This is a genomic window from Streptomyces typhae (genome assembly GCF_009755605.1).
Lineage (GTDB): Bacteria > Actinomycetota > Actinomycetes > Streptomycetales > Streptomycetaceae > Streptomyces > Streptomyces typhae.
In genome coordinates this window covers 57,672-114,050 of sequence record NZ_WPNZ01000012.1, presented here as the reverse complement: position 1 = coordinate 114,050, position 56,379 = coordinate 57,672, and the positions used below count along the sequence as shown (strand labels likewise).

At 69.4% G+C, this 56,379-nt stretch carries 56 protein-coding genes, 3 pseudogenes and 1 riboswitch (1 of these 60 cut by a window edge); of the genes and pseudogenes, 41 read left to right on the top strand and 18 right to left on the bottom strand.

The features are described from left to right. Positions 1-987 precede the first annotated feature (987 nt). The 19 genes from GPA10_RS22285 (at position 988) to GPA10_RS22200 (ending at position 11,142) form a co-directional block, all read left to right on the top strand. Positions 988-1,350: a hypothetical protein gene (locus GPA10_RS22285; protein ID WP_157167042.1), complete on the top strand. Its 363-nt coding sequence runs from the start codon at positions 988-990 to the stop codon at positions 1,348-1,350. After that, on the top strand, positions 1,340-2,128 hold the full coding sequence (locus GPA10_RS22280; protein WP_157167041.1) for a PD-(D/E)XK nuclease family protein: 789 nt from the start codon (positions 1,340-1,342) through the stop codon (positions 2,126-2,128). The genes GPA10_RS22285 and GPA10_RS22280 overlap by 11 nt, the downstream gene beginning before the upstream one ends. A gap of 44 nt (positions 2,129-2,172) precedes the next feature. Further along, positions 2,173-2,331 carry a hypothetical protein gene (locus GPA10_RS22275; RefSeq protein ID WP_157167040.1) on the top strand — a complete coding sequence of 53 codons (159 nt, stop codon included), beginning with the start codon at positions 2,173-2,175 and terminating at the stop codon, positions 2,329-2,331. Positions 2,332-2,357: 26 nt separating this feature from the next. After that, complete coding sequence (locus tag GPA10_RS22270; RefSeq protein ID WP_157167039.1) at positions 2,358-3,152, top strand: AAA family ATPase; 795 nt, start codon at positions 2,358-2,360, stop codon at positions 3,150-3,152. Between the two features lie 88 nt (positions 3,153-3,240). After that, entirely contained in the window at positions 3,241-3,588 is a 348-nt protein-coding gene (locus GPA10_RS41770) for a hypothetical protein (protein ID WP_198351675.1), read from the top strand. Positions 3,589-3,718: 130 nt separating this feature from the next. Then, positions 3,719-4,015: an endonuclease VII domain-containing protein gene (locus GPA10_RS43760; RefSeq protein ID WP_343041218.1), complete on the top strand. Its 297-nt coding sequence runs from the start codon at positions 3,719-3,721 to the stop codon at positions 4,013-4,015. Next, positions 4,008-4,145 carry a hypothetical protein gene (locus GPA10_RS22260; protein WP_157167037.1) on the top strand — a complete coding sequence of 46 codons (138 nt, stop codon included), beginning with the start codon at positions 4,008-4,010 and terminating at the stop codon, positions 4,143-4,145. The genes GPA10_RS43760 and GPA10_RS22260 overlap by 8 nt, the downstream gene beginning before the upstream one ends. After that, complete coding sequence (locus GPA10_RS44065) at positions 4,117-4,518, top strand: CHC2 zinc finger domain-containing protein (RefSeq protein ID WP_425505801.1); 402 nt, start codon at positions 4,117-4,119, stop codon at positions 4,516-4,518. Before GPA10_RS22260 ends, GPA10_RS44065 begins: the two co-directional genes overlap by 29 nt. After that, the gene (locus GPA10_RS22250) at positions 4,442-5,044 is read left to right on the top strand and encodes a toprim domain-containing protein (RefSeq protein WP_425505803.1); all 603 of its coding nucleotides are present in this window, start codon (positions 4,442-4,444) and stop codon (positions 5,042-5,044) included. Before GPA10_RS44065 ends, GPA10_RS22250 begins: the two co-directional genes overlap by 77 nt. Before the next feature lie 44 nt (positions 5,045-5,088). Next, complete coding sequence (locus GPA10_RS22245; protein WP_157167034.1) at positions 5,089-5,244, top strand: hypothetical protein; 156 nt, start codon at positions 5,089-5,091, stop codon at positions 5,242-5,244. Beyond that, the gene (locus GPA10_RS43755) at positions 5,241-5,630 is read left to right on the top strand and encodes a DUF3310 domain-containing protein (RefSeq protein WP_198351674.1); all 390 of its coding nucleotides are present in this window, start codon (positions 5,241-5,243) and stop codon (positions 5,628-5,630) included. Before GPA10_RS22245 ends, GPA10_RS43755 begins: the two co-directional genes overlap by 4 nt. After that, positions 5,627-5,806 carry a hypothetical protein gene (locus GPA10_RS22235; RefSeq protein ID WP_157167033.1) on the top strand — a complete coding sequence of 60 codons (180 nt, stop codon included), beginning with the start codon at positions 5,627-5,629 and terminating at the stop codon, positions 5,804-5,806. Before GPA10_RS43755 ends, GPA10_RS22235 begins: the two co-directional genes overlap by 4 nt. A gap of 9 nt (positions 5,807-5,815) precedes the next feature. Beyond that, positions 5,816-6,622 carry a metallophosphoesterase gene (locus GPA10_RS22230; RefSeq protein WP_343041216.1) on the top strand — a complete coding sequence of 269 codons (807 nt, stop codon included), beginning with the start codon at positions 5,816-5,818 and terminating at the stop codon, positions 6,620-6,622. Further along, complete coding sequence (locus GPA10_RS22225; protein ID WP_157167032.1) at positions 6,619-7,185, top strand: hypothetical protein; 567 nt, start codon at positions 6,619-6,621, stop codon at positions 7,183-7,185. The genes GPA10_RS22230 and GPA10_RS22225 overlap by 4 nt, the downstream gene beginning before the upstream one ends. Next, a complete protein-coding gene (locus tag GPA10_RS22220) occupies positions 7,182-7,388 on the top strand; it encodes a hypothetical protein (RefSeq protein WP_157167031.1) in 207 nt (68 codons plus the stop codon). The genes GPA10_RS22225 and GPA10_RS22220 overlap by 4 nt, the downstream gene beginning before the upstream one ends. Before the next feature lie 100 nt (positions 7,389-7,488). Continuing rightward, complete coding sequence (locus GPA10_RS22215; RefSeq protein ID WP_343041215.1) at positions 7,489-7,929, top strand: hypothetical protein; 441 nt, start codon at positions 7,489-7,491, stop codon at positions 7,927-7,929. A 556-nt stretch (positions 7,930-8,485) separates the two neighbouring features. Then, the gene (locus tag GPA10_RS22210; RefSeq protein WP_157167029.1) at positions 8,486-8,677 is read left to right on the top strand and encodes a hypothetical protein; all 192 of its coding nucleotides are present in this window, start codon (positions 8,486-8,488) and stop codon (positions 8,675-8,677) included. A gap of 9 nt (positions 8,678-8,686) precedes the next feature. After that, positions 8,687-10,510, top strand: a complete 1,824-nt coding sequence (locus GPA10_RS22205) for a DNA polymerase (RefSeq protein WP_343041214.1) — start codon at positions 8,687-8,689, stop codon at positions 10,508-10,510. 371 nt (positions 10,511-10,881) lie between these two features. Beyond that, on the top strand, positions 10,882-11,142 hold the full coding sequence (locus GPA10_RS22200) for a hypothetical protein (protein ID WP_157167028.1): 261 nt from the start codon (positions 10,882-10,884) through the stop codon (positions 11,140-11,142). Between the two features lie 207 nt (positions 11,143-11,349). On the opposite strand, the gene GPA10_RS22195 is transcribed toward GPA10_RS22200, so the two are convergent. The 3 genes and pseudogenes from GPA10_RS22195 to GPA10_RS22185 form a co-directional block, all read right to left on the bottom strand. Continuing rightward, a complete protein-coding gene (locus tag GPA10_RS22195; protein WP_157167027.1) occupies positions 11,350-13,080 on the bottom strand; it encodes a recombinase family protein in 1,731 nt (576 codons plus the stop codon). A gap of 148 nt (positions 13,081-13,228) precedes the next feature. Next, positions 13,229-13,384: pseudogene (locus GPA10_RS22190) on the bottom strand (nitrate reductase); the annotation flags it as partial. A 212-nt stretch (positions 13,385-13,596) separates the two neighbouring features. Continuing rightward, positions 13,597-14,829: an MFS transporter gene (locus tag GPA10_RS22185; RefSeq protein ID WP_157167026.1), complete on the bottom strand. Its 1,233-nt coding sequence runs from the start codon at positions 14,827-14,829 to the stop codon at positions 13,597-13,599. A 165-nt stretch (positions 14,830-14,994) separates the two neighbouring features. On the opposite strand from GPA10_RS22185, the gene GPA10_RS22180 reads away from it, so the two are divergent. Next, a complete protein-coding gene (locus GPA10_RS22180; RefSeq protein ID WP_157167025.1) occupies positions 14,995-16,167 on the top strand; it encodes an ROK family transcriptional regulator in 1,173 nt (390 codons plus the stop codon). Positions 16,168-16,380: 213 nt separating this feature from the next. Here the strand turns inward: GPA10_RS22180 and GPA10_RS22175 are convergent, their stop codons facing one another. Both GPA10_RS22175 and GPA10_RS22170 read right to left on the bottom strand, forming a co-directional pair. Continuing rightward, positions 16,381-17,181, bottom strand: a complete 801-nt coding sequence (locus GPA10_RS22175) for an SDR family oxidoreductase (protein WP_157167024.1) — start codon at positions 17,179-17,181, stop codon at positions 16,381-16,383. 257 nt (positions 17,182-17,438) lie between these two features. Further along, positions 17,439-19,766 carry a chitinase C-terminal domain-containing protein gene (locus tag GPA10_RS22170; RefSeq protein WP_343041213.1) on the bottom strand — a complete coding sequence of 776 codons (2,328 nt, stop codon included), beginning with the start codon at positions 19,764-19,766 and terminating at the stop codon, positions 17,439-17,441. A gap of 303 nt (positions 19,767-20,069) precedes the next feature. Further along, positions 20,070-20,200: riboswitch (FMN riboswitch) on the top strand. A gap of 185 nt (positions 20,201-20,385) precedes the next feature. Here GPA10_RS22170 and ribD point away from each other — a divergent pair. The 10 genes and pseudogenes from ribD to GPA10_RS22120 all read left to right on the top strand — a co-directional run bounded on the left by ribD (position 20,386) and on the right by GPA10_RS22120 (position 29,586). Further along, a complete protein-coding gene (gene ribD / locus GPA10_RS22165; RefSeq protein WP_343041212.1) occupies positions 20,386-21,597 on the top strand; it encodes a bifunctional diaminohydroxyphosphoribosylaminopyrimidine deaminase/5-amino-6-(5-phosphoribosylamino)uracil reductase RibD in 1,212 nt (403 codons plus the stop codon). Beyond that, a complete protein-coding gene (locus tag GPA10_RS22160) occupies positions 21,598-22,218 on the top strand; it encodes a riboflavin synthase (RefSeq protein WP_058851923.1) in 621 nt (206 codons plus the stop codon). Then, positions 22,215-22,877: a nicotinamide mononucleotide transporter family protein gene (locus tag GPA10_RS22155; RefSeq protein WP_058851924.1), complete on the top strand. Its 663-nt coding sequence runs from the start codon at positions 22,215-22,217 to the stop codon at positions 22,875-22,877. Before GPA10_RS22160 ends, GPA10_RS22155 begins: the two co-directional genes overlap by 4 nt. Beyond that, positions 22,874-24,199, top strand: a complete 1,326-nt coding sequence (locus tag GPA10_RS22150) for a bifunctional 3,4-dihydroxy-2-butanone-4-phosphate synthase/GTP cyclohydrolase II (protein WP_058851925.1) — start codon at positions 22,874-22,876, stop codon at positions 24,197-24,199. Before GPA10_RS22155 ends, GPA10_RS22150 begins: the two co-directional genes overlap by 4 nt. Positions 24,200-24,315: 116 nt before the next feature. Further along, entirely contained in the window at positions 24,316-24,801 is a 486-nt protein-coding gene (gene ribH, locus GPA10_RS22145) for a 6,7-dimethyl-8-ribityllumazine synthase (protein WP_058851926.1), read from the top strand. 35 nt (positions 24,802-24,836) lie between these two features. After that, a complete protein-coding gene (locus GPA10_RS22140; RefSeq protein ID WP_055564821.1) occupies positions 24,837-25,109 on the top strand; it encodes a phosphoribosyl-ATP diphosphatase in 273 nt (90 codons plus the stop codon). Positions 25,110-25,215: 106 nt separating this feature from the next. Next, positions 25,216-26,064 (top strand): ATP phosphoribosyltransferase, encoded by an 849-nt coding sequence (gene hisG / locus GPA10_RS22135; RefSeq protein WP_157167023.1) that lies wholly within the window; start codon positions 25,216-25,218, stop codon positions 26,062-26,064. Positions 26,065-26,140: 76 nt separating this feature from the next. Next, complete coding sequence (locus tag GPA10_RS22130) at positions 26,141-26,647, top strand: PH domain-containing protein (RefSeq protein WP_157167022.1); 507 nt, start codon at positions 26,141-26,143, stop codon at positions 26,645-26,647. A 246-nt stretch (positions 26,648-26,893) separates the two neighbouring features. Beyond that, positions 26,894-28,192, top strand: a pseudogene (locus GPA10_RS22125) (hemolysin family protein); the annotation flags it as partial. Between the two features lie 305 nt (positions 28,193-28,497). Next, positions 28,498-29,586 carry a hemolysin family protein gene (locus tag GPA10_RS22120; protein WP_343041211.1) on the top strand — a complete coding sequence of 363 codons (1,089 nt, stop codon included), beginning with the start codon at positions 28,498-28,500 and terminating at the stop codon, positions 29,584-29,586. 56 nt (positions 29,587-29,642) lie between these two features. Here GPA10_RS22120 and GPA10_RS22115 read toward each other — a convergent pair whose 3' ends face one another. Beyond that, complete coding sequence (locus GPA10_RS22115) at positions 29,643-31,514, bottom strand: AAA family ATPase (RefSeq protein WP_157167020.1); 1,872 nt, start codon at positions 31,512-31,514, stop codon at positions 29,643-29,645. A 452-nt stretch (positions 31,515-31,966) separates the two neighbouring features. Further along, positions 31,967-32,635: a uridine kinase family protein gene (locus GPA10_RS22110; protein ID WP_157167019.1), complete on the bottom strand. Its 669-nt coding sequence runs from the start codon at positions 32,633-32,635 to the stop codon at positions 31,967-31,969. Between the two features lie 231 nt (positions 32,636-32,866). On the opposite strand from GPA10_RS22110, the gene GPA10_RS22105 reads away from it, so the two are divergent. After that, positions 32,867-34,306, top strand: a complete 1,440-nt coding sequence (locus GPA10_RS22105) for a peptidase C39 family protein (protein ID WP_157167018.1) — start codon at positions 32,867-32,869, stop codon at positions 34,304-34,306. 70 nt (positions 34,307-34,376) lie between these two features. On the opposite strand, the gene GPA10_RS22100 is transcribed toward GPA10_RS22105, so the two are convergent. Then, a complete protein-coding gene (locus GPA10_RS22100; protein ID WP_198351673.1) occupies positions 34,377-35,852 on the bottom strand; it encodes a M1 family metallopeptidase in 1,476 nt (491 codons plus the stop codon). Between the two features lie 207 nt (positions 35,853-36,059). On the opposite strand from GPA10_RS22100, the gene GPA10_RS22095 reads away from it, so the two are divergent. Beyond that, on the top strand, positions 36,060-36,203 hold the full coding sequence (locus GPA10_RS22095) for an SCO1431 family membrane protein (RefSeq protein ID WP_107450678.1): 144 nt from the start codon (positions 36,060-36,062) through the stop codon (positions 36,201-36,203). Here the strand turns inward: GPA10_RS22095 and GPA10_RS22090 are convergent. The 3 genes from GPA10_RS22090 to GPA10_RS22080 are packed head-to-tail and all read right to left on the bottom strand — an operon-like array spanning position 36,181 to position 38,749. Continuing rightward, the gene (locus tag GPA10_RS22090; protein WP_343041210.1) at positions 36,181-37,185 is read right to left on the bottom strand and encodes a hypothetical protein; all 1,005 of its coding nucleotides are present in this window, start codon (positions 37,183-37,185) and stop codon (positions 36,181-36,183) included. The genes GPA10_RS22095 and GPA10_RS22090 overlap by 23 nt on opposite strands. Continuing rightward, positions 37,182-38,144 carry a DUF6114 domain-containing protein gene (locus GPA10_RS22085; RefSeq protein WP_343041209.1) on the bottom strand — a complete coding sequence of 321 codons (963 nt, stop codon included), beginning with the start codon at positions 38,142-38,144 and terminating at the stop codon, positions 37,182-37,184. The genes GPA10_RS22090 and GPA10_RS22085 overlap by 4 nt, the downstream gene beginning before the upstream one ends. After that, entirely contained in the window at positions 38,135-38,749 is a 615-nt protein-coding gene (locus GPA10_RS22080) for a DUF6230 family protein (protein ID WP_058851932.1), read from the bottom strand. Before GPA10_RS22080 ends, GPA10_RS22085 begins: the two co-directional genes overlap by 10 nt. Before the next feature lie 225 nt (positions 38,750-38,974). On the opposite strand from GPA10_RS22080, the gene GPA10_RS22075 reads away from it, so the two are divergent. Further along, a complete protein-coding gene (locus tag GPA10_RS22075) occupies positions 38,975-39,679 on the top strand; it encodes a TetR/AcrR family transcriptional regulator (RefSeq protein ID WP_157167017.1) in 705 nt (234 codons plus the stop codon). 54 nt (positions 39,680-39,733) lie between these two features. Here GPA10_RS22075 and GPA10_RS22070 read toward each other — a convergent pair whose 3' ends face one another. Then, the gene (locus GPA10_RS22070) at positions 39,734-40,996 is read right to left on the bottom strand and encodes a glycoside hydrolase family 18 protein (protein WP_157167016.1); all 1,263 of its coding nucleotides are present in this window, start codon (positions 40,994-40,996) and stop codon (positions 39,734-39,736) included. A 458-nt stretch (positions 40,997-41,454) separates the two neighbouring features. Between GPA10_RS22070 and GPA10_RS22065 the strand changes: the two genes are divergently transcribed. Then, complete coding sequence (locus tag GPA10_RS22065) at positions 41,455-42,627, top strand: acyl-CoA dehydrogenase family protein (protein WP_157167015.1); 1,173 nt, start codon at positions 41,455-41,457, stop codon at positions 42,625-42,627. On the opposite strand, the gene GPA10_RS22060 is transcribed toward GPA10_RS22065, so the two are convergent. Next, positions 42,590-43,702: a hypothetical protein gene (locus GPA10_RS22060; protein ID WP_157167014.1), complete on the bottom strand. Its 1,113-nt coding sequence runs from the start codon at positions 43,700-43,702 to the stop codon at positions 42,590-42,592. The two genes, GPA10_RS22065 and GPA10_RS22060, sit on opposite strands and share 38 nt — an antisense overlap. Positions 43,703-43,931: 229 nt before the next feature. Here GPA10_RS22060 and GPA10_RS22055 point away from each other — a divergent pair, with 229 nt between their 5' ends. Together GPA10_RS22055 and GPA10_RS22050 are read left to right on the top strand one after the other, a co-directional pair. Beyond that, positions 43,932-45,059 carry an Rv3169 family protein gene (locus GPA10_RS22055; RefSeq protein ID WP_343041207.1) on the top strand — a complete coding sequence of 376 codons (1,128 nt, stop codon included), beginning with the start codon at positions 43,932-43,934 and terminating at the stop codon, positions 45,057-45,059. A 132-nt stretch (positions 45,060-45,191) separates the two neighbouring features. Beyond that, entirely contained in the window at positions 45,192-46,316 is a 1,125-nt protein-coding gene (locus GPA10_RS22050) for a phosphotransferase family protein (protein WP_157167013.1), read from the top strand. Positions 46,317-46,332: 16 nt separating this feature from the next. On the opposite strand, the gene GPA10_RS22045 is transcribed toward GPA10_RS22050, so the two are convergent. Then, positions 46,333-46,776 (bottom strand): hypothetical protein, encoded by a 444-nt coding sequence (locus GPA10_RS22045; protein WP_058851938.1) that lies wholly within the window; start codon positions 46,774-46,776, stop codon positions 46,333-46,335. A 279-nt stretch (positions 46,777-47,055) separates the two neighbouring features. Between GPA10_RS22045 and GPA10_RS22040 the strand changes: the two genes are divergently transcribed. The 4 genes and pseudogenes from GPA10_RS22040 to fxsA all read left to right on the top strand — a co-directional run bounded on the left by GPA10_RS22040 (position 47,056) and on the right by fxsA (position 51,631). Beyond that, positions 47,056-47,496, top strand: a complete 441-nt coding sequence (locus tag GPA10_RS22040) for an Lrp/AsnC family transcriptional regulator (protein ID WP_030560539.1) — start codon at positions 47,056-47,058, stop codon at positions 47,494-47,496. A gap of 97 nt (positions 47,497-47,593) precedes the next feature. Further along, the gene (locus GPA10_RS22035) at positions 47,594-49,327 is read left to right on the top strand and encodes an amidohydrolase (RefSeq protein ID WP_157167012.1); all 1,734 of its coding nucleotides are present in this window, start codon (positions 47,594-47,596) and stop codon (positions 49,325-49,327) included. 532 nt (positions 49,328-49,859) lie between these two features. Then, positions 49,860-50,651 (top strand): annotated as a pseudogene (locus tag GPA10_RS22030) (polyprenol monophosphomannose synthase); the annotation flags it as partial. Between the two features lie 380 nt (positions 50,652-51,031). Continuing rightward, positions 51,032-51,631: an FxsA family membrane protein gene (fxsA, locus tag GPA10_RS22025; protein WP_157167011.1), complete on the top strand. Its 600-nt coding sequence runs from the start codon at positions 51,032-51,034 to the stop codon at positions 51,629-51,631. A 314-nt stretch (positions 51,632-51,945) separates the two neighbouring features. Here fxsA and GPA10_RS22020 read toward each other — a convergent pair whose 3' ends face one another. From GPA10_RS22020 to yczE, 4 genes are all read right to left on the bottom strand, one after another. Next, positions 51,946-52,320: an RNA polymerase-binding protein RbpA gene (locus GPA10_RS22020; protein WP_030360404.1), complete on the bottom strand. Its 375-nt coding sequence runs from the start codon at positions 52,318-52,320 to the stop codon at positions 51,946-51,948. 256 nt (positions 52,321-52,576) lie between these two features. Further along, positions 52,577-53,935 carry an MFS transporter gene (locus tag GPA10_RS22015; protein WP_157167010.1) on the bottom strand — a complete coding sequence of 453 codons (1,359 nt, stop codon included), beginning with the start codon at positions 53,933-53,935 and terminating at the stop codon, positions 52,577-52,579. 119 nt (positions 53,936-54,054) lie between these two features. Next, positions 54,055-54,822 (bottom strand): glycerophosphodiester phosphodiesterase family protein, encoded by a 768-nt coding sequence (locus GPA10_RS22010; protein WP_058851942.1) that lies wholly within the window; start codon positions 54,820-54,822, stop codon positions 54,055-54,057. Further along, entirely contained in the window at positions 54,819-55,511 is a 693-nt protein-coding gene (gene yczE / locus GPA10_RS22005; RefSeq protein WP_425505799.1) for a membrane protein YczE, read from the bottom strand. The genes GPA10_RS22010 and yczE overlap by 4 nt, the downstream gene beginning before the upstream one ends. 97 nt (positions 55,512-55,608) lie before the next feature. Between yczE and GPA10_RS22000 the strand changes: the two genes are divergently transcribed. Beyond that, positions 55,609-56,379, top strand: partial view of an SCO1417 family PLP biosynthesis transcription factor gene (locus tag GPA10_RS22000; protein ID WP_157167009.1) — the 5' portion only. 735 nt of this gene lie beyond the right edge of the window; 771 of the gene's 1,506 nt are visible here — the first part of the coding sequence; its start codon is at positions 55,609-55,611; its stop codon lies beyond the right edge, outside the window.

Below are 56,379 nucleotides of genomic sequence, written 5' to 3'. Positions count from 1 at the left end.
GTAGAGGAAAAGAGGAGTTAAGAACCCTCACCAGCCCTTCACATCTGTGGTTCAATCACTCGTTTCGCGGTCGCTCTCTCACTACAGATGTCGGTGTCAACGGCCCCCGGCTGGGACGCAGTTGACGCCTGGTGAGACCCACGTCACACTCTTGCGATTCGCCTAACGCGTCCTCTATGTCAAGACGTAACTTGATTTCGCGACAGCCCCTCGGTACGTTGGTGGCACCCATTCGAGAGGACCATCACCCCCAATGACTAAGCTGCCTGACAATGCGACCCTGCAGCGATTCTTTAGGGAGGGGGCGTCCGATAAGGACATTGCTAGAGCGTTCGGTTGCTCGGTACAAGCGGTTAACGCTCGTTTCATGGCGATGGGTCTACAGCGGCTGCCGTACACAAAAACGGCCGCCGCCATTCTCGAAGTTGCATGGCCGTCTAGCGAATTCCCACGGGCACGCTTCAGCCGCTACAACCGGGCTCGCGATCTGATCACGTTTATCCGGTGGAGGCTAGGTGACCCTAACTTGACCGCAAGCCGGAAGCATCGGGTGAACCAGTTCGTGAAGCGCTTGGAAGACGAACGAGTTGTGCTCGCGCTTGACTGGAGCAAAGAGAACCCGTGGCTGTTCCTGCCCCGGGAGGAGTCGGACGGTCGGCGTGCGATCCGCTGGCCGGAGGGGCGGGAGCTACCCAAAGGGCTCCACCTGGAGGCTATTACACTGCCTTCTGACCCGTTTCGCCCCAAAAAGCCCTCGGAGCCTAATGCTTAAACGCATTCACAACGGACATTACGGTGCCTCTCACGTCTGACGTGAGAGGCACTCTGTGTTTCCTTTACCATCTCTTGACCCATCAGACTGCAACCATCCCACGGGGTTTGCGCCCCGAAAACGCGGCTATTGCCGTCGCAGTCTCAACCTGTATGGTGAAAGAGGAGGGACCGGGGGCCTCCACTTACATGACTGAACCGAGCGCGGGGAACAGAGTGAGAGAACAGCTCGAATGGGTGGGTGGGATCTCCGAGGAAGACCGCAGGGCGCACGACTGTCAGGGCACCTGGGACGCGCAAGCAGTCAAGATCCGGGCCGACTACAGGACTCTGGGCGTGCTGATCCTCTACACGCGGGGGACCGCAACCGAGTGGGTGGACCTCATAATCTCGGACCTGGCTCTCGAATTGCACACTGCGCAACGGATTCTCGCCCTGGAAGCGGAGCTGGGGGCCCGCCTCCCCGAGCTGGAGATAGCCCGCACTTGGCATGGTCACGGCCATGCCGAGATCCTCGGTTCCAGTTCTTTCACCATCATCAGACTGAGCAACTTAGGAGCAAGGCCCATTGAGCGCTGACGATCAACCGCGGTCGGTCTCGCAGACGGAGCAGTACGAGCAGTGCGCATGGCGCTGGTACCTCAGCCGCATCGAGCGCGTCAAGAAGAGACCGGCCGCATGGTCTTGTCATGGGACGGCCTTTCACACCGCCGCCGAGGCGTGGGAGAGGTCGTCTCGCACGTTGCGGGTGGACGAGGTGGCAGAGATTTTCCGCGACCAGTACACGGAGCTGGTGAACTCGGCCTTGGAGGAGGAGCCCGACACGAACCGATGGCTGGCGGCCGGCCGATACTCCGGAGGCGAGGACATCGAGCGCCGTTACAGCTTGGGCCTGGAGCAGACGCGCGCCTACGTCGAGTGGAGCAAGGCAGCACGGCCGGACATCTGGACGACACCTGCGGACGAACCAGGCCTGGAACTCTCCTTCATGGTCGAGCTGGGGGGCGTCATGGTGCGCGGCTTCATTGACCAGGTCCTGGACGAGGGTAACGGTTCGGTGAGGGTGCGCGACCTCAAGACCGGGTCCATGAAGTCGAAGTTCCAGCTGCAGACGTACTCCGTGGCGGTGAGGAAGCTGTGGGGTCTGCCCGTCGACAAGGCTGACTGGTACCTCGCCAGGGACGGGCGTCTTTCCCGACCTGTCAAGGTGGGGACGGTGACAGAGGAGGAGATCGGCCAGAGGTATGCAGACATGGATGCGGGCGTGAAGCGCGGAGACTTCCCCGCGGCCCCCGGATTCAGCTGTCAGTTCTGCGACGTGTCCCACAGGTGTATTTTTTCTTCCCAAAAAACTTGAAACTGCGACGCGCCTGACCTAGCTTGGGAGTGAGGGGAACGCGCATGCAAGCGATTGCGAAGGACCTGATATGCGGTGAGCTCTCGTACGACGGGACCCGACTCGTCGAGATCTCTGGGGCTGTGGCCCTTGGTAGCGGGGAGATCGAGAGTGACAGCGACCGCGAGACTACCCGGCAGGTGCTCGCGTACCAGGAGGTGTAGCCATATACAGCCTTGCACAATCGGTCTTGGCGAAGGGAGCGGCTGGAGAGCCGCTCCCTTCGCCGTATAAAGGGCTAGCACGTCATGAGGTCGAGTTCCGCCGAGGCGAGTTTTCGCTCATCGCGGCCGGCCCCGGCACCGGCAAGTCGCTGGTCGCACTCAACTTGGCGCTGCACGGCAACGTCCCGGTGATGTACTTCAGTGCCGACAGTAATGCATCAACGCAACTCAGCAGAGCTACTGCCATCATCACGGGGGACGATATCCGTGATGTGAAGCTGAGGCTTCTGGCTGACGATTTCGATGAGTACACGGCCATGCTTGCGAAGCGATGGTGGATTCGCTTTGACTACAACGCCCGGCCTACGATTGCGGACATTGAGCTGAACCTTCGAGCCTACTTCGAGGTGTTCGGACTCTTCCCGCACCTGATCCTCGTGGACAACATTACGAACGTGGTGGGTGAGACGCCGGTCGGCGACGCCGAGTCCTTCACATTCGGTCTGGAATCCCTGTCGGAGTGGATGTCCGATATGGCTCGGGTCACTGGCGCTCACGTTCTTGCTCTGCACCATGTCACGGGTGAGCACAGCGACGGACTCACCCCCATCCCGCTGTCGGGCGTGAAAGGCAAGATCGCTCGTGTTCCGAATGTGGTCCTGACGATTCACAAGGAAGTGGACGAGATGGGCGGTGTCATTTTGCACATCTCGGACGTGAAAAACCGGGAGGGTTTCGCTGACCCCTCGGGTGGGACGTTCAGCAGCTACGTCTTCAACAGCTCGTCCATGCGAATCACGGACATAGACGACACCCTCTGAGTGAGATAGGCCACAAGGTCACGGATTCAAAAAACTTGAAACTGCGACGTGGTGCGTCTATGTTGAAAGTAGGAAAAGGGGTGGGGAAATGAAAAGGACTTACGGGTACAGCCTTGAGCGGGAGATCGTGGATGTCCTCCTCGAAGAGAACCCCGGCATCTCGCACAGCGAGATCCAGGATGCTGGTGGGGGCGCAGTCGCCCTGATTCTCACGGTGGAGGAGCCGTTGAGAATACAGCTAAACCGTTTGGCCACGGAGCTCCGTTTTCATTCTCGGCACGGCGCTGCTCAGGCAGTCGCGGTGAGCGTGGCCGCAGCGAGCGGGCCGGCATGGAAAGTCCTTTCCCTCCCTGATCTCCAGAAGCTGACTGATGAAGCAGTCGACCTTAAGAGCCAGTTCAAACTTGAGGCGGCGCTCAGGCCCTGTGCCCGCTAAACCTCGCTCAGGGTACCGCTACTGCGCGAAGTGCGAGAAGAACAGAGCAGTGCGGTTCTTTACGCCCAGAGGCCGAGTGTGTTCGACGTGCAGAAGAAAGACTCGCAGAAACGCATCACACGAATCACGGGTGACCACCACCTATGGCCTGGGGAAGGGCGAGTATCAGGCCCTCATGGAATACCAGGGCGGCGTGTGCGCTATCTGCCGTGAGTCTCGGCGTTACCGACTGGACGTCGACCATGACCACAAAACCGGCCTGGTTCGAGGACTCACGTGCCGCCTGTGCAACCGGGGAATCCTGCCGAAATCCAGAGATAACCCCGAAACGCTGCGCAATGCCGCTGACTACCTAGAAGATCCCCCAGCGGTCCGGTTCCTCGGGCCGCGTTTTCATGTGGATGTGAGAGAGGCTAGCGATGAGTGAACCATCTCTGAAGATCGACTACCGCAAGTGGCGTGGCGAGAAGGAATTCATGGGCTGCGCCAACCGACAGTACAACTTTCCCGTCCATGTAAGGCGCATCGGTGAGCCGGCCCCGCAGAGCGGTCAATAAGCCTCCGATTGCTGACGTGCTGAAGCACTACTACTCGATAGACGTGAAGCAGCGGGCAGGGTGGCGAAAGATTCCCTGCCCGCTGCATGTCGACGAGAACCCTAGCGCTTCCGTTAGCACCGAAAAGGAACGTTGGAACTGTTTCGTCTGTCAAGTCACTGAAGACAGCCTTGACGTCATCATGCGAGAGGAAGGAATTGGCTTCAGAGACGCCCAGGCATGGGCACATTCCAGGTTCGGTGGAGGCAGCGAAAGAATACTTCCATCAGTTCAAGGAGAGTCCAGCCGAGGAGTACATCAAAGCCCGGGGACTGGCCGGCGTAGCGGAGCAATTCACCCTGGGATACGTCGGTTCGGCTCTGACTGGGCATGAGCAGCGAAAAGGGATGCTGGTACTCCCGTACCTGCGGCCCGCGGGTGGTCCACACGCAGTGGCCACGATCCGATTCCGCTGCATAGCCAACGAGTGTGTGAAAGACGAGGAAGGCGCCTACCTCGCCCCCACCCGCAAGGAAAATCACCGCGGACACGGGAAGTACTTGACCCTCCCCGGAGACATGCCCCGGCTGTTCAATACCCCCTCACTCACTATCGACACGCCATTCGTTGTCATCACAGAGGGCGAGTTCGATGCGATGGCGTGGGAGTCCGTGGAGGTGCCTGCCATCGCGTATCAAGGAACCTCGTCGTGGCGTGATCATTTCACACTTCCGCTGCTTGGATTCGGAACCGTCTACGTCATCGCTGACGGGGACAAGCCCGGTATAGAGGCCGCCGAGAAGCTGGCCGCGCAGCTGCCGAACGCCAAGGTCATCGTTCTGGGTGACGGTCATGATTCGAATTCTTACCTGCACAAGTTCGGGGCTGCTGCTCTGCGAGAAAGGATCGGGCTGAATTGAAGTCAATCTGGGAACCAGGCACCAGGGTCCGAGTACGAGCAACCGTGAGTGACTCCACCGCGGGCCTGACGGGAGTCATTGAAGACGTTCAGTACTCCCAGCAGAGTAACTCTACCTCTGTCCTGCTCGATCTCTTCTCAGGAACTCCTGTCGAGAAGATCGGCGCCTTCTTCCACGACCACGAGTTGGAGACCGAGTGACCTACGAGATCGGTGATCGAGTCATCATTTCTGCGCCCTCTACTTCTTACGTCACGAAGTTCGCGGGGAAGCATGGGACCGTCACAAGTGTCGGATGCGGGGAAGAGTACGAATATGAGGTGACGCTGGAAATCGGGACACCCCTCCTGTTCGCAGCTTATGAACTGGAGCGAGCCGCGGATGGCGTGAACGATCCGAGCCATTACACGTGGCTCCCCGACGGTCTCGAAGTCATTGACATCGCCGAGCTGCTCAGTTTCAGCCTCGGCAACGTTGTGAAGTACGTGCTCCGGGCTGGGCGTAAGACAGATGACCCGCTCACGGATCTTCGTAAGGCCGCTTGGTACATCAACCGCGAAATCAACCGTCTGGAGACGACCGCATGAATCTCATTGAGCACGCCCGCGCCATCGAGGCCGCAATCCAGAATGCCTATGCCGACGGATACGAGCTGGACAACGGCAGCGGCGAACCCATCCGGGAAATGGACCTGAACGAGGTTGGCGCGAGGGTTCTGCAGGATTGGTCCTCCATCGAACTCCCGGAGCCGACCTACTACTGAGGGAACTATGTGAAGCGAATTGTAGTAGTTTCAGATGTTCAGGCGCCGTTCGAGGACAGGCGTGCGCTGAAGAATGTCGTCAAGTTTATCGGAGAGTACCAGCCCGACGAGGTTGTCCAAATCGGTGACCTAGTGGACTATCCCGCGCCATCCCGCTGGTCCGCAGGAACCAGGGCCGAGTTTGCTGGCGGTGTTCTCCGTGACTCGCAGTACGCCGTGGACAATTTCATCGCACCAGTCAGCGAAGTTTTCAGTGGCCCGAAGAAGATACTCAAGGGAAACCACGACGAGCGGCCCGAAAAGTACTTGATCAGCAAGGCGCCAGCCCTCGGTCACGAGGACACCGCATACCGGATGGAGACCCTTCTCCAGCTCGAAGCGCACGGCTGGGAGCTGGTGCAGCCCTACCACCCCATCGCCCCGGGCTGGGCAGCCATCCACGGGCACGAGTCCCCAGGCCTCAACGCCGTCGCCGGGCGAACAGCAGCGGCCAAGGCCCGCAAGGCGGGCGTCTCCATTGTCATGGGCCACACCCACCGGCTTGCCATCTCCCCGGAGTCCACGGGATACGGCGGGAAGCTGCGGACGATCTACGGCTTCGAGGTCGGACACCTCATGGACGTAAAGCAGGCGGGCTACCTCAAGAACGGCCCGGCCAACTGGCAGCGAGGGTTCGGCATCCTGTACGCCGGCAAGTTCGGCGCGACCCCCCACGCCATACCTGTTGAGGACGACGGCTCTTTCGTAGTGGAAGGCGTGCGTTACGGGAAGATCAAGCGCGGCCCTCAGGGGCGTTTTGCGAAGGGCAGTGCATGACGGAAATCGACTGGGAGGCCCTGGAGCCCCTAGCCGAGAAGGTAGCCCGTGAGGTCGCTGGTAAGTGGTCGATCGTCGAGGCCGACGATGTAAAGCAAGAGATCCTACTCCATGCCCTCCAGGAGAAGCACATCATTGCCGAATACCTAGGCAATGAGGAACTCCTTCGCAGGGTCTTTTGGACCGCAGGCCGGCGATATGCCGCCAAGGAGCGGGCCTATCTCGATCTGATGGACGACCAATATTTCTACACCCCTGAAGAAGTGCGTGGGGTAATGCGGTCCTTCATCTACACCGATGCTGAGGTGTCCCAGCAGATAGGCAAAAAGGATGACCTCACACGCTGTGTCATCACGGACAACATTCTCTCCGCGCGGCTGGATGCCGAGCAGAGCATCAAGCGCCTCACCCGTGACTACCAGGAAGTCATCATGCGGGTTTTCGTCTACGGGCTGACGCCTGCTGACGCCGCAGACCGCAAGCGCGGGTACAGGGCAATCGATGCCTTGACCGCCGAAATGAACCGCAACATCCGAACCGGCAGGCAGAAGGTAACCACATGATGACTCTCAAGACGTACTCCTCCGGCGATGACCGCCAGTTCGCTTTTATTCTTTCCTTCGACGAAGGAGAAGGGGGAGCGAAGCTGACTTTGACCCGAGGCTCGGAAAGCGTCTTCGTCGAGCTCACGCCGAAGGACCTCAAGGCTCTGCACGGTGCCGTAGGCGATGCGCACTACAACTCGTACGACGCTCCCCAGCTCTGAGAGAAAGGACGCCTGCGTGAGTTACCCGGACCCATTCGACGAGCGCTCTCCCTGGGACGAGAATCCTGCCACCCCGCCCCCCAAGAACAAGGAATCGCCTGTGCCCTCTGCTCCTACCGGACCTGCGCCCTTCGAGATCGGCTTCACCCTCAAGGCCAACGGCGCCCACGGAGCCGAGTGGATGACTTCCCGCGTCAGCGGCCACGAGGCCAAGGAGACCGCTCAGCGCGGCGCCGAGCTGCTGACTGCACTCAAGGCCGAGGGGCTCATGGAGCTCACCCCCAAGGCGGCCGAGTACTTCCGCGGCCAGTACAAGGGCGGTGCTGGTGACCAGGGCGCCGGCGCCGCGCCGAAGCGGCTCAACAACGGTCGGGTTGAGCAGGACACCGCCACCCCGAGGACTGTCGGGGACGACTGCCCCCACGGCCGGTCACTCGTGTCAAAGGCCAACTGGACGGCCCTCTTCTGCGACGGGCCTGACGGAGGCAAGTGCGAGCCGCTGTGGAAGCAGAAGGACGGCTCGTTCAAGGCAAACAAGTAGCGCGACGTTGATGGGGGGCCAGGGAAGATTCTGGCCCCCCATTTTCCGTGGGAGCAACATTGAAGTACATCGCGTACGCCGCCACGATTGGCCTCCTCATCGGTAGCGCAGTTGCCTGCCGTGCATACGTCCCTTGCGTGACGCGGGGGCTTTCTGGAGCGGCGGAAGTCCCTGTCAGATGTGCAACGAGGGATGGGAAGTGAGCAACCCGATCTTCTTCCTTATAGGCGCAGTCCTCGGGTACGGCATCTACCTACTCACCTGGCGAAAACCGTGATCAACCTCAATGATGTCCTGGTTGAAGGGTTGGACAACGGCGGAGCCGAACTCTCCTGCATTCTGTGCAGTGAGGTAATCGCCGTAGGCGGGTGCGCCTGCTGCGAGGGAAATCAAATCACCCTGCACGATCTCGTCTCAGTAGTCCCAGACCATGTTTGCAAGGAGCTCTAGTGTACGACCCGGCTGACCTTCTTAGCGTTCTTCTGCTCGGCTTCATTCTGGGCGCCGTTTCAGTGTTCTGCGCTCTCGTGGCTATCGGACGAAAGGCAGGCCGCTGATGGCCGAGAAGATCCGCATCACCGTAATCACGGAGTACATCCCAGACCTGGAGCATTACCCGGATGCCGAGACGGTAGCCCAGGCGGCCGAGTTCGACGAACGGGAGAACCCTTTTGTGGAATTTCCTGACGCGTATCTCGACGATCCAAGCGAAATTGTTTCTGTGAAGTACGAGATCATACCTGTCTGAGGAGGATGAGTGAAGGTCCTGCATTACAAGTTCAGGCGACAGATATTGCGAATCAACGTCGCGGAAACTTCTTGGGACCTTGACCGTTTTATCGACTTCATCGAAGCAAACCCTGTCCTCGGATTCGATACGGAAAGTACCGGATTGGACTGGTGGAACTCTGATCGCGGATTCCGTATCCGCCTAGCCCAGTTCGGCAACGGGGTGGAGAGTTGGGTTCTCCCAGTGGAGGTCAACGCTCAGTTCAAGGCCGCTGCCATCTGGGCGCTTCGTAAAGCCGAAAGGCTGATCGCTCACAACGGAACCTTTGATCAGCACGTCAGCGAACGGACTCTCGGGGTCACTCTCGAAGAGCTGGCGCCAAAGATGCTTGACACGAAGATCTTCGCCCATCTCGTTGACCCTAGGGGCGTCAAGGAGTTCGGGCCAGGAGCCAAGCTCGAAGAGCTAGTGAAGTACTACATCGACCCCGTCGCGGCCAGCGAGGTTAAGGGCTCGATGGCTTCCATAGCCAAGCGGTACAAAGTCAAGAAGGCAGAGATTTGGCCACTGGTCGAAACGTGGGACGAAGAATACCTTCTCTACGCAGGCACTGACCCGATCTGGGCATACCGGCTGCTGCACGTCCTCATGCCCAAGGTGCCGGCGCGCTCACGGGCGAGTGGCCTGATTGGGTGGGAGCACCGCCTCGCACACGTTACAGCCCTGATGGAGCGGACGGGCTACCTCGTTGATGCCGAGTACGCAGCGATGCGTATCGCCGAGTTGAAGGCCGAGGAAGAGCAGTGGGTCGGGGTCGCAAGTCAGTGGGTTGAGAACATCAACTCCGACAAGCAACTGATTGAGGCTTTTCATCGCCTCGGCTTCAAGCTCACGAAGAAAACAAAGAAGGGCAACCTGTCGGTTGATTCCGAAGTACTGGACTCCATCGATCACCCACTGTCCGAGGCTGTCAAGAAGGCAACCAAGGCCGCGAAATGGCGAAAGACCTGGTTTGAAGCCGCCATTAACGGCATGGACTCTCAGGGGCGCGTACACGCGTCAATGAATACCCTGGGTGCCAGGACAGCCCGTTACTCCATCTCGGGAGCCATTGCGGCACAGACGTTCCCGGCTAAGGACGGATATGTGCGGCATTCGTTCATAGCTGAAGAGGGACACGTGACCGTGTCTATTGACTTCGGAAATATGGAGTTGCGGGTTATGGCCTCAGCCTCGAATGACCCGGTGATGCTTGAAGCGTTCCACGCGGATGAGGATTTGCACAACATCACAGCCATAGCCGCATTCGGCCCTATGGAGCCAGGTCAGAAGAAGCACAGCAAGCGGGCAGCGGGTAAGGGCACCAACTTCGCTATCGGATTCGGAGGCACGTGGCGCGCTGTCACAGATGGATTCGGCGTGCCTGAGGAAGATGCGAAGCGGGCTGTTGAAGCCTTCTGGTGCACCTATCTTGGTGTCGCCAAGTTCGCTGAAAAGCTGAAGGGCGATGCGCGGCGGACGGGATACATCTACACCGCGACAGACCGACGTCTGCCTGTAGACCGGAGACGTCTCTACTCGGCGCTCAACTATTACATCCAGTCAACTGCCCGGGATATAACGGCGCGAGCAATCCTGCACCTTCACGCTGCCGGCTTCACTCCCTGGATGCGCCTACCGGTGCACGACGAGATTGTCTTTTCCTTCCCGAGGGAGCGGGCTGCCGAGCTGACCGAGAAGGCGGCCCGGATCATGGAGTTCACGTTCAAGGGCCTGTTGATTCCCGCTGACGGTGAGATCGGAGACCGGTCGTGGGGCTCGGTCCTGGACCTCGAAGACAGCAAGCACTAGGAGAGCGAATGAAGCTGAGCGAACTCATAGCCGATGCCGGGCGGACCATGAAGGAATTCGGTGACGTTCCGGTGATTGTCCCAGACCCCGGGTGCGGCTGCTGCCGGGACTACGTATACAACCCGGCCGAATCGCATGTCGAAAAGAACAGCCGGGGATGGGACGAGAAATATCAGGCTTCTGGTCCTATCCCCGTCGCATTCGTGGTGTCCTAAATCGATGTACGTGGACGAGTGCACGTATGTGCAAGATGGCGGCGACGACTGCCATTGCTGTCAGAATACGGACGACACCCAGTTCTACGACTGGGATGGCGTAGCTAGCTGGCTCTGCGCCGATTGCGCAACAGACCAAGAGGCGGAAAGGATCGAATGAACGAGAAGAACGAGGCCGAAACCCTCATGGCGCAGCTCGAAAGTGAGATGGCCCTTGCCAACTTGGTCAAGCGAGGCGAATACGCGGCTGGCATCGCCGTCCTGTCCGGAGACATCCTGAAGTCTGCTACCGCGGCCGGCGTCCCGTACCGCATGGCCGAAGAGATGGCTGGCGACTTCTGGAAGGCCGAGATGCTGGCGGACACCGTGGCTGCCCTCATCAGGGATGCGTCGCTGGAGGACGAGGCTGAGCAGTAGGGAAGCCCCCGCTTAGCGTACTGTCGACTCTCCGGAAATAGTCAGAAGGCCCCCTCCTTAGAGGGGGCCTTTTATGCATCTCAAGGAATCTCTTGGATCGAGATACCGCCGTCATCACTCAGGAAGACTGTATGGATGCTTTGTGGCAGCTGATTGCCGAGCTGACCGTGAAGTACGCCGATGTACTGAAGCGAGGCGACGAAAAGACTAAGCCCCTAGCGTGAGGTCCTTTGACTTTGGCGGAGGAGGTACCCACAAAGGCCACATCACACATTTCGTCTTTGGGTCCCTGCCTCGGTTCACCCTGATCTCTCGTAGTACCTTCCTCAGCATCCGTCTGCGGTCTGCGTGATCTGCTACGTCCCAAAGCGCTAGGACTGAAGAAAAAGCACTGGCTTCAGGCTTATCAATGATCTGTGGCGTCTCCGCCAGACGCCTTTTGATCTGGGCGCCCTCCATTTGGAGGGCGCTCTTTTCTGTCTCAAGCTCCGCCCTTTTCCGACGTGCGGCGTCCTTGCTGATCAATTCATCCAGAACAGCTTCGGTAAGCTGGTCCTCCCTGGCTCGGACCTTTTTGAGGTCGTGCTCTATGCCCTGGAGGCGGATCTGGTCATCGCCGTACCCGTCGTCGCTTGACTTTGCGGCCTGCACCTGCGCGATGCGCGCCGGCACGGTGGCAGCGCCCTCAGGGTCGGACTCTGCCTGTTCGGCGAGCCATTCTTTCACCGATTCCTCGGCAACCTGCAGAGTGACGTACACGCCGTTCGTGGGGCAGTCTTTGAACTTCATGTGTCGCGTGCAGCGGAACAGGATGTCGAAGGGGTCAGGATTACCATTTATCCATGGACGCTGAACTTTCTTAGCCCTCAGGTATGAGTGCATCTTGTAGCCGCAACCCGGGCACGTCAGTGAGCCAGAGACGGAGTACTTCGCTGAATGGTCGTGATTCTTTTTGTCACTGTCCCGCCCCGCAAGACGTCGCGCAACGTACGCATCCCATATCCGCTCGCACTGCACTTCGTCTTCGTAGATAGCTTCGTGCTTACCCTTGTAGTACAGAAACGCGGTGATGTCCCGGTGTGCGCTCTTCCGCACGATCTTCGTGGTTCCATCGTCCCGGGTGATGACCTTGTGTTTCTCCTCTGGAAGCGTGTAGCGAACGAATCCTAGAGCGAAACCTGAATCGAGGATCGAATACAGATCGCCGGCGTCAATCTCTCTACCGGTCCAGTTCACGATTTTTTGCTGCCGCAGCCACAGGACGAGGCTACGTGTCGAAACTTGGTCGATCGCGTAGCTTTCGTAGAGGCGCCGATAGATAGCCCGGTATGAGCGCTGACGCTCGTCGAGTTTGAGTACCCCTTCCTTGCAGTTCGGGCACTTCTCCATAGGCTCCCCCTTCTCCGGAGGAGGGCACGAGTCGCACCGATAGTAGCCAAACCTGCCACGCGTGCCCCCACCGTGCGGGAGGCCCTTGATCTTGCGACTTTCGATCGCGTCCTTCCACTGATCCGACTTCTGGTTGGACTCCAGCTCAGCGATGTTGAGCATCTGAGCGATGGCAAATCGCCCGATGGTGGTCTTTCCGTCGAAGTCCTCACGAGCAGCGCGCACCTCGATGCCGTAAGCCATGAGGTCGTCAAGATGTTGGAGAGACTCCTTAAGGTTTCGCCCGAAACGCGACCAAATCCACAGAATCAAGACATCGAACTCGCGGTTCCGGGCCATCTCCTTGATGTCCTCGATTTTGCGCTCTTCGAAGCCGCGCCCAGACTCGCCCAGATCCATGATCGGCTCTAGAACGACGTCGATGTCGTTGGCATCTGCCAACTGCTGAGCGTGGCCCACTTGAAGTTCAGGGCTTATCATGTCGGGCCGAGCGACGGAGACGCGGACGTAGATGATTCCGCGCTTTTTGCGCCGGAACGTGCCTGGCACGTCAGTGTTATCGGGCCGCAGTCGTATCGGGGCAGGTGCAGGAACCATTGGCGTCACACTTTCAAGTTTACGGATGGATGACTCACATCCGCGCTCTCTGTGACGCGTGGCACTGGGCGAAGCCCTGGCCCACCTAGCGATGTACGTCCGGAGCGACGAACGACGCCCCGAACATCGCCACCACATGCTGGGCGCCGAGCCCGAAGGTCCGGGGCCAGGAGAGCCGTTCGTCGGGGCGGACGACGGCTCCGGGCGCGGGGGTGCGCCCGTCGCCGTGCAGTCTCCAGCGCACGCCGAGATCCATGGTGAGTTCGCTTTCTGTGCGCGGGACGAGCGGTGCCGTCGTGGGGACGCCGGTGCCGTCACGAGGCGCCTTGGCCCGCACAGGGCGCCGGTGCCGTCGTGACGGCGCTGTGTCGTCATGTCGACGAGCAGCGTCGACATGTTAATGCGACATCAGTGCGGCTTCTCCCCGGCACCCGCCCGCCCGCGCTGCCGCCCGGGGGGGGCGAGCGGTCAGGTCTTGCGGTTCACCGGGGTCACCGCCTCGTCAACGTTCGGCTGCACCGCGGGCCGCCCGTCGGTGCGCAGTACGCCCGCGAACGCCACGAGCCCGAAGGCGAGCACGGTCACCAGGCCGAAGGACACCACCAGGCTGGTCGCGTCGGCCAGGGTGCCGATCGCGGACGGCGCGATGAGGCTCGACGTGTACGTGATGGTGGCGACGCCCGCGATGGCCTGGCTGGGGTTGGGGCCCGCGCGGCCCGCGGCGGCGAACGCCAGCGGCACGACCACCGCGATGCCGAGCCCCATCAGGGCGAAGCCGGTCATGGCCACGGCCGGATGCGGCGCAAGCACCACGAGCAGTCCGCCGAGGGCCGCGAGCCCACCGCCCACCCGCACCGTGCGCACCGACCCGAACCGGTCCACCACCTTGTCGCCCGCGAACCGGGCGACGGCCATGGTCAGCGTGAAGCCGGTGGTGCAGGCCGCGGCGAGGCCCGCCGACGAGTCGAGCACGTCCTTGAGGTAGACCGCCGACCAGTCGAGGCTCGCGCCCTCCGCGAACACCGCGCAGAAGCCGACCGCGCCGATGAGCAGCGCCGACCTGGGCGGCAGGGTGAAGCGCGGCGGCGGCTCCTCGTCGGGCGCGCTGCGCAGGTCGAGTACGCCCTGGCAGGCCACGAGCCCGACCGTGGTGAGCACGGCCGCGGCGAACAGATGGTGCACCCGGGCGTCCGTACCCAGATGCGCGGCGACGGTGCCGCCCGCAGAACCGATCAGGGCGCCCGCGCTCCACATGCCGTGCAGGCCCGACATGATGGACTTGTCCATCCGGTTCTCGATCTCCACGCCCAGCGCGTTCATCGCCACGTCCGACATGCCGGAGGTGGCGCCGTACACGAACAGCGCCGCGCACAGCGTGCCCAGGTTCGGCGCGAGGGAGGGCAGGACCAGCGCGAGGGTCCACATCGCGAGCAGTCCGCGCAGCGCCGCGCGGGCCCCGAAGCGGTGGCTGAACCAGCCCGCGAGGGGCATCGCCACGGAGGCGCCGATCGCGGGGAAGGCGAGCGCGAGGCCGAGCATGCCCGCGCTGACGTCCGCGTGGTCCTGGATCCACGGCACCCGGGTCGCGAACGACCCCGCGACCGAACCGTGCACGCAGAAGATGACGGCGATGACGATCCGCGCCCGCCGCACCTGCTCCTTGCTGTAGACCTGCTGGCCCTGCGGGCCCTGTTCGCTCATCCACTCCACCCCTCACACGGTCCCGGCACCGGAACGCGCAGTAAACTATCAGGAACCCTGCCTGATAGAAGAGGCCCAGGGAACTGATTTCGCGCCGTGATGTGTCCGGCCCCCGCGGAGGGCGGGCGGTCCCGGGCGGCGCCGGCGCTGTGGAAGGATCCCGCCATGCCCGCATCACCGAGCACCGCACGGGCCATCAACGACCGGCTCGCGCTGCGTCTGCTGCAGCACGAGGGTCCGCTGACGGCGGGGCAGCTGAAGCAGCTCACCGGCCTGTCCCGGCCCTCCGTCGCCGACCTCGTCGAACGCCTCCAGGGCTCCGGCCTGATCACCGTGGTGGGCGAGACGGGGGAGCGGCGCCGCGGTCCGAACGCCCGGCTGTACGGGATAGTCGCCGACCGGGCCCATCTGGCCGCGCTCGACGTCCGCACCGAGGGCGTGTCGGTGGTCGTCGCCGATCTGCTCGGCGCGCAGCTCGCGGAGGCGTCCCTGCCGATAGACGGCGGCATCCGGCCGGATGCCGCCGTGGAGCGGGCCGTGGCCCTCGTCGAGCGCACGGCCCGCGCGGGCGGGGCGAGCAGGCTGCACACAGTGGGCGTCGGCGCCCCCGGCCTCATCGACCCGGCGACCGGTGACCTGCGCGACTTCACCTCCCTGCCCACCTGGCACCGACGCCTCGTGGCCGCCCTCACCGCACGGCTCCCGGCACGCGTCCTGGTGGAGAACGAGACCAACCTCGCCGCCCGCGCGGAGCAGCGGGACGGCGCCGCGCGGGACCACGACACGTTCGTGCTCCTTTGGCTCGGCGCGGGCACCGGCGCCGCCGTCGTCCTCGACGGCGTCCTGCGCCGCGGTGCCTCCGGCGGCGCCGGCGAGATCGGCTTCCTGCCCGTGCCGGGCACCGGCGGACTGCCCTCCGCTACCGCGTGCGACGGCGGCTTCCACTCGCTCGCCGGTTCGGGAGCCGTCGAGGAACTGGCCGCCGACCACGGCCTGAAGGCCATGCCCGGACCGCAGGAGCTGCCTGCCGCCGCGTGCGTGCGCCGCGCGGTCGAGATGGACCACGCCCCGTTCCTGGACGCCCTCGCCGACCGCGTGGCCGTCGCCGCGGCCTCCGTGGCCGCCGTCCTCGACCCCGGCTGCGTGGTCCTCGGCGGGGAGCTGGGCCGCGCGGGCGGCGAGGCGCTCGCGGACCGCGTCGGCGCGCGGCTCGCGGCGATGTCCCCGCTCCGCACCGAGGTACGGGCCACCGCGCTCGGCGGCACGGCGGTGCTGCGGGGCGCCCTGCTCACGGCGCGGGACGCGGCTCAGGATGAGGTGTTCTCGCCGGGGGCGTGAGCGGGCGGTGCGGGCCGATGGCCTCCTGGGGGGGCGGATGTCCTCTTGGGGGGGCGGATGTCCTCCTGGGGAGGCCGATGTCCTCCCGGGGGAGGCTGATGTCCTACCGGGGAAGGCCGATGTCCTCCCGGGGGAGAGGGGCCGGTTCGGTGGCGGGTCGCGGGGTGTGCGGCGCTCGGTGCCGGGCGTCGGCGGGCGGGGTGCCCGGAGTGGCTACGCGCCTCCGTCCGCCTTGGTGTGGCCGCCGGTCCCGCCCGTTCCCGCACGCCCGCGCCCGACGCCCACCGTCCGCGCCAGGTACTCCTCGAACGTGCCCTTCCCCACCGCCCGGTCCGGCGCCAGGTGCCCGCCCGCGCGCAGGCCCCGGTACGTCCGGCCGGCCAGGGGCACCCGCAGCACCGGACGGCGGCGGCCGGTCGCCTTCAGGTAGGCGCGGGCCAGATCGGTGAAGGTGCGGACCTCGGGACCCGCCATGTCGGGGACACGTCCGGCGGGCGGCGCGGCCGCGAGCTCCGCCAGTCGGTCCGCCACCTCGGCCACCTCCACGGGCTGGTCGGACACGCCCGCGGGGACGAGCACGACGGGCAGCCTGGCCAGGCCCCGCACCAGCGTCGCGACCAGGTCGTGGAACTGGGTGGCGCGCAGCACCGTCCAGCCGAGCCCGGACTGCTCGGCCTGCCGCTCCACGGCGAGCTTCGCGCGGTAGTAGCCGAGCGGCACCCGGTCCACGCCGACGATCGAGATGTAGAGCAGATGCGCCACGTCCGCGCGGCGCGCCGCGGCGATCAGGTTCCGGGCCGCCCGCTCGTCGCCGCCGCGCGGGCTGCTGGCACAGTGCACGACGGTGTCGACGCCCGCCAGCGCCGCGTCCAGGCCCGCGCCGTCCAGCAGGTTCACGGCGTAGGGCTGCGCGTGCCTGCTCAGCACCCGTACCTCGTGTCCGTCCGCGCGCAGCCGCGCGACGACGAGCCGCCCGAGCGTGCCGGTGCCGCCGGTCACCAGGATGGTGGTCATCGCAGAAACTCCCTCGTCGCTCGCGGGCGCCTCGGCGGCGCCCGTCATCGGAGGGACCGGCCGAGCCCGCTGGAATGTGACACCGGGAGCGTACGCGCCGCTCCGGGGCGGTGGCGGAACGTGCTGCGGCCCGGCCGCCGGGAGGCGGCCGGGCCGAGCCGGGCTGGGAGCCCGACGGCGGGGCAAGGGCACGTCAACCCGCCGCCGGGCGTTCATGGGGGACCGCCGGGTGGTCGCCGGTGGTCACCGCTGCGGGGTCAGCAGGCGCCCAGGTCCTGCCAGACACCCCACTGTCCGGTGGAGCCGGGCTCCTCGCCCTTCGTCCACCACTTGGACTTCCAGTTGTGCGACTTGTGGGACACGGTCGTCCCCGAGCCGTACTCCGACGTCGCGCTCCAGGCCGGCGCGGTGCACTTGCCGGGCGGGTCCGTCGGTCCCGGCGGGTCGGTGGGGCCGGGGCCGCCCGAGCCGGGCTCGACCACGGTCGTGCCGCGGGCCAGGTCACCGGCGAGCGCGTAGGTCGTGCCGCCGATGTTCACCGTCCAGTTCGACGGCGTGGAGACCGGCAGGTAGTAGTTGAAGGACAGGTCGACCGAGGCGCCGGGCGCCAGCGTCTGCCAGGCCGGGAGCTTCAGCGAGACCCGGTGGAAGTCGCCCTTCAGACCGCCGACGTTGTTGCCCGTGTGACCGGTGCTGATCACCTTCGTGCCGAAGCCGGACTGGTCGGAGGCGTTGGCGGGAGCCGAGGTCCCGTAGTCGAACTGGAACTCCGTGCCGCCGGGCAGCGTCGTCTTCGTGTTGTTGGTGATCTTCAGCTTGGGCGTGATCGGGTAGTTGGAGTCGCCGAGCTTGAAGTCGCCGAACTCGACACCGATGTTCACGGCCTTGGTCGGCAGGTCCTTGCCCGCGACCTTCGCGCCGTACGGCGCCGCCGACTTGAACTTCTCGTACATCGCCGTGGTCAGCGTGTCGCCGATCTCGTACTGGCCCTTGGCGGAGTTGAACCTGTAGTCGCCCGCGAGCTCCCACACCATCGTGCCGCCGATGCCCTTGTCGACCACGTAGTCGGCCTTGGCCTTCACCGACTGCTCGTCCTCGGTGGACAGGAAGACCTTCTTCTCGGCGTTCCACAGCCAGGGCGCGACCAGCGTCGAGTCGTACTTGCGGGCGTAGGTGCCGCTGAGCTTGGTGTCGGCGGGGAAGCCGTACTTCGTCACGTAGTCCCCGACGACGCCCTTCTCCAGGTTCTTGGCGTGCCACATCGGGTTGGAGCCCGCCGGGGACTCCTTGCCGTTGTCGTCCTTGTCGTGCCACAGGTTGTCGATGCCGACGGCGCCGTCACCGCACTTGGTGAGCCCGGAACCGGCCGGGCAGGTGGTCGCTGCCGCCTTGCCCCACAGGCCGTCCGTGCCGCCCTGCACGTTCTTGAAGCCGCGGGTGTAGTACGGCAGGCCGATGTTGATGCGGCCGGCCGGCATCGAGCCGCGGAAGTAGTGGTAGGCCCAGTCGGTGTTGAGGTAGCCGATCCCGCCGTACTGCTGGCTGCCGTAGACGTTGGCGGCCGCGAGCTCCGCGTCCTTGCCGTCGTCGTACAGGGAGGCGTTCGGGCCGACGTACTCGTTCCAGGCGCCGTGCAGGTCGTACGACATGATGTTGACGTAGTCCAGGTACTTCTGGACCTGGAAGGTCTCCATGCCGCGCAGCAGATAGCCGGACGAGGGCGCGGCGACCGTGAGCATGTAGTGCTTGCCGTCGGCGGCGCCGGCGCGGTCGAGCTTCTCGCGCAGCGTCTTCATGAGGACGGCGTAGCCCTTGACCAGGCCCGCGCGGCGGGCGTTGGCGAGCTGCCAGTCCAGCGGGTTGCCCGCGTCCTTCATCGTCGTCGGGTACTCGTAGTCGATGTCGACGCCGTTGAAGCCGTACTTCTTGATGAAGTCGACGGTGGAGTCCGCGAAGGTCTCGATGCCCGCCTGGTTGACCGAGCCGTCCGCCTTGGTGGCCATGGAGTAGAAGCCGCCGGAGTTGACGCGCTTGCCGTCGTCGCCGATGTAGCCGCCGGTCTCCGCCCAGCCGCCGACGGACACCAGGGTCTTCACGTTCGGGTGCTTCTTCTTGAACTTGTTCAGGAGATTGAAGTGACCCTTGTAGGAGTACGCGGGGTCCATCTCCGCGCCCGCGACTCCCGGCCAGGTCATGCCGGTGGCGGCGTTCTTCTCGCCGTCACCGCCCACGGAGATCTTGTTGTCGCTCCCGATGTGCGCGAAGGCGTAGTTGAGGTGGGTGACCTTGTCCCAGGGGATGTCGGACGCCAGGTAGGCGGGCTCGCCGTTCTTGCCGGTGCGCCAGCCGGTGAAGTAGCCGATGACGCGGCGCTGGTGGTCGGCGCCCATCTTCTCGCGGCCGTCGGCGTCGTACACGGAACAGTAGGGGACGTCCACGCCGGGCGTCTGATACAGGCCGTCGGGCCTGCAGGACGAGTCGTCGGCGGCGTGCGAGGTCGTCGCGGCCAGAGTGCTCATCAGGAGACCGGCGACCGCGGCGCCGGCTGCCAGGAGCGTGGCTCTCGCTCGGGTGGGGGTGGGCACGTCGGTTCCTCCTGGGGAGGCTCGGTGTCGCACAGCGAAGGGATGTCGGCGGCCCACGGTGTGCGCACACCGGCCGGGCCTCTCCTCGGAGTGACGCAGACGTTAAAAGGACTAGACCAGTGCGTCAATAGGTACGGACCAAACCGCTTCGAGCGGTCCCTCGCGCATCAGGGCGGAGATTTCTGGCCATTTCCGGAGTGCGACCCGGCTCGGGGGCCCGGAGGGCGGGGCCTGTGAGCCAGCCCACAGAATCTCGTCCGCGCGGCCGTGACCAGGCGTGGCACACTGGTTGCGTACCAGTAGCAGCGCACTCCGGGGTCGGTGCAATTCCGAACCGGCGGTTACAGTCCGCGACCCGGCCGCCTCCAGCGGTCGGTTGACCAGGTGAAATTCCTGGACCGACGGTGAAAGTCCGGATGGGAGGCAGTGCGCGGCGAGCGGGCACATATATGCATGTGCGTCGCCTCGTCGTAGTGGCTCGGTTCCCGTGGCGAACCGGTCTCTTTCGGCGTCGGCGACCCCGGCGGTCAGCGTTGGCGCCGGTGTACCCGTTCGTACGTGTCGGTGTCATGTCATCGACGAGCCCCGGAGTCCGTGCCCGAAGAGGCAGGAGGACCCGGTGGCCACCGCAGCCGAAACGACCGCCATGCGGCGCGCTCTCGCGCTCGCCGCGCGCGGACTCGGCTTCACGAGCCCCAACCCGGTCGTGGGCTGCGTCGTTCTCGACGCCGCCGGAGAGACCGTCGGCGAGGGCTACCACCAGCGTGCGGGCGGACCCCACGCCGAGGTGCACGCGCTGCGCGCGGCCGGCGACAAGGCCCGCGGCGGCACCGCCGTCGTCACCCTCGAACCCTGCAACCACACCGGCCGCACCGGCCCCTGCGCCCGGGCGCTCCTCGACGCCGGGATCGCCCGCGTGGTGTTCGCCGTCGGCGACCCCACGCCGGACGCCACCGGCGGCGCGGCCACCCTGCGCGCGGCCGGCGTCGACGTCGAGTCGGGGCTGCTCGCCGAGGAGGCCGAGACCGGCAACGCCGCCTGGCTGACCTCGGTCCGCTCCGGCCGCCCCCACGTCACCTGGAAGTACGCGGCCACCCTCGACGGCCGTGTCGCCGCCGCCGACGGCACCAGCCGCTGGATCAGCTCCGCGGAGTCCCGCGCCGACGTGCACCGGCTGCGCGCCGAGTGCGACGCCGTCGTCGTCGGCTCCGGCACCCAGCGCGCCGACGACCCCCACCTGGCGGTGCGCGGGCCGCTCCTCGCCGAGGGCGCCGTCCCCCAGCCCCTCCGGGTCGTCGTCGACACCCGCGGCACCGCCGTGCGCCCCGGCGCCCGCGTCCTGGACGACGCCGCGCCCACGCTGGTGGCGATCGCGGAGGACGCCCCGGACCTGCCCGGCGTCGAGACGGTGCGGCTGCCTTACGCCGCCTCCGAGGGCCCGGAAATCCCGTACGGGGACGCGAGCGCCGGCGCCGAACCGGCCGCCCGCCGCGGGCTCGACGTGGCCGCGCTGCTCGCCGCCCTGCACGCCCGCGGAGTGCGGTCCGTGCTCCTCGAAGGCGGCCCGACCCTCGCCGGGGCCTTCGTGGCCGCGGGCGCCGTCGACCGCGTCGTCGGCTACCTCGCGCCCGCGCTGCTCGGCGCGGGTCCCACCGCCCTCACCGGCGGCGGAATCACCACCCTCACCGAAGCGTTGCGCCTCGACGTGCGCGAGTGCGTCGCGCTCGGACCCGATCTGCGCGTCACCGCGACCGTCGCGGCCCACGCGGGCCCGGCCGGAGCCACCCACGGAACCGCACCCGGAACCGCACACGGAACGAAGGAGCACTGAGTGTTCACCGGAATCGTCGAAGAGCTGGGCGAGGTCACCGCAGTGGAGAACCTGCACGACGCGTCCCGCTTCCGTCTGCGCGGCCCCGTCGTCACCGACGGCGCGAAGCACGGCGACTCCATCGCCGTGAACGGGGTGTGTCTGACGGTCGTGGAACACGACGGCGACGAGTTCACCGCCGACGTCATGGCCGAGACGCTCGACCGGTCCAGCCTCGGCGCGCTCGTGCCCGGCTCGAAGGTCAACCTGGAACGCCCGACGGCCGTCGGCGACCGCCTCGGCGGACACATCGTGCAGGGACACGTCGACGGCACCGGCACCATCGTCGAGCGCGAGCTCTCCGAGAACTGGGAGATCGTCAAGGTCTCCCTGCCCGGCGGACTGGCCCGCTACGTGGTCGAGAAGGGCTCCATCACCGTCGACGGCGTGAGCCTGACCGTCGTCGACGCCGGTCCCGACTACTTCACCATCAGCCTGATCCCCACGACGCTCGCCCTGACCACGCTCGGCGTCAAGAAGCCCGGCGACCCGGTCAACCTGGAGGTCGACGTCATCGCCAAGTACGTCGAGCGGCTGCTCGGCGCCCGCGCCGCGGTCCCCGCCGGGGAGGCCGGGCGATGAGCGGCTTCGACTGGCTGAACGCCGAGGCCTTCGCCGCCTTCGGCCAGCACATCATGTGGTCCGACATGGTCGGCAACACCATCGGCCTGATCGCCCTCGCCCTCGGCTGGCGCCGCTCGGTGTGGACCTGGCCCGCGCAGTTCCTGTCCGGCGTCGTCCTCGTCGCCGCGTACGCCTCCGCGCAGCTCTCCGGCGGAGTCGGCAAGCAGCTCCTCGTCATCGGCGTCGCCGTCTGGGGCTGGCAGCAGTGGACGCGGGGCACGCGCCGCGCGCAGGACGGCACCATCGCCGTGCGCTTCGCCACCTGGAAGGAGCGCGGCCTCCTGCTCGGCTCCACCGCCGTCGGCACCCTCGCGGTCGGCACGCTCTTCACCGCCGTGCCCGACCTCTCCTGGAACCCCTGGCCGGACGCCTACATCTTCGTCGGCACGCTCGCCGCGATGGTCGCCCAGGCCCGCGGCCTCGTCGAGTTCTGGTTCGCCTGGCTGCTCGTCGACCTCGTGGGCGTGCCCCTGGCGTTCTCCAGCGGCCTCGCCTTCTCCGGTCTCGTGTACGTCGTCTATCTCGCCCTCGTCCTGTGGGGCATGCGCGACTGGTGGCTGCGCTCGCGGCAGACCGCCGGGCCCCAGCAGCCCGCTCTGGAAGGAGCCCCGGCATGACCGCCCACCAGACCCCCGCCCCCCTGGACGAGGCGCCCGCGCGCCCGGCCTACTACACGGCCGACAACACCGAGGACCTCTGCCTCGACCCGGTCGAGATGGCGATCCGTGACATCGCCGCCGGACGCCCCGTCGTGGTCGTCGACGACGAGGACCGCGAGAACGAGGGCGACCTCGTGATCGCCGCCGAGAAGGCGACGCCCGAAATAGTCGCCTTCATGATGAGCGAGTGCCGCGGCCTGATCTGCGCCCCCATGGAGGGCGGTGAGCTCGACCGGCTCCAGCTCCCGCAGATGGTGGAGAACAACACCGAGTCGATGAGCACGGCCTTCACCGTCTCCGTCGACGCGAGCGGCGCGCACGGCGTCACCACCGGCATCTCCGCCGCCGACCGCGCCACCACCCTCCAGCTCCTGGCCGGCGGGAAGGCCGCCGCGGGCGACTTCGTCAGGCCCGGCCACATCTTCCCGCTGCGCGCGAAGGAGGGCGGCGTCCTGGTGCGCGACGGCCACACCGAGGCCGCCGTCGACCTCGCCCGGCTCGCGGGGCTGCGGCCCGCGGGCGCCATCGTGGAGATCGCCGGTGAGGACGGCCGGATGCTGCGACTGCCCGAGCTGATCCCGTTCGCCCGCAGGCACGGCCTGACGATCATCTCCATCGAGGACCTGATCGCCTACCGCCGCACCGCCGAGCCCACCGTGCGCCGCGAGGCCGAGGTCCGGCTGCCCACGACGTTCGGCGAGTTCACCGCGTACGGCTACCGCTCCACCGCCGACGGCGTCGAGCACGTCGCCCTGGTGCACGGCGACATCGGCACCGGCGACGACGTGCTCGTGCGCGTCCACTCCGAGTGCCTGACCGGCGACGTCTTCCACTCCCTGCGCTGCGACTGCGGGCCGCAGCTCGACGAGTCGATGCGGCGCATCACCGACGAGGGGCGCGGCGTCGTCGTCTATCTGCGCGGCCACGAGGGACGGGGCATCGGCCTGCTCTCCAAGCTGCGCGCCTACGAACTCCAGGAGCGCGGCAGCGACACCCTGGACGCCAACCTCGAACTCGGCCTGCCCGCCGACGCCCGCGACTACGGCGCAGGCGCCCAGATCCTGGAGGACCTCGGCGTCCGCAGCCTGCGGCTCCTCACCAACAACCCGGACAAGGTCGACGCCCTCGCCCGGCACGGCCTGAAGGTCACCGCACGCGAGCCCATGCCGGTCACCGTCGGCGAGCACAATCTGCGCTACCTGCGCACCAAGCGGGACCGCATGGGCCACGACCTGCCCTGGCTCGACACCCCCGACATGTCGGCCTGCGGCAATCAGTAGCCCCGTAGACCAGTGGACCGGTGGCCGCGTACCACCATCCGTACCGCGTACCACCATCCGTATCCGTCATCCGAATCAGACCTCAGCAGATCTCAGCAGATTTCTAGGAGAAGCGCGTGAGCGGCAAGGGTGCCCCCGAACTGAGCGTGAAGAACTGTGGCGACCTGCGGGTCGCCGTCGTCGCCGCCCTGTGGCACGAGAAGGTCATGGACGGCCTCGTCGACGGCGCGCTGCGCGCCCTGCACGAGCTCGGCATCGACGAGCCGACGCTGCTCCGCGTGCCGGGCAGCTTCGAGCTGCCCGTCGTCGCCAAGGTCCTCGCCGGCCGCGGGTACGACGCCATCGTGGCGCTCGGCGTCGTCATCCGCGGCGGCACCCCGCACTTCGAGTACGTGTGCCAGGGCGTGACGCAGGGCCTCACCCAGGTGTCCGTCGACAGCGGTGTGCCCATCGGCTTCGGCGTGCTCACCTGCGACACCGAGGAGCAGGCCCTCGACCGCGCGGGCATCGAGGGCTCCACGGAGGACAAGGGCCACGAGGCCGTCACCGCGGCCGTGGCCACCGCGGCCACGCTGCGTACCGTCTCCGAGCCCTGGCGGTAGGCGGCGGGGCGCGGGCGCGTAGAGTAAGCGACATCATGTCCAAGAAGACTTTCGAGGAGCTCTTCACCGAGCTCCAGCACAAGGCCGCCAACGGCGACCCCGCCACCTCCCGCACCGCGGAACTGGTGGACAAGGGCGTCCATGCCATCGGCAAGAAGGTCGTCGAGGAGGCCGCCGAGGTCTGGATGGCCGCCGAGCACGAGGGCAAGGAAGCCGCCGCAGAGGAGATCTCGCAGCTCCTGTACCACGTACAGGTGATGATGGTCGCCCGCGGCATCTCCCTCGACGACGTGTACGCCCACCTCTAGAGCGACCGCTCCACCGGAGGCTCCGACCGCCTCACCGCAGTCCCTCCCCTCACCGGCGGCACCGCCCGCCACCGCAGTCACTCCTCACGCAAAGGAATCCGTCCTCATGCTGCGCATCGCCGTCCCCAACAAGGGTTCACTGTCCGGACCTGCGTCGGCGATGCTGCATGAGGCCGGATACCAGCAGCGCAAGGAGTCCAAGGAACTCGTCCTCGTCGACCCCGAGAACGAGGTCGAGTTCTTCTACCTGCGTCCGCGCGACATCGCGATCTACGTCTCGTCCGGCAAGCTCGACATCGGCATCACCGGACGCGACCTGCTGATCGACTCCGGTGCCAACGCCGAGGAGATCCTGCCCCTCGGCTTCGCCCGCTCCACCTTCCGGTTCGCCGCCAAGCCCGGCACCGCGCAGGACATCGACGACCTGGCGGGCCGCACGGTCGCCACCTCCTACGAGGGCATCGTCGCCAAGCACCTCGCCGACAGCGGCGTCGACGCCTCCGTCATCCACCTCGACGGCGCCGTCGAGACCGCCATCGAACTGGGTGTCGCGCAGGTCATCGCGGACGTCGTCGAGACCGGCACCAGCCTGCGCAACGCGGGCCTCGAAGTCTTCGGCGAGCCGATCATGAAGTCCGAGGCCGTCGTCATCCGGCGCACCGGCGCCGACGCCGACGACCCGAAGGTCCAGCAGTTCCTGCGCCGCCTCCAGGGCGTCCTGGTCGCCCGGACGTACGTGATGATGGACTACGACTGCCGCGCCGAGCACCTGGAGCAGGCCGTCGCCCTCACCCCGGGCCTGGAGTCGCCCACCATCTCGCCGCTGCACAACGAAGGCTGGGTCGCGGTGCGCTCCATGGTCCCCACCAAGAACGCCCAGCGGGTCATGGACGACCTGTACGCCATCGGGGCGCGGGCCATCCTGACCACGGCCATCCACGCCTGCCGCCTCTGACCGAGCGCCCCTGACCGAGCGTCTCTGACCGAGCGCTTCCGACCGTCCGCCCCCGACCGTGCCGGAGAACGCCGCCATGCCGGACAAGACCGGGCAGCCCGCCCCGTCGGCCCCGCCCGCCCTGCCCGTCACGTTCCGGCCCGCGCGAACGCGGGCGGTCCTGCTCACCGCCGGGGTCATGATCCTCGTGGTGCTCGCCGTGATCGCGATGCTGCTGCCCAACCTCAGCCCGGGGGAGCGGACCAGCTTCGTCTTCACCGGCGCGCTGCTGCTCGGCGTCCTGGTCCTGCTGAGCAGGCCCAAGGTCGTCGCCGACGAGTCGGGCGTGACCGTGGTCAACATCGCCACGAGCCGCCGCCTGGAGTGGGCCGAGATCGTCCGGGTCAACCTGCGGCCCGGCGACCCCTGGGTGTTCCTCGACCTCACCGACGGCACCAGCCTGCCCGCCCTCGGCATCCAGCCGGGCATCGCCAGGCAGCGTGCCGTCAGCGACGCCCGTGCGCTGCGGGCCCTGGCCGAGGCGCGGGCCGGCCGTGAGAGCGGCGGCGACACCGGCCCGGAGGACGGCACCACCACCGACTGATGCCGGGGTCGAAAATCAGGGAGGACTCGGGGCATCCCGAACTGACGCGTCGGCCTCCGACTTGATTAATCTGGTGGCGGGGCAGGCACGACGGGCCGCCCCGCCCCCGAAGGCCGGCGCGGCCCGACCGGGGCTCCTGCTATCCGAGGAGTGACACCCTCCGGCGATGGACGGATCGTCCTGTAGTACCTGCGCCGCCCCCTCCCGACATCCGGGCACCCGAGTCCCGGACGAGGTGGCGGCATCATGACCATCCCCCTGCTGCTCCTCGCGGCGGCCTTCCTGCTGATCCTCGCCAACGGCTTCTTCGTGGCGGCCGAGTTCGGTCTCGTCACCGTGGAGCGGCCGGAAGCCGAGAAGGCCGCGGCCGACGGGGACCCCCGGGCCCACCGGGTCGTCGCCGCCCTGAAGGAGCTCTCCTTCCAGCTGTCGGGCACCCAGCTCGGCATCACCATCACCTCGCTCGTCATCGGCATGCTCGCCGAACCGGCCCTCGCGCACCTCCTGGCGGGCCCGTTCACCTCCGCCGGGCTGCCGCACGGCGCGGTCCCCGGCGTCTCGGTGGCCGTCGGCATGCTGCTCGCGTCCGCCGTGCAGATGGTGATCGGCGAGCTGGTGCCCAAGAACTGGGCGGTGTCGCGACCGCTCCAGGTCGCGCGGTTCGTGGTGGGCCCCCAGCACGCGTTCGCCCGGGTGTTCCGCCCGGTGATCGCCGCGCTGAACGCCGTCGCGAACCGCCTGGTGCGGGCCTTCGGCGTCGAGCCCGCCGAGGAGCTGGCCTCCGCCCGCACCCCCGGCGAACTCGTCTCCCTCGCCCGGCACTCGGCCCGCGCCGGGACGCTGGAGCAGGACACCGCCGACCTGTTCGTCCGCACGCTCTCGCTCGGCGAACTCACCGCGCAGCACGTGATGACGCCCCGCGTGAAGGTCAGCGCCCTGCAGTCGTCGGCGACCGCTGAGGACGTGGTCAACCTGACCCGCGCCACCGGCCTCTCCCGCTTCCCCGTCTACCGGGACCGCATCGACGAGATCGTCGGCATGGTCCACCTCAAGGACGCCCTCGCGGTCCCGGCGCACGAGCGGCTGCGCGCCCCCGTGGGGCGCGTCGCCAAGCCGCCGCTGCTCGTTCCGGAGACGCTGCCCGTGCAGCCCCTCCTGGAGCGGCTGCGCAGCGAACAGCCCATCGCCGTCGTCGTCGACGAGTACGGCGGCACGGCCGGTGTCGTCACCCTGGAGGACATCGTCGAGGAACTCGTCGGCGAGGTCCGCGACGAGCACGACCACGCCGACGACCTGCCCGAACTCGCCGCCGCCCCGCCCGAGGACGGCCGGCCCGCGTGGGACGCCGACGGCGGCTGCCGCGTCGACATCCTGCGTCGCATAGGCCTGGACGTGCCCGAAGGCCCCTACGAGACGGTGGCAGGCCTGGTCGCCGACCTGCTCGGCCGCATCCCCGCCCCCGGCGACAGCGCCGAGCTCCCCGGCTGGCGGCTCTCGGTGCGCCAGGTCGGGCACTACCGCGCGGAGCGGGTGCGCCTGGTGCGGGCCGGCGCCGACCGGGTCGGCGCCGGGGCTACCGGTGTCGACCGCGTCTGCGCCGGGGCGTCCGGTGGCGACCGCATCGCCGCCGGAGCTACCGCCGATGCCGATGCCGCAACCGCCGGGCTGTCCGCGGACCGGGTCGGCGCCGGGGCGTCCGGTGGCGACCGGACCGGCGCCGGGGCTACCGGTGTCGACCGGATCGCCGCTGGGGCCACCGCCGATCCGGCCGCAGCCGCAGCCGCAGCCGCAGCCGCAACCGCCGGGCCGTCTGCGGACCAGGTCGGTGCCGGGGTCGTGGAGGCGGTGCGGTGAGCCTTCTTCAGCTTCTCCTCGCGCTGCTCCTCGTACTCGCCAACGGCTTCTTCGTGGGGGCCGAGTTCGCCCTGGTGTCGGTCCGCCGCAGCCAGATCGAACCGCTGGGCTCCAAGCGCGCCGGACAGGTCCTGTACGGCCTGGAGCACCTGCCCCAGATGATGGCCGCAGCCCAGTTCGGCATCACCGTCTGCTCGCTGACCCTCGGCGCGGTGGCGGAGCCGACCGTGGCGCGGCTCCTGGAGCCGCTCTTCCACGCGGCTCGCCTGCCCGACGGCATGATCCACCCCCTCGGGTACGTGATCGCGCTCGCCGCCGTCGTCTTCCTCCACCTCGTGATCGGCGAGATGGTCCCGAAGAACCTCGCGATGGCGGCGCCCGAGCGGACCGCGCTGTGGCTCAGCCCGGGGCTCGTCGCCTTCGCCCGGCTGTGCCGCCCGGTCACGGTGGCCCTCGGCGCCTGTGCCCGGCTGATCCTGCGACTCTTCAAGGTCGAGCCGAAGGACGAGGTGGAGGCGGTCTTCACCAGCGTCCAGCTCGGCCGTCTCGTGGAGGACGCGGGCCAGGCAGGGCTGATCGACCCGCGGGCGCAGGAACGCCTGGAGGACGCGCTGGAACTGGCCTCGCACCCGGTGACGGACGTCCTGCTCGACAGCGCGGCCCTCGTCACCGTCGGCCCGTCGGTCACCCCCGCCCAAGTCGTCGAGCTCACCGGCCGCACGGGCTACTCCCGGTTCCCGGTCCGCGCGGACAACGGCGCCTTCATGGGATATCTGCACGTCAAGGACGTCCTGGACCTGGAGGACACCGACCGCGCGGTGCCCCAGCACGTCTGGCACCAGATGACGACCCTCAGGGCCGAACTCCCCCTGGACGACGCCCTGACGGTGATGCGGCACGCCGCGACGCATCTGGCGCAGGTCGCCGACGCGTCCGGCAGGGTGCTCGGTCTCGTCGCCCTCGAAGACGTCCTGGAACTCCTCGTCGGCGAGGTCCGCGACCCGGCCCACCGGGTCGCGGCGCCCCGGGCGGCGGATCCGGCGCCGGACGCGCGCCCGGTGCGGGGAAGGGAACTGGTGAGCTGAGCGGACCGCCGGGCCCGCGGGGGCGTCCGCCCGCGGGCCCGGCGGCCGGCGTCGGGTCAGGGCCCGGTCAGATCCGTCGGACCCCGCCCCGAAAGCACTTCCCCGTACGCCTGCATGAGGTCCGGCAGCCGCAGCGTCGACAGGTCGGTCCGGGTCGGTGCTCCGGGGTAGCCGGAGAGCCGCAGATCGCGGTACGCGCAGCTCTTCTCGTACAGCGTGCGCAGGAACCGTCCGTTGCCCAGCTCGTCGATCCACGTCTGGTCGACCACATGACCGCTGATGGAGCGCAGCTCGTCGAGTGCCTCCTCGTCCCACACGTCGCCGTTCTCGGCGGCGAGGACCTTCCCGATCGCCGTGAGTTCGAGCGGCCGGTACGAGGGGAAGTCGACCCGCGTCGTGAAGCGCGACGAAAGGCCGGGGTTGGCGGCGAGCAGCCGGTCCATGCCCTCGGGGTACCCGGCGAGGATGACGACGAGGTGGTCGCGGTTGTCCTCGGCGCGCTTGAGGAGCACCTGGAGCGCCTCGTCGCCGTACGCGTCGCCCTTGCCGTAGCCGGTGTTGGACAGCGCGTACGCCTCGTCCACGAAGAGGACGCCGCCGATCGCCGAGTCGATCAGCTCGTTGGCCTTCACCGCGGTCTGCCCCAGGTACTCGCCGACCAGATCGGCCCGCTGGGCCTCCACCAGGTGGTCGCCGCCGAGGAGGCCGAGGGCGTAGAAGACCCGGCCGAGGATCCGGGCCACGGTGGTCTTGCCGGTGCCGGAGGGGCCCGAGAAGACGAAGTGTCGTTTCGGCGGCTGCACCGGAAGCCCCTGCGCCGCCCGCAGACGCGCCATGTTCAGCTGCGCGGACAACGCCTTGACCTGGCGTTTCACGGGTTCCAGGCCGACCATGCGCTCCAGTTCGGCGAGTGCCTGCTCCAGGAGGGCCGGGTCGGTGGGCCCCGCCGGGAGCTGCGGGGGCGCGGGCTTGATGGGGATGACGGCCTTCTCGCGCACCCGGTCGGTCTCGGACGGGCCGCTGCCGGAGGGCAGTTCGGGCTCGGTGACCTTGAGGTCGCGGCCCTCCGTGCCGAACAGCGCGTCCACGCCGTCGGGCCCGTCGAGCGCGTCCTGGCCCATGCCGGTGAGGGTGAGGGCGGCCAGGTCGGTGCCGTCGTCGTACCCGTCGCCCTCGGCGATGGCGGCGAGGCGCGCGGAGGTGTCCATGAAGGCGGGGTCGACCCGGTGCACCGCGCGGTACAGGGGCAGCGCGGCGGCGGAGCGGCCGGTGCCCTCGTGCGCGCGGGCCAGCCAGTAGCGCAGCTCCTTGCGCTGCGGCTGCTCGCTGCGGCACCGCATCAGGGCGGCGGAGATCAGCGGCTCGGCCTGTCCGTACATCTCCAGGCGGACCCGGGCCATGCCGCCGAAGAGGCCCGCCTCGATGCCGAGCATCGGGTCGTCTATCAGCGGCTCGGTGTGCCGCACCAACTGCTCCCAGTCCTTGACCAGATAGGCGCGGCAGGCGTGCAGGAAGCGCACCTGCACGTCGGCGTCGACGGGCGGGAGTCCGGCGAGGGCCCGGTCGAGCTCGGGCACATGGCGTCCGTCCAGCCAGTGCGAGGCGTGCGCGAGGAGGAGGTCACGGGTGGACTCCAGGACCGGCTGCACCCACCAGCCGAGCCAGTACCAGGAGTTGAGCGTGCGGGCATGGCGGGCGCGCTGTTCGCCGAAGCGGTCCCGGTGCTGGAACATCCGCAGGAGCGCGGTCGTCGTGTCGATGCGCAGCGCGTGCAGCCCGAGCCAGCCGTCGGCCATGCCCGGGTCCATCCGCACCGCGGCCCGGAACTCCTCCTCGGCCTGCGGATAGGCACCCATGGTGTAGGCGTCGACCCCGCGCAGCCAGGCGAGGTCGGCCGGGGCCGGAGCGCCCTGCGTGCCGAAGTCCATCACGTCCCCCACAAACCGTGCCCCCGTTTGTGTACCACCGGGCCGGTGCCCGCCGGCAACTGAGCAGAACCGCAGTGCTGTGGACGGGAGTTGACTCGGTGCGCGAAGCCGCCGTCCGAAGTCGCACCGAGAGGCATCGTACCTGCGTGGCGGGGTCCGGCCGTAGGGTCCCGCAGCGCGGGATCGCGGGCGCGTGCCGTCTCGGGTGTCCCTCGGACCCCGGCCGGTCGGTGACCCAGGGTGAGCGATCGACGGCTCGCGGCGCTAGGGAAAAGCGTGCTCCGGGCAGAACGAAGCCCCCGATCACGGGGGAACAACCGGGGGCTTCGCGTCTGTCGGCGACCCGAAAGGCCGCACATTCAGAACGTAAGTCCTGTAAGGCCCCTGGGTCAAGCCGAGTTGGGGCACGCGTGGAAACTGGCCACGCGGTCCGGAAGTGGGTTTCCGGAGGTTCAGCGCGCTGCCGATGGCCCTTCACCCTGAGTGATGATCTGGGGTTCTGTTGCCGCCTCGGCGGGCCCCGGCAGCACCTCGTATCCCGTCGGCAACTCCCGTACGAGGAAGTGGGCGCGGTGCCGGGACGGGTCTTCGGCGAAATGACGCCGCTCCGCCACTTCCCAGCCGTCCCAGAAGTCGCTCTGGGCGGGTCCGTCGCGTCGGCGGCCGCGCGCCCAGGAGGCGCGCTGCGGAAGATCCATCCACAGCAACCCCGCCAGGAACGGACGCAGCACGCGCCGGCCCGAGCCGACACCCTCCATCAGGACCACGGGGGCGGCCGGAAGGGGGCGATCGGTGGGGCCGAAGCGGCGCTCGTTCCAGTCGTACGCCGCATAGCGCGCCGTCTCGCCGCGGGCGAGCGGCTCCAGGACCTGCTGCCGCAGCCGCCCGGTCCAGTCGAACAGCGCCTCGTGGCTCGCCAGGTCGTCGAGGTGCAGCACCGGGGCACCGCCGAGCTCCTCCGCGAGCCGGGCGGTGAAGGTCGACTTGCCGGAGCCCGCGTGCCCGTCGACGGCGACGAGGCGGACCGGGCCGCAGGACGGCGGCAGGTGGCGCAGGATGTGCGCGACACGGGCGAGGGAGGTGGGGCGGGGGAGAGGCGTGGGGCGGGGAGTTTCGGTCATCGCCGGTCAGCCTACGGGCCGTGAGTGCGGGCGGTGCCCACAGTGGTCCATGTGTGCGATTCAGCGCGCCGTCCCAGGTCATACCAGTGGTAGAGGCCAATATTGGTGGACGTCGGCCGGGTCCTGACGCTGGCGGGCCCGTCGGCCGGCGGCCATAGTTGGCGCACTGTCGTGTACCTGACCATTCACGTCCGGCTGCGGCCGGAAACCATCGACCGGGGGTTCCCGTCCATGGACCGAGCTGAAGACATGTCCCGCAGAAGACTCCTCGCCGCCGCGGCGGGCGCGGCGGCGGTGGCCGCCGCGACGACCACCGTCGTGGCCGCCGCCTCCGCCCACGCGTCCCCGTCCGGCCCGTCCGGCCCGTCCGGCCCGCCCGGCGGCGGCCCAGCGGCCCGCCGCCGCCCGCCCCGCGGCGAGCGCCTGGTGGACAACCGCTTCTGGACCTCGCGCAAGGACTGGGGAGGCGGCACGGCGAACGGCACCCGCGTCGTCGCCAAGGGGCGCGCGGGCGTCGAGATCGCCGCCCCCGTCGGCACCAGGGAGTACCGGGACCCGCACACCGGCAGGACCGCCACCTGGGAGTACGCCCAGTGGACCGGTCCCGCGCACCGCAGCGCCGTGCCCGCCACGGAAGCCATCGCCTCCTGGAACGCCCGCACCCCCACCGGCACCTGGATCCAGGTCGAGATCGAGGCGTCGTACTCCGACGGCACCACATCGCCCTGGTACGTCCTCGGCCGGTGGAACTCCGGCGACGACCGGCAGGACACGCGCGCCCCGGTGATACGGCGCACCTCCGTCGACGACCAGAGCGACGGCAGAAGCAGCGTGTGGACGGACACGCTGTCCGTCGACGACACGACCGGCAGCCTGCGCGTGACCACGTACCGGCTGCGGCTGACGCTGTACCGCGAGCCGGGCGGCACGAGCACTCCCACCGTGTGGCGGCTCGGCGCGATGGCGTCCGCGGTGCCCGACCGCTTCACGGTGCCCGCGTCGGAGCCCGGCCTCGCGCGGGAGCTGAAGGTCCCGCGCTATTCGCAGGAGATCCACAAGGGCCAGTACCCGGAGTACGACAACGGCGGCGAGGCCTGGTGCAGTCCCACGTCGTCGCAGATGATCCTGGAGTACTGGGGACGCGGGCCCACGGCTGCGGACCTGGCCTGGGTCGACCCGGCCTTCGCCGACCCGCAGGTGTGCCACGCGGCCCGGTTCACCTACGACTACCAGTACGGCGGCTGCGGGAACTGGCCGTTCAACGCCGCCTACGCGGCCACGTACAAGGACATGCAGGCGATCGTCACCCGGCTCGGCTCGCTCACCGACCTGGAGACGCTGATCCGGGCGGGCATCCCGGTCATCACCTCGCAGTCCTTCCTCAAGGAGGAGCTGACCGGCGCCGGATACGGCACCGCGGGCCATCTGATGACCGTCATCGGCTTCACCGCGGGCGGCGACGTGATCGCCAACGACCCGGCGTCGCCCAGCAACCCGGCGGTCCGCCGCGTCTACAAGCGGCGGGAGTGGGAGAACATCTGGCTCCGCACCAAGCGGAAGAACTCCCAGGGGACGGTCGTCTCGGGGAGCGGTGGGGTCTGCTACCTGTACTTCCCGGTGAACCCGGGCAAGGAGCAGGTGCGCGCGCTCGCCGCGGTCGGCGTGCGCTGAGGCGTGCCCCGAGGCAGGCGCCGTCCCGCGCGGGACGGGGCCGCCGGCGCCTGCCTCAGGGCACCTGGTCTCAGGTCGCCGGGTCGACCACCCAGTCCGGGTGGCCCGGCATCGGCGGTGTCTTCGGCCCGTACAGCCACGGCTTCAGGAAGCCGGACAGGTCCTCGCCCGCGATCTTCGAGGAGAGGTCGATGTAGTCCTGGGTGCTCGCGGTCCGCCCGCGGTACTCGGTGACCCAGGCCCGTTCGATCCTCTGGAACGTGGCGTCGCCGACCTTCTCCCGCAGCGCGTACAGGACCAGCGCCGACCCGTCGTAGCGCATGCGCTTGAAGAGGTTCGGCTCGGTGGGCTCCGCGGGCGCGCCGAAGTCGCGGCGCCACTGGTCGTGGGCCTTGTACGCGGCCTTCATCGCGGCCTCGAAGCTGTCGCCGCCGTGCTCCTCGGAGTACATCCGCTCGTAGAACCGGGCGTGGCCCTCGCTGACCCACAGGTCGGACCAGCCCGCGAGGGCGACGCTGTCCCCGAACCACTGGTGGGCCAGCTCGTGCACCAGGTTCCGCTCGGCGTCCACCTGCGTGCCGAGCAGGTCGGCCTTCGGGACCAGGGAGAGGGTCTGGGTCTCCAGGGCGACGCCGAGGTCGGTGTCGCCGACGAGGACGCCGTAGCGGTTGAAGGGGTACTTGCCGAGCTTCTGCTCCAGCCAGCGCAGATGGTCCGGGGTGAGCTTGCGGTACTTCGCCGTCGGCTCGACCAGGGCGTCCGGGACGATGTCGCGCAGCGGCAGCCCCCCGGGCCCGGTGCTGTCGACCGTCGTGAACCTCCCGACCGCGAGCTGCACCAGCTGGGTGGAGAGCGGCTGCTCGGAGTCGTACGTCCAGCGCACCCGGTCGCCGGACACGGCGTCCTTGGCGGTCAGCTTGCCGTTGGCGACCGCCGTCAGGTCCTTCGGCGTGGTGATCCGGAACGTGATGGGCGCCCGCCGGCTCGGGTGGTCGTTGGCGGGGAAGATCAGCCGGGCGCCGTTGGGCTGCGGATAGACGACCGTGCCGTCGGGCGTGGGGATCCAGCCGTAGTCCTCGATGGCGTCGTCGCGGTGCCGGATCTGTGTCGGGTCGGCCGTGTAGGTGACCTTCACCGTGAAGGAACGGCCCTTGAGGAGCGGGGACTTCGGAGTGACCGTCAGCTCGTCGCCCTCGCGCGAGGTCCCGGCCGCCTTGCCGTCGACGGTGACCGAGTGCAGGGTGTTGCCGCCGAAGTCCAGGTTGAACCGGGACAGGGACTGGGTGGCGGTGGCCTTGACGGTGGCCGTCGCCGCGAACGGGGTCTTCGGGGCCTGCCAGTCGAAGTCCAGGACGTAGCGGTCGACGGTGTAGCCGCCGTTGCCGTCCAGGGGGAACATCGGGTCGCCGAGTCCGGGCGCGCCGGGCGCCGGCTTCTCCGCGGCCGCGGGCGTGGCGTACGAGACCGGTCCGGTGAGGGCGGCTGCCGCCGTCACGGCCGCCGCGAGGGCGAGCCGCGCTCTGCGGGGCGTCCTGATCGTGCTCATCGGAAACCTTTCGGTCGGATGCTGCGCGGGACGTACGCCGTCTTAGACGCACGGCGATCCGCCGCAGTTGTGGGGGCGCGTGACCAACGTCTCGCTCACGATTCCGGGTACGGCTGGCATGGTGGTAGGACCCAGTGGGGGGAATGTCCACTGCCGCAGCGGCCGGGAACAGCCCGGCGCCGCCGAAGAACGTCAGCGAGAAGCGATATGACCGCGACCTCTGCCACCGCAGTCCGCACCAAGGCCCGCACGGGCGGCCCCGACGACGGCCCGAACGTCCTGGAGCACCTCGCCGGATGGACCCTCGTCGTGGTGCTCGCGATGCTGGTCAGCCAGATCGGCCTTCTGTGAGCCGCGTCCCGTCACCGGGACCGTCCGTGCCACCCGTCGTCCCGTCACCGGGACCGTCCACGCCGCCCGTCGTCCCGTCACCGGGACCGTCCACGCCGCCCGTCCCCGGCGGCTCCGGGTCGAGGCCCGCCCGCCAGTGCCGGCGCGGCAGCCCCACCAAGGCGTAGAGACGCCGTACGGGCGATCGCCCGGGAAGCAGCACGAACCCCGCGAGCACCGCGAACAGCGGCAGTCCGAGCCAGCCGCCGAGCAGCCGCACCAGGACGCTCGCGGTGACGGCGCCGAGGAACGGCAGCCCGTACACCCCGGCAGCGGCGATCGCCACGGCCAGGACGGGACGCACCTCGCGGTCCTCGTCCGCGCCGGGCAGTGACCAGCCCTCCAGGAGCCAGCCGATCTCCGTCATCAGCATGGTGCCGATCACGGCCGCGCCGAACACCACGAGCGCGAGGAACGTGCCGGACGTCAGGAAGTCCAGGGCGTTGTTGACCACGCTGTCCTGCGGCCAGTCCGCCCAGTCGCGCGCGCCGGGGGACAGGAACCGCTCGTAGCCCCTGCCGTCCCAGCCGTGCACCAGCGTCCCGAACAGCAGGAAGTACCCTCCGACGCAGTTCAGGTACGCCCAGTAGCCGGCGCCCACGAGGACCAGGACCTGCGATCCGAGGAATCCGAGGATCGCGGCCACGGGTACGCCGCCCGCGTAGAACAGCACGAAGCCCGCCCACACGCCCTCGTGGCCGCCGCTGACGTGCATCGTCGCCCAGGACGGGTTCTGCCAGAGCAGGAAAAGGCCGGTCGGCACCAGCAGGACGGCGGCGAAGAGCACCGTCAGGGCCAGATAGGGATTGGCGGCCCGGCTGCGGGTGCGCGGGCCCTCGCCCGCGTTGATCCGCTCCCACACCTGGAGCTGGCGGGCCGCGGCGAGCGCGAAGGTCGCACCCACCGCGTACGCCCAGAACAGCGCGGCCTGGATCTGGATCACGCCCGCGCCTCCAGCCGCAGTCCGCCGGCCACGATCGAGTCGGAGGTGACGAGCGCCTGCTCAGCGCTGACCTGCGTGATGAAGACGAACGGCGGGACGAGGGGCGGCACCGGCAGCCGGTCCGGCGTGAACGTCAGACAGAGGATGCCCTGGATGCAGCCCTTGAACTTGGTCAGATACAGCGTGACCTTGCCGCTGAGGTCCAGGGTCTCGGCGCCCAGGGACAGTTCACGGCTGCCGTCACGGGTCGTCAGGCGGTAGTCGGTGAGCGAGGCCGCGTTCATCCGCAGCACCATCACCTTCATCGGTCCGTCGGCGGTGGGGATGTCGCGCACACCCGCCACGATGAAGCCCTTGGGGGCGAACAGCGTCGTGGTGATCGTGGGCGGCGTCCGTGCCGCCACGATCTCCCCGTCACCGGGCGCGGCCTTCGCGGGGGCGGCGCCCCACAGCGCCGTCCCGGCGAGCACCACCGGAAGGAGCACGGCCAGGGTCCGGGTGCCCTGCCCCTCGCGCAGCCGGGGGCGTCCGGCTGCGTCCCGGTCGTCGTCCGCTACGGGTGTCCAGCCGAAGCCCATCGCGCTGCCCGCGATGCCCAGGATCATCCCGATCAGGAAACCACCGAGATTCGTCGCCGCGAACGAGAGCACCGAGAGGATCAAGGCGTTCACGGACACGTAGTGGTGCGCGTGCGGCAGCAGCCACAGGAACAGTCCGGCGACCATCAGGGCGATCCCGATGCCGATCGCGGCGATCCCGCCGAGCCCGAGGCTCACCAGGACCGTCAGCGGCGACAGCGGGATGATCAACAGCTCCGCCCCGCCGAGGATCAGCAGCAGACCGCCCCAGAAGGGGCGGGTGCGCCGCCATCCGCGCAGTACCCTGCGTGCGTCCCTGAGGGGCAGCCGCTCGTCGAGCCATCCCCCAGTGCGCGGGGCGCCGGGCCCGCTCAGAAGCACTTCTTGCCGCCGAGGCTGACGTCCAGCTTCATGCCTTTGAGGCGGAAGTTGCCGCCGGTGGCCGACCAGGCGTGCGAGCGCACCTTCGCCACCTCGATGTCCCCGGCCTGGAGGCCGAACTTGCCCCGCTCGCCCTTGACGCCCGGCACCTCGTCGAGCGTCGAGGCGTCCCGGCCGATCTGCGCGGTCCCGAAGCGGGCGTCGCCCACCAGGTCCTCGCCGTCGATGATCAGGTTGCTCGCGGTGACGTTGCCCGCGTCGCCGCCCGCCATCAGCTTGAACACCACCGTGCCGATCGGCGTCCTGACCTCGGCGGCCTGGCAGATGTCGGAGAGCGTCGCGTCGCCGATGCCGAGCAGCGCCACGGGGTGGCCCTTGCCGTCGACGTCCCGGTCGACCTGCACATAGCTCGACAGGCCCTGGCTGGTCAGCTTGCCCGAGGAGACCTGGAAACTGGTGCCGCTGACGGCGAAGGAGGCGGCGAGCGCGCCCTCGGCCATCACGGACGCCATCGCGCCGACCGCGAGGACCGCGGGCAGGGCGACGACGGCTGTCTTCTTCCAGTTGGTCCGGCCCTCGCGCAAGGATCTCTTCGCTGTGCTCACTGGGTCCTCCCGTACGTCGTCCGGTGCGTAAGGGGAGTGCGTGTGCGTAAGGGGAGCGCGTGTGCGTGAAGCGGAGCGCATGTGCGTGAAGCGGAGCGCGTGTGCGTAGGGGGAGTGCGCGGCAGAGCACCGCCGGGCCCGAGCAGATGCCTGCCGGGCCGGGCAGGCGGCAGCGGTCTGCCATACTGCGGCTGATCCTGAGGCAGTTGGAGACTAGGGCCGATATTGAATAATAGTCAACAGCGCGGTACCGATCGTTCCTCCGACGGGGACCGCCCGCAGGCGCGCGGCACCGACCGCTCCGTGGCGCGCCGCGCCGAACTCATCGTCATCGGCCGGAAGCTGTTCGCCGACACGTCCTACGACGCGCTGTCGATGGACGACATCGCGAGACACGCGCGCGTGGCCAAGGGGCTGATCTACTACTACTTCAAATCCAAACGCGGCTACTACCTCGCGATCATCGAGGACTCCGTCGCCGACCTGGTCGAACGCGCCGGCAGCGACACCGAGTTGCCGCCGACCCAGCGGGCGCACCGCACCATCGACGGCTATCTGCGCTACGCCGAGCACCATCAGGCGGCCTACCGCGCCATCGTCAGCGGCGGCGTCGGCTTCGACACCGAGGTGCACGCCATCCGCGACGGCGTGCGCGAGGCCATGATCGGCACCATCGCCGAGACGGCCTACGGCCACCGGGACATCCCGGCGCTGGTACGGGTGGCGCTGCTCGGCTGGCTGTGCAGCGTCGAGGGCGTCACGCTCGACTGGATCGGCACGAAGGACGGGCCGCTGGAACGCGACACCGTCCGGGACTTCCTGGTGCGTACGCTGCGTGCGACGCTCGGCGTCATCGAGGAGGTCGAGCCGTCGCTCCCCGCCCCGCCGCTCGACGACGCCCCGCCGCCGCGTCCGGGCGCGCGGGCATGACGAAGGGGCGGGAGCCCGCCGGCTCCCGCCCCCACGACTGCCGTGCGGCGACCGCTAGTTGATGGCCTTGATCAGCTCACCGTTGGCGGTGTCACCGCTGAGCTCCCAGAAGAACGTGCCTCCGAGGCCCTGCTGGTTCTTGTAGTTCATCTTCCCGCCGATGGTCGCGGGGGTGTCGTAGCTCCACCAGTTGGTGCCGCAGTGCGCGTACGCGGTGCCGCCGACCGTGCCGTTGGCCGGGCACTTGGTCTTCAGCTCCTTGTAGTCGTCGATGCCCTGCTCGTACTTGCCCGCGGCCGGGCCGGTCGCGGTGCCGCCGGGCGCCTTCTGGGTGACGCCGGTCCAGCCGCGGCCGTAGAAGCCGATGCCGAGGAGCAGCTTGTCGGACGGGATGCCGAGGCCCTTGAGCTTGGCGATCGTCGACTGCGAGTTCCACTCGGGCTTCGGGATGCCGGTGTAGGAGCTCAGCGGCGAGTGCGGAGCCGTCGGGCCCTTGGCCTCCCAGGCGCCGAAGTAGTCGTACGTCATCGGGTTGTACCAGTCGACGTACTGGGCGGCGCCCGCGTAGTCAGCGGCGTCGATCTTGCCGCCGGCGGCCGCGTCGGCCGGGATCGCGGCGGTCACCAGGTTCTTGGAACCGAACTTGGCGCGCACCGCCGACATCAGGTTCTTGTACGCGGCGCGACCGCTGGTGTCGCAGGTCAGACCGCAGGCGTTGGGGTACTCCCAGTCGATGTCGATGCCGTCGAAGACATCCGCCCACTTGGAGTTCTCGACCAGGTCGTAGCAGGACTGGGCGAACGCCGCCGGGTTCTGCGCGGCCTGCGTGAAGCCGCCCGACCAGGTCCAGCCGCCGAAGGACCACAGGACCTTCAGGTTCGGGTGCTTCTTCTTCAGCTTGCGCAGCTGGTTGAAGTTGCCGCGCAGGGGCTGGTCCCAGGTGTCCGCGACACCGTCGACGCTCTGGCCCGCGGTGTAGGCCTTGTCGGTCGCGGCGTAGGCGTCGCCCATCGTGCACTTGCCGCCCTGGACGTTGCCGAAGGCGTAGTTGATGTGCGTCAGCTTGTTGGCGGAACCGGACGTCTCGATGTTCTTGACGTGGTAGTTCCGGTCGTAGACGCCCCATTCGGTGAAGTAGCCGACCACGCGGGAGCCCGCTTTGGCGTCGGCCTCGGCGGTGGTCGCCCTGGCGGCACCGGCGCTCTGGTCGGCGGCCGCGGTACCCGCGCCGGCGAGCAGACCCGCGCCGAGCACGGCACAACAGGCGGTGGCCAGGAGCGCCCTGAAGCGGGCGCGGGGACGGTTGAGCTGTGGCATCGCAGTCTCCTCGTGGGGGGAGAGGGGAGCATGTGGGGGTGGTGCTGTCCTGCGGACCTGCGAACTCCTTCGCGCCCTTGCGCCGGGTGCCGGACGGCCGCCCCCGGATCCCGTCAACGGGCCGTGAGCAGTCGTGCGGTGAATTGGCATGAACGCGAAGACGTCTTGTGCCGCTGGACTCTAGAAGGACTAGACCAATGCGTCAATGGTTCGGACCAATTCCCTCCGCATAGCCGGTTCGGGCCACGCAACCGGACACAGCTCGATGAAGATCAGCCGGACAGCCGTTGAACCCGTGACGCCGTGCCGCCGATCGGGCATACTCAACGCGCCACAGCCGCTGGTCAGCCGCTTCCGCGACCCGGAAGGACAGCATCGGCGTGGCAGTGTCCCCGGCGGCGGCGCCACACCCTGAGCGCGAGTCCGCTGAAGCGCCCGAACAGGGAGAGGAGAGCGCCATGCCTGAGGGATCCGCACAGCCGGTCGAGCGTCATCTGCCCACCGAGGAAGCCCGTGATCTGTTCGCGCTCGTGCGAGAACTGATCAAGGGCGAGATCGTGCCACGCGCGGCCGAGGAGGAGGAAGCGGGCCGCTTCCCCCGCGAACTCTTCACCCTGCTCTCCGAGTCCGGCCTGCTCGGCCTCCCCTACGACTCCGGTTTCGGCGGCGGCGACCAGCCGTACGAGGTGTACCTCCAGGTCCTGGAGGAGCTCGCCGCCGCACGTCTGACCGTCGGCCTCGGCGTCAGCGTCCACTCCCTCGCCTGCCACGGGCTCGCCGGGTACGGCACCAAGGAGCAGCAGACCGCACACCTCCCCGACATGCTCGGCGGCGGCCTCCTCGGTGCCTACTGCCTGTCCGAGCCGTCCTCCGGCTCCGACGCCGCCTCGCTGCGCACCAAGGCCGTGCGCGAGGGCGACGAGTGGATCATCACGGGTACGAAGGCGTGGATCACCCACGGCGGCATCGCCGACTTCTACACGGTCCTGGCCCGCACGGGCGGCGAGGGCGCGCACGGCGTCACGGCCTTCCTGGTGCCCGGTGACGCCGAGGGGCTCACGGCCGCGGCGCCGGAGAAGAAGATGGGCATGAAGGGCTCGCCGACGTCCCAGCTGCACTTCGACGGCGTACGGGTGCCCGACACGCGGCGCATCGGCGAGGAGGGGCAGGGCTTCGCGATCGCGCTCTCGGCGCTCGACTCGGGGCGGCTCGGCATCGCGGCGTGCGCGATCGGCGTGGCCCAGGCGGCACTCGACGAGGCGCTGACGTACGCCACGCAGCGGCGGCAGTTCGGGCGGCCCATCGCGGACTTCCAGGGGCTGCGCTTCATGCTCGCGGACATGGCGACGCAGATCGAGGCGGGCCGGGCCCTGTATCTCTCGGCCGCCCGGCTGCGGGACGCGGGCAGGCCGTTCTCCAAGCAGGCGGCGATGGCCAAACTCCTGTGCACGGACACCGCGATGAAGGTGACGACCGACGCCGTCCAGGTGCTCGGCGGCTACGGCTACACGGCCGACTTCGCCGTGGAGCGCTATATGCGCGAGGCCAAGGTCCTTCAGATCGTCGAGGGGACGAATCAGATCCAGCGCATGGTCATCGCGCGTCATCTCGCGGGGCCCGAGACGCGCTGACACCGACTGCGGTGACGGCCTGCGGGGTTCCCGGGGTGCCCGGGGAGCCTGGGGCTCGCTGGGTTCCCGAGGTGCCCTGGATGACGGGGACGACGGAGGTGGCGACCCGTACCGGACGGAACGGCTGGGCGGGGTCCTGCGCGGGTGGGTTGCCCCGGTCCGCTTCCGGCAGGGCGGCCTGGCGCCGATCGGGCGTGAGGGCCTGGTCGCGGCTCGGGGCGAGGGTCCGGGCACGGTCCGGGGCGAGGGTCCGGGCACGGTCCGGGGCGAAGGCTTGGTCGGGGCTGGGCGTGAGGGCTTGTTCGCGGCTGGATGCGAAGGCTTGGTCGCGGCTGGGCGCGAAGGCCTGGCTCCGGTCCGGTCCGGCCGTCCGGCTCCGGTGCGGCCCTGGTGCCTGGCTGTGGTCCGGCCTGGGTGCCTGGCTGTGGTCCTGACCGAAACCGTGCTCCCGGTCCTGCGCGTACCCGGGCGCGTACCGGTGCTGCGGGTCCGTCCCGTACCGGGCGGTCTCGCCTCCCCCGTACCGGGCGGTCTCGCCCGCCCCGAAACGGGTGGCTCCGCCCGTCCCGTACCGGGCCTCCCCGCCCGTCCCGTACGGGTTGTCCCTGCCCGCGTCGTACCGGGCGGCGTCCCCGCCGGCGCCGTACCGGCTCTGTTCGCCCGCACCGAAGGTGCCGTAACGGGCGGCCCCGCCGGTGCCGAACCACGGTTCCCCGCCCGCCCCGAACGGCGGCGCGTCCGCGCGGCCGCCGAACTGTCCGTCGCGGACGGTCGGCGCCGCGAGCCGTACCCACTCCGGGTCGTGGCGTCCGGGCAGCGTACGGCCGCGCTCGGACCAGACGCACAGCAGGGCGCGGTAGATGGGCGGGTCCTGGGGAACGGGGGCCGGCTGCGGAGGAGGAGGGACGGAAGAGGTCTGTTGGGGGTACTGGGGCGGCTGTGAATGATGCGGCGGCTGCGTGTAATGGGTGTACTGGGTGTACTGAGGCCGGTAGGGAACCGATTCTGCGGCGGTGGGAGCGGGAGCGAGCTGGTGCCTGCGGTGGCCCGCCGGAGCGTGCGTGGGGGTGGTCATGCCCGGCCAACGGACCGCGCCGTGAGCAGGTCACCGTCGGGTCGAATCGTGCGTGCGTTCATGGCCCGTCCGGGCGCGGCGCAGGGGGCGCAGGGCTCCGGCGCCACCGGGCGCATTCGGACGGGCACGCGTCTGGCCCCCGCACGGCGACTGACGTACCGTCACCTCCACGCCGGGCCCCGCCGCGTTCCGCGCGGTGCAGGATCCCGCGCGTCCAGGGAGGTGCGCCGTGCCGCAGGACCGTCCCGTACCGCTCGACGAGTACCCCGTCCACCAGGTCCCGCTGTCGATGAAGCACGTCGCGACCGGCGACCGGAACGCCTACGACCGCTGCGTCTTCCAGGTGTTCGACCACGGGGGCCGGGCGCTGCTCGTCCTCGGCCTCGGGGTCTATCCGAACACAGGCGTCATCGACGCCTACGCCACCCTGCGCACCGGCGATACGGTGCACGCCGTACGGGCCTTCGACGCCCTGGGTGAGGACCGCATGAACCTGGCGGTGGGCCCGCTGCGCGTCACCGTCCTCGAACCCCTGCGCAGACTCCGCCTGACCTGCGAAGCAGACCCGGAACAACCGGATTCGCCGACGTACGACATCGAGTGGACCGCCGCCTTCCCGGCGCTGTGGGAGCCGCACCACGTCCAGCGCCGCGGCGACCGCCTCACCCTCGAAGGCCGGCGCTTCGTGCAGGCGGGCGACTGCTCCGGGACCATCCGTACCGGCGGCGAGGACATCGCCGTGACGGCGGGGGAGTGGACGGCGACCCGCGACCGCAGCTGGGGCGTGCGGCCGATCCCGGGTGAGGAGAGCGGCAGGCTCGGCGAGGAGTTCCCGGCGGAGGGCTTCCACTGGATCTGGTGCCCGGTGCGCTTCGACGACCGCTTCCTGATGATCGTCACCCAGGAGGACGCGGACGGCTACCGCACCCTCAACGACGCCACCCTCGTCCGCCCCGGCCGGCCCGACCGCCAACTCGGCTGGCCGCGCGCCGACATCACCTACCGCTCGGGCACCCGGCACGTCGTGCGCGCCGTCGTCCACCTCACCGACCCCGCGACCCACAAGCCCCTGGAACTGGGCGTCGAGTCGCTGACGTCCCTGCCCCTCGCCGTCGGCGCCGGATATCCGCCCGCCGACGACTGGCAGCACGGCACCTGGCGGGGCCGCGGCTGGGTCGACCGGCGCACCTACGACCTCGCGGACCCGTCCGTGCACCCGCTCGCCGGGTACGGCGTCGTCGACCACGCGGCCCGCTTCACCCTGGACGGCCGCGTCGGCCACGGCGTCTTCGAGCACGGCAGCTTCGGCCGCCACGACCCGAGCGGCTTCACCGGTTTCGGCTCGGTGGCCCCCTGAGCGCGCCGGGCCCTCGACTCCGACGGCCGCCGACGTCGACGTAGACGTAGACGTAGACATCGACGTCCCTTGGGTCCGACGGCCCCCTGAGCGACGTCCGCAGCGGGCCGGAAGCCGGGAGGAGCACGGACCATGACCACGGAACCCACGCCACCGCGGCAGCCGCGGCCCGCGCCGCGCACGACCACCCGGGACCCGGCGGAGGTCGCCCGCCGTCTGACGGACTGGCTCGACGCCCGGCTGCCGGGCGCGCAGGTGTCCGGCGTGTCCGTGCCCGAGTCCAACGGCATGTCCAGCGACACGCTGCTCTTCGACATCGAGCACCCCGAACCGCCGCTGCGGCGCTGCGCGTTGCGGCTCGCCGCCGACCCGGACGCGTACACCGTCTTTCCCGTGTACGACATGGAGCGCCAGTACCGCACCATGCGGCTGGTCGCCGAGCACACCGACGTGCCGGTACCGCGCGTGCTGTGGCTGGAACGGGACCCGGCGCCGCTCGGTGCCCCGTTCTTCGTCATGGAGCGGGTCGCGGGGCGGGTGCCGCCGGACGTCATGCCGTACACGTACGAGGGCAACTGGCTGTACGAGGCGAGCGACACCGAACGCGCACGCCTGGAGGACGCCACGGTCGGCGTCCTCGCGCACCTGCACGACCAGGTCCCGGCCGCCGCGGCCGGATTCCTCGCGCTCCCGGGCGAGGGCAGCGCGCTGCGGCGGCACGTCGCCTCGCAACGGGCCTACTACGCCTGGGTCGTCGAAGGGCTGCCGCGCTCACCGCTCGTCGAAAGCGCTTTCGCGAAACTCGGCGAACTGTGGCCGCGCGACGAGGGCGCGCCGGTCCTCAGTTGGGGCGACGCCCGCATCGGCAACGTCGTCTACGACGGCTTCGAGCCCGCCGCCGTGCTCGACTGGGAAATGGCGGCCCTGGCCCCGCGCGAGGTCGACATCGGCTGGACCGTCTTCCTGCACCGGTTCTTCCAGGACCTCGCCGTGGGCTTCGGGCAGCCGGGCCTGCCGGACTTCCTGCGCCGCGACCGGATCGAGGCCCGCTATGCGCGCCTCACCGGCCATCAGCCCCGTGACATGGACTTCTACATCCTGTACGCGGCGCTGCGGCACGCCGTCGTCATGCTCAGGGTCGCCTACCGCCAGGTGCACTTCGGCGAGGCGACGGTGCCGGAGGCCCCGGAGGGCCCGGACACCCTGATCCTGCACCACGACCGGCTCGCGGCCATGGTGCAGGGCGACTTCGGGTGAGGGGCGCTGCCGGGGGTCAGGCCGCCGCGCGGCCGGACTGCCGGGGCACGCGGATCGGGCGCGAACCGGGGCCGCCCACGTGCGAGAACGGCTGCGTGCGCCAGTCGAGGCCCTGAGGCAGCGTCAGGAGCAGCGCGGTGTCCTGCTCCTGGGCCTCCAGGGACTCGTCCGCGGGCTCCGCCTCGGCCGCCGGGCGGCCGGTGCCCGCACAGACGGTGAGTCCGAACGGGTTCCACGGTGTGGCGCACAGCGCGTGCTCGGGCAGGACGTCCTCGTCCGCCAGGAGCGCGATGGTCTTGGCGCAGTCCGGGCAGATCACGCGGTACATCTCGAAGGTGTCGTACGCGTCGGGCTCGTCGTCGGCGATGTCCGTCTGTTCGACGCCCTCCGGGGCGGGCTCGAGCTCGACGGACTGCTCCTTGCGGCGCGCGGAACGATCGGGGCGCTTCAGGTTCTGCATGGGAATCTCCCCCTCGGGTGGGCCGACCAGGCACTGCGGCCTCGACCACAGCAAGCACTTCCCGTCCGGTCCTGGGGGTAATCGCTCCTGCCCGATGGACACGGCCACAGGCCTGTGGCGTTCGTCACATGCCGGATGAAGATGCCGTTCCGCGCGGGGGTGGGCGCCGGGGCGCGCGGGCGATGATCGAGCGACCCTCCACCGGGGCGCGAGCGTCGGAGGGTGCCGCTTGCGCCGCTCAGGTATCGGTGAGGATCAAGGGACCTGTAGGTTCTGCGCATGGAGGAGCTGGACCGACAGATCGTGCAGCTGCTCGTCAAGGACGGGCGGATGAGCTACACCGACCTGGGCAAGGCCACGGGCCTGTCCACGTCAGCGGTGCACCAGCGGGTGCGCCGCCTCGAGCAGCGCGGGGTGATCCGCGGATATGCCGCGGTCGTCGACCCCGAAGCCGTCGGCCTGCCGCTCACGGCGTTCATCGCGGTGAAGCCGTTCGACCCCAGCGCGCCCGACGACATCGCCGAGCGGCTCGCCGGCGTGCCCGAGATCGAGGCCTGCCACAGCGTCGCGGGAGCGGAGAACTACCTGCTCAAGGTCCGGGTCGCGACCCCGCACGAACTGGAGAACCTGCTGGCGAGGCTACGCACGCTCGCCGGTGTCTCCACGCACACCACGGTCTGCCTGTCCACGCCGTACGAGGCGCGCCCGCCGCGGATCTGACCCCGCGGGTCTGACCCCGCGGGCCAGCGGGGGGTCCGTGGATCCGCCGGGGACCCCGCGGGCGGCCCGCGCGCGTCCAGGCGCGAGACTGGTCCCCATGAGCGAGCGCACCACGCCCGAGAGCGGGCACCGCACCGTCCTGCTGCGCGGCGGAGAAGTCCACAGCCCCGCCGATCCCTTCGCGACCGCGATGGTCGTCGAGCGGGGGCATGTCGCCTGGGTCGGTTCCGAGGGTGCGGCCGACGCCTTCGCCGATGGCGTCGACGAGACCGTCGACCTGGAAGGCGCGCTGGTCACCCCGGCCTTCACCGATGCCCATGTGCACACCACGGCCACCGGCATCGCGCTCATGGGCCTCGACCTCTCGCGCGCCCGGAACCTGAACGACGCGCTCGTTCTCGTACGCGAACACGCTGCCGCACGACCGCACGACCGGGTGCTGCTCGGCCACGGCTGGGACGCCGCCCGCTGGCCCGGCGGCAGGCCGCCCACGCGCGCGGAGCTCGACGAGGCCACCGGCGGGCGCCCGCTCTATCTGACGCGCATCGACGTGCACTCCGCCGTCGCCACCACCGCGCTCCTCGACCTCGTGCCGGGGATCACCGAGAAGGCCGGGTTCCACGCGGACGCGCCGCTGACCGCCGACGCGCACCACGCCGTCCGTGCCGCGGCGCACGCGGCCGTGACAGCCGTGCAGCGGCGCGAGGCGCAGCAGGCCGCGCTCCGGCACGCCGCGTCGCTCGGCATCGGATCGGTGCACGAGTGCGGGGGCCCCGCCATCTCCGACGAGGACGACTTCACGGCACTGCTCGCCCTCGCGGCGGCGGAGGCGGGCCCGCGCGTCGTCGGCTACTGGGCCGAGCAGGGGCCCGAAGGCGTGGCCCGCGCACGGGAGCTGGGCGCGGCGGGCGCGGCCGGTGACCTCTTCGTGGACGGGGCGCTCGGTTCACACACGGCATGGCTGGGCGAGTCGTACGCCGACGGGGGCGCCGGGACGGCCGGAACCGCGGTCCACGGGGGCGCCGGGGCGGCGGGGGCCGGCGCCGGAACGGCCGGGTCCGCGGCCGAGGGGCGGCCGTGCGGGGCGTCCCACGGAAACGCGTACCTGACCGCGGGCGACGTCGCCGCGCACGTGACGGCGTGTGCGGAGGCGGGCATGCAGGCAGGTTTCCACGCCATCGGGGACGCCGCCGTGGCGGCCGTCGTGGAGGGCGTGCGCGCGGCGGCCGGGACGGTGGGGCTCGCCCGGGTGCGCGCGGCGCGGCACCGCGTCGAGCACGCCGAGATGCTCACCCCCGAGACCGTCGCCGCCTTCGCCGAACTCGGCCTCACCGCGTCCGTGCAGCCCGCCTTCGACGCGCTGTGGGGCGGCGACGAGGGCATGTACGCGCAGCGCCTCGGCCCCGGACGAGCCCGCTCCCTCAACCCGTACGCGGCCCTCCTGCGCGCCGGTGTTCCGCTGGCCTTCGGCTCCGACAGCCCCGTCACGCCGCTCGACCCCTGGGGCACCGTCCGCGCCGCCGCCTTCCACCGCACGCCGGAGCACCGGGTGTCCGTGCGGGCCGCGTTCACCGCCCACACGCGGGGCGGCTGGCGGGCCGTGGGCCGTGACGACGCGGGCACCCTGGTGCCCGGCGCCCCCGCCGACTACGCCGTGTGGCGCACCGGGGAACTCGTCGTCCAGGCCCCCGACGACCGGGTCGCCCGCTGGTCCACCGATCCGCGCTCCGGCACCCCCGGCCTGCCCGACCTCGCCCCCGGCTCCGAACTGCCCGTATGCCTGCGGACCGTGGTCGGGGGCCGGACGGTATTCGTACGGCCTAACGAGTGATGTCAGGGGTGCGGCGCGGCTCCGAACGGGGCCACACGGCGCGTCGCCCGGCCCCGGCACCTCGCCACTGACCTGCTGATCTACGCAAACATCGCAGGTCAAACGGCTATTGACAGACGTCCGTCGTCGGCGGGTAGTTTCGGCCGCGTCCACCACAGGACGTCCGACCGGCGACCCTGCCCACAAGCGTCGAACGCCGCTGGATCATGGGCGGTGCGCCAACCGGCGCTCCGCCGCTGGGAGCCAGGTCCAGCGTCCTCGACGCGTCGGCGCGGGAACGCAGCCGCCGGAAGGGGGCCGTCCCTCCTGCTCCCCGGAGCTCGGGGGAGGTGCGACCCGGATGGGGCCCGGACGCTCAGTAGACAACGGCACTCGGTCGATCCGCAGCCAGCGGGTCCCAGGCCGGCCCGAAGGGCGCCGGGCCCGATCCGCAGTATCGCTCCTCCGCGCCGCCCCTTTCGTACCGCGCCGTCGCAACACCCCAGGCCCGGCCCACTATGGTGGTCCCCTGCGTACGAACGAAGGGGCAGCAGTGAGCAACGGCGGCGGGATCAGCGAAGCAGCGGACGCGGGGCGCCGGTTCGGCCCGCTCGGCCGGGCCTTGGTGATCATCCCGACCTACAACGAGGCGGAGAACATCCAGGCGATCGTCGGCCGGGTGCGCACCGCCGTGCCCGACGCGCACGTCCTCGTCGCCGACGACAACAGCCCCGACGGCACCGGCAAGATCGCCGACGAGCTCTCGGTCGACGACGAGCACGTCCACGTGCTGCACCGCAAGGGCAAGGAGGGCCTCGGCGCCGCCTACCTCGCGGGCTTCTCCTGGGGCCTGGAGCACGGCTACGGCGTCCTGGTCGAGATGGACGCCGACGGCTCCCACCAGCCCGAGGAGCTGCCCCGCCTGCTCACCGCCCTCAAGGGCGCCGACCTGGTGCTCGGATCGCGCTGGGTGCCCGGCGGCCGGGTCGTGAACTGGCCCAAGTCCCGCGAGTTCCTCTCCCGCGGTGGCTCCACCTACTCCCGGCTGCTCCTCGACGTGCCGGTGCGCGACGTCACCGGCGGCTACCGCGCCTTCCGCCGCGAGACCCTGGAGGGCCTCGGCCTCGGCGACGTGGCGTCCCAGGGCTACTGCTTCCAGGTCGACCTGGCCCGCCGCGCGATCAAGGCGGGCTACCACGTCGTGGAGGTGCCCATCACCTTCGTGGAGCGGGAACTCGGCGACAGCAAGATGAGCCGCGACATCGTCGCCGAGGCGCTGTGGCGGGTCACGGCCTGGGGGGTGCGGGAGCGGGTCGGCAAGGTGCTCGGGGGCAGGGGGGCCTCCGGGGGCCCCGGGGTGTCCCGGGCGGGTGGAGCGGCTGCTGGAGCGACGGCAGCTGAAGCGACGGCAGCTGGAGCGGCTGCTGGTGACGGTCGTGCGGCCGAGGCTGCTGCTGAGCCCCGTGCGGTCGCGCCGTCCGGCGAGCCCCGTGCGGCCGAGGCCGCTGATGAGCCCCGTGCGGCCGAGGCTGCCGCTGACTCCCGTGCGGTCGAGCCGTCCGCCGAGCCCCGTGCCGTCGCGCCGTCCGTCGAGCCGGGGGCGGTCGATCCGTCGTCCGACGGCCGGGAGCCCGGAGCGCCGGGCGACCCCCGGTAATGGTCACCCGCCCCGGTAATGATCACCCACTTACGCAGGCCTGAGCCGGGGCCAGGCACACTGGGGGCATGACGACTGGCGCACCGCCTCCCACTCAGCCCGCCCGGCCCCGGCGCTCCCGGGTGCTCCGGTTCCTGCCGCTCGGCCTCGTCGCGTGGCTGGTCCTGGAGATCTGGCTGCTGACCGTCGTGGCGGGCGCCGCCGGCGGGCTGACCGTGTTCCTGCTCCTGGTGGCGGGCCTCGTGCTCGGCTCCCTGGTCATCAAGCGGGCCGGGCGCCGCGCCTTCAAGAACCTGAGCGAGGCGCTGCAACAGCAGCAGAGCGGGGCCGCCGCGGCCACGGAGGGCTCCGGGGGCGGTGGCGCGTGGACCATGCTCGGCGGGCTGCTGCTGATCCTGCCGGGCCTCGTCTCCGACGCGCTCGGCCTTCTGCTCCTGCTGCCGCCGCTCCAGAAGGCTCTCAGCCGACGGGCGGAGCGGGCCTTCGAGCGCAAGGTGCGGGAAGCCGCTGCGGCCGCTCCCGGGGGGTTCGGGGGCGCGTTCCAGCAGGCTCGGATGCGGCATCCCGACGGCAAGGTCGTCCAGGGCGAGGTCGTCCGCGAGGACCAGCCGCCGGGGCCGGGGCCGACGCCCGGGCGGGGCTCGGACGATCCGCAGCTCCCGCGCTGAGCCGGGCCCGCGCGGGGCGCCCCAGGCCCGCCCCTTTCCCGTCACCAGGGGCGCTGCGCCCCCTGGACCCCAGCCCTGTCGGCGCTTCGCGCCTCGTCATCAAACGCCGGACGGGCTGAAAGATCTTCGCCGCACCGGAAGAAATCGCCGCACCGGCGAAGTATCCAGCCTGTCCGGCGATTGAGGACGAGGCGCGAAGCGCCGATACGGGTCCCGGGGCAGAGCCCCGGGACAGCGACACACGACGAGGGCGGGCCCACTGCAACAGCAGTGGGCCCGCCCTCGTCGTGCTTCCGCTCCGCGGTCCAGCGCGCCTACGCGGACTTGCGGCTGTCGCGCGGATGCACCGCAATATTCATCGCACCGGACCGGAGAACCGCCAAGCGCTCCTCGAGGACCTCTTCGAGTTCCTCGCGGGTGCGGCGCTCCATGAGCATGTCCCAGTGCGTACGCGCGGGCTTGCCCTTCTTCTCCTCAGGTCCGTCGCCGTCCACGAGAAGTGCTTGGGCCCCGCAGACCTTGCACTCCCACTCCGGCGGGATCTCCGCCTCCACCGAGAACGGCATCTCGAAACGATGTCCGTTCTGGCATGCGTACTCCACGGCCTGGCGCGGGGCCAGGTCGATGCCGCGGTCGGTCTCGTAGCTGGTCACCACGAGGCGCGTGCCGCGAAGAGCTCGCTCACTCATGAATCGTGCCTCCCGGGCTTGTCGCCCACAGGACAGGTGTCGCTGTCGTCGTCATCCGGTCAACGTCCGGTCGGCGGTAAAGATTCCCGTTCAGGGTCATGCGTCGCCGTCGTATGCCGCCCCTTGTTGTACCCACCAGCGCCCGGTTTGTCACATCTGGCAGCAGATGTCACCCAGCGCTTCCGAATCCTCAGCGCGCAGTAACGGTCCGCCTGGCAGGCCAAACGCGTACACTACCGTTCTTCGCCGCCAGAAGCTAAATCCGGTCGGGAACCGGGTTGCCCGCGTCGCGCACCGCACGCCGTACGGGTACCCGCGCAAGCAGGGCGAAACCGATCAAGAAGAACACCGCCAGGGACATGATCGCGTCCCGGTACGAGCCCGTGAGCTGGTAGGTCAGGCCGAAAATCAGCGGGCCGAGCCAGGCCATGCCCCGGTCGCTGACCTCGTACGCCGAGAAGTACTCCGCTTCCTTGCCGGGCGGTACGAGATGCGAGAAGAGGGACCGGGAGAGGGCCTGGGTGCCGCCGAGGACCAGACCGATGCCGACGGCCAGCACGAAGAACCACACCGGCGCCCCCGCGGGCAGGAAGGACCCGGCGCCGATCGTCACGGTCCAGGCGACGAGGGAACCCAGGATGGTCCGCTTGGCCCCGTGGGTACGGGCGAGCCTGCCCATCGCGAGCGCGCCGGCCACCGCGAGCACCTGCACCAGGAGCACCGCCACGATCAACGTCGACTGGCCGAGCCCCAGCTCCTCCGAGCCGTACACGGACGCCTGCGAGATCACCGTCTGCACACCGTCGTTGTAGACGAGGTAGGCGAGGAGGAACGCGAGCGTGTGCGGGTGGCGGCGCATGTCGCGCACCGTCGCGGCGAGCTGCCCCCAGCCGTGGCGCGGGGCCGCCGCCGAGGGCTCCTTCGCGCGGTCGCGCAGCCGCCGCAGCGGTACGAGCGTGAACGCGCCCCACCACACGCCCGCCGACGCCAGGCAGATCCTGACGGCGGTCGCTTCGGAGACGCCGAACGTGTCGTGGGCCAGGAACAGCACGAGGTTCGCCATCAGGACGAGCGCACCCGACGCGTAGCCGAAGGCCCAGCCCCGCGCGGACACCGCGTCACGCTCCTCCGGAGGCGCGATCTGCGGCAGGTAGGCGTTGTAGAGCACCATCGACACGGCGAGCGAGGCGTTGGCGACGATCAGGAGCAGGCCGCCCAGGAGATAGCGGTCGCCGTCCAGGAAGAACATGCCGGCGGTCGCCGCCGCCCCCAGGTAGGCGGCCGTGGCGAGGAGCGGCTTCTTGCGGCCCGTACGGTCGGCGGCGGCGCCCGCGAAGGGCATCACCAGGACCGACACGAGCACGGACGCCGAGACGGTGTACGCGAAGTACGAACCCGCGCTCACGGGGACGCCGAGCGGGTGCACGCAGCCGTCCGGATCGGCCGCGGACTTGGCTATCTCCGTGAGGTAGGGGCCGAGGAACACGGTCAGGACGCTCGTCGAGTAGACCGAGCACGCCCAGTCGTAGAAGTACCAGCCGCGCTGTTCGTACCGGCGGCGCAGCCGGGCGTCCGGGTCCTCGGCTGTCGTCGTACGCACGGTGTCGGTGCTCAAACCGTGATCCCTCGCTGTCGGTGCTCGTGCTCCAGGTGGCCAGATGGCCAGGTGGTGGCGGCCCCGGGAGTCCTGGCCGGTCCCGGGCCGCCGCGGCGCGCCGCTGTCGGTCCCGGTGGTCAGACCCAGGTCCCGCGGTCCTCGAGCACGTCGCGCAGCGTCTGGATGTGGTCCGTCATGATGCCATCGACGCCCAGGTCGAGCAGGGCGTGCATGCGAGCGGCGTCGTTGACCGTCCACACATGGACCTGGAGCCCGCGCGCGTGGGCGGTGCGCACGAAGCGGTGGTCGACGACCCGGACGCCCGACTGCGTCTCCGGCACCTGGGCGCACACCGCCGAGATCCTGGGGATGGCGGGCATCCCGAGGGAGCGCAGCCGCAGCCCCAGGACGCCGCGCGTCCCGAAGGACGTGGCAAGGCGTGGCCCCGCGACGCGCTGGGCGCGGGCCACGCGCGCCTCCGAGAACGAGCCGACGCAGACCCGGCCCCACGCGCGCGTGCGCTCCAGCAGGTCGAGGAGCGGCAACAGGGCGGGCTCCGCCTTGACGTCCACGTTCCAGCGGACGTCGGGGAACTCCTGGAGGAGGTCCTCGAAGAGGGGCACCGGTTCGCTGCCCGCGACCCGCGCGCGGCTCACCTCGCTCCAGGGGAGGTCCGCGATCCGCCCCGCGGCGTCCGTGACCCGGTCGAGCGTCGCGTCGTGGAAGGCGGCGAGCCTGCCGTCCGACGTGGCGTGCACATCCGTCTCGATGTACCGGTAACCGGCGTCGACGGCACGCCGGAAAGCGGTCACGGTGTTCTCCAGGCCGTCGGCCGCGCCGCCGCGGTGGGCGAAGGCGAGGGGGCCCGGATGATCGAGGTAGGGATGGCGTACGCGCGGGGTCACCGATGCAGTATCGCCTGCTCCGATGGCTCCGCGGCGGCCACCGTACGGCTCGCGGATGGAGCGGGCACGGCGAAGAGACGCAGGAAGAGCTGCGCGAGCGGGCCGATGGCCAGGGCGTACAGGACGGTGCCCACGCCGACGGTGCCGCCGAGCAGGAAGCCGGTGACGACCACCACGACCTCCACCATCGTGCGCATCAGGCGGATGGAACGGCCGGTCCGGTCGTGCAGGCCCGTCATCAGGCCGTCGCGGGGTCCGGGACCGAACCTGGCCGCTATGTAGAGGCCGGTCGCCACGCCGTTGAGGACGATTCCGGCGACCATCAGCGGGACGCGGACGCCGAGACCGTGCGCGTCGGGCACCAGGGCGAGCGTGCCGTCCATCGCCAGGCCGACGACGAAGACGTTCGACACCGTGCCGAGGCCGGGACGCTGGCGCAGCGGTATCCACAGCAGCAGCACCGCGGCACCGATGACGATCGACACGACGCCGATCGACATCCCGGTCCGTTCCGCCAGACCCTCGTGCAGTACGTTCCACGGCTCCAGGCCGAGGCCCGAACGCAGCAGGAGCGCGGAGCTCGCGCCGAACAGGGCGAGGCCGACGTAGAGCTGTACGAGGCGGCGCGCGAGGTGCCGCGGAGCGGAGCGACCTGGAGTCGGCGTCCCTGGAGTCGGCGTACTGGACAAAGGAAGCCCCCGTGGTGGTAGTGGCCTGGCTCATGACACTCTGTGGCGTGGCGCCAGGCGCCAACCATGGCCAATTCGATGAAGGTGGACTGGGATCATGGCTCAGTGGACATCGGCGGTGGGCTCAACCCAGCTCGCCCGGCTGCTCTCCTCCCAGCAGGCGCGTCCCGCGGGCGCGGGCACCCGCCGCCCGCCCGCGTACCGCGCCCTGGCCGACGGTATCCGCCTCCTGGTCCTGGAGGGGCGCGTTCCCGTGGCCGCCCGGCTGCCCGCCGAACGTGAGCTGGCCGTCGCGCTCGCCGTCAGCCGGACCACGGTCGCCGCGGCGTACGAGGCGCTGCGCACCGAAGGGTTCCTGGAGTCCCGCAGGGGAGCGGGCAGCTGGACCGCCGTACCGGCTGGCAACCCGCTGCCCGCGCGCGGCCTGGAACCCCTGCCCCCCGAAGCGCTCGGCTCGATGATCGACCTCGGCTGCGCGGCCCTGCCCGCCCCCGAGCCCTGGCTCACCCGTTCCGTCCAGGGCGCCCTGGAGGAACTCCCTCCCTACGCCCACACCCACGGCGACTACCCGGCGGGCCTGCCCGCGCTGCGCGCCATGCTGGCGGAGCGCTACACCGCGCGCGGGATACCGACCATGCCGGAGCAGATCATGGTCACCACCGGTGCGATGGGCGCCATCGACGCGATCTGCCACCTCTTCGCGGGCCGCGGCGAGCGCATCGCCGTGGAGTCCCCGTCGTACGCCAACATCCTCCAGCTCATGCGGGAGGCGGGCGCGCGCCTGGTGCCCGTGGCGATGGCCGAGGGCCTCGGCGGCTGGGACATGGACCGCTGGCGCCAGGTCCTGCGGGACGCCGCGCCGCGCCTC

Coding starts and splice junctions, on each gene's coding strand:
- GPA10_RS22185 (WP_157167026.1), bottom strand. CDS start 14,829: ATGAGCGAACAGGGCCCGCAGGGCCAGCAGGTCTACAGCAAGGAGCAG.
- GPA10_RS22175 (WP_157167024.1), bottom strand. CDS start 17,181: ATGACCACCATCCTGGTGACCGGCGGCACCGGCACGCTCGGGCGGCTC.
- GPA10_RS22035 (WP_157167012.1), top strand. CDS start 47,594: ATGAGCGAGCGCACCACGCCCGAGAGCGGGCACCGCACCGTCCTGCTG.
- GPA10_RS22155 (WP_058851924.1), top strand. CDS start 22,215: ATGAGCGGCTTCGACTGGCTGAACGCCGAGGCCTTCGCCGCCTTCGGC.
- GPA10_RS22275 (WP_157167040.1), top strand. CDS start 2,173: ATGCAAGCGATTGCGAAGGACCTGATATGCGGTGAGCTCTCGTACGAC.
- GPA10_RS22220 (WP_157167031.1), top strand. CDS start 7,182: ATGATGACTCTCAAGACGTACTCCTCCGGCGATGACCGCCAGTTCGCT.
- GPA10_RS22130 (WP_157167022.1), top strand. CDS start 26,141: ATGCCGGACAAGACCGGGCAGCCCGCCCCGTCGGCCCCGCCCGCCCTG.
- GPA10_RS22150 (WP_058851925.1), top strand. CDS start 22,874: ATGACCGCCCACCAGACCCCCGCCCCCCTGGACGAGGCGCCCGCGCGC.
- GPA10_RS22260 (WP_157167037.1), top strand. CDS start 4,008: ATGAGTGAACCATCTCTGAAGATCGACTACCGCAAGTGGCGTGGCGAG.
- GPA10_RS22050 (WP_157167013.1), top strand. CDS start 45,192: ATGACCACGGAACCCACGCCACCGCGGCAGCCGCGGCCCGCGCCGCGC.
- GPA10_RS22065 (WP_157167015.1), top strand. CDS start 41,455: ATGCCTGAGGGATCCGCACAGCCGGTCGAGCGTCATCTGCCCACCGAG.
- GPA10_RS22100 (WP_198351673.1), bottom strand. CDS start 35,852: ATGAGCACGATCAGGACGCCCCGCAGAGCGCGGCTCGCCCTCGCGGCG.
- GPA10_RS22225 (WP_157167032.1), top strand. CDS start 6,619: ATGACGGAAATCGACTGGGAGGCCCTGGAGCCCCTAGCCGAGAAGGTA.
- GPA10_RS22115 (WP_157167020.1), bottom strand. CDS start 31,514: ATGGACTTCGGCACGCAGGGCGCTCCGGCCCCGGCCGACCTCGCCTGG.
- GPA10_RS22045 (WP_058851938.1), bottom strand. CDS start 46,776: ATGCAGAACCTGAAGCGCCCCGATCGTTCCGCGCGCCGCAAGGAGCAG.
- GPA10_RS22110 (WP_157167019.1), bottom strand. CDS start 32,635: ATGACCGAAACTCCCCGCCCCACGCCTCTCCCCCGCCCCACCTCCCTC.
- GPA10_RS22070 (WP_157167016.1), bottom strand. CDS start 40,996: ATGCCACAGCTCAACCGTCCCCGCGCCCGCTTCAGGGCGCTCCTGGCC.
- fxsA (WP_157167011.1), top strand. CDS start 51,032: ATGACGACTGGCGCACCGCCTCCCACTCAGCCCGCCCGGCCCCGGCGC.
- GPA10_RS22200 (WP_157167028.1), top strand. CDS start 10,882: ATGAACGAGAAGAACGAGGCCGAAACCCTCATGGCGCAGCTCGAAAGT.
- GPA10_RS22095 (WP_107450678.1), top strand. CDS start 36,060: ATGACCGCGACCTCTGCCACCGCAGTCCGCACCAAGGCCCGCACGGGC.
- GPA10_RS22060 (WP_157167014.1), bottom strand. CDS start 43,702: ATGACCACCCCCACGCACGCTCCGGCGGGCCACCGCAGGCACCAGCTC.
- GPA10_RS22020 (WP_030360404.1), bottom strand. CDS start 52,320: ATGAGTGAGCGAGCTCTTCGCGGCACGCGCCTCGTGGTGACCAGCTAC.
- GPA10_RS22105 (WP_157167018.1), top strand. CDS start 32,867: ATGGACCGAGCTGAAGACATGTCCCGCAGAAGACTCCTCGCCGCCGCG.
- GPA10_RS22140 (WP_055564821.1), top strand. CDS start 24,837: ATGTCCAAGAAGACTTTCGAGGAGCTCTTCACCGAGCTCCAGCACAAG.
- GPA10_RS22040 (WP_030560539.1), top strand. CDS start 47,056: ATGGAGGAGCTGGACCGACAGATCGTGCAGCTGCTCGTCAAGGACGGG.
- GPA10_RS41770 (WP_198351675.1), top strand. CDS start 3,241: ATGAAAAGGACTTACGGGTACAGCCTTGAGCGGGAGATCGTGGATGTC.
- GPA10_RS22235 (WP_157167033.1), top strand. CDS start 5,627: ATGAATCTCATTGAGCACGCCCGCGCCATCGAGGCCGCAATCCAGAAT.
- hisG (WP_157167023.1), top strand. CDS start 25,216: ATGCTGCGCATCGCCGTCCCCAACAAGGGTTCACTGTCCGGACCTGCG.
- GPA10_RS22210 (WP_157167029.1), top strand. CDS start 8,486: ATGGCCGAGAAGATCCGCATCACCGTAATCACGGAGTACATCCCAGAC.
- GPA10_RS22180 (WP_157167025.1), top strand. CDS start 14,995: ATGCCCGCATCACCGAGCACCGCACGGGCCATCAACGACCGGCTCGCG.